This is a genomic window from Caballeronia arvi (assembly GCF_001544695.2).
In the GTDB taxonomy this organism is placed as follows: Bacteria; Pseudomonadota; Gammaproteobacteria; order Burkholderiales; family Burkholderiaceae; genus Caballeronia; species Caballeronia arvi.
In genome coordinates, this window is record NZ_FCOM02000008.1 from 171,695 (window position 1) to 227,250 (window position 55,556).

Sequence of the window (55,556 nt, forward strand, 5' to 3'; positions counted from 1 at the left end):
GGTTATGCCGTCGATTTCAACTGGCTGCAAGTCGATGCCTTCGACGAAAAGGGCAAGCCGAAACATCAACGCGGCGTGGCGAAAGAGCCGGGCATTTATTTCCTCGGCCTGCCCTGGCTTTCGCGCCGTGGCTCCGCGTTCATCTGGGGCGTGTGGCACGACGCGAAACATATCGCCGATCACATCGTCACGCAGCGCAAATACCTCGCGTATTACGACGCGCCGCAACAGCGCGCGGATGCCGGGCGCGTCGAGAGCGTCGAAGGCGCGGTGAGTTGAAACGCAATCCATCCATAAGCAAGGTGCATCGATGAGCCAACCTACGCATACGCGTATCCGCATGTTCAATACCAAGGATACGTACCCGAATCAAACGCTCGACAACGATCTCTGTCAGGCCGTGCGCGCAGGCAATACCGTGTACGTGCGCGGTCAGATCGGCACGGATTTCGCGGGCAATCTCGTCGGGCTCGGCGATCCGCGCGCGCAGGCCGAGCAGGCGATGAAGAACGTGAAGCAATTGCTCGAAGAAGCGGGCAGCGATCTCTCGCACATCGTCAAGACGACGACCTATCTCACCGACGTGCGTTTTCGCGAGCCGGTGTATCGCGAAGTCGGCAAGTGGCTGAAGGGCGTGTTTCCGATTTCGACGGGCCTGACCGTCGTCGCGCTCGGCCAGCCGGAATGGCTGATGGAAATCGACGTGATCGCCGTCATCCCCGATGGCTGGACGCCGCGCGAGGCATAACGACATGACTTTTTCTATCGTCGGACGATGTGAACAGACGGGGCAGCTCGGCATCGCGATCAGTTCATCGAGCATCGCGGTGGGCGCGCGCTGTCCGTGGGTGCGCGCGGGCATCGGCGCGGTCGCGACGCAGAACGTCACGCTGCCCGCGCTCGGCTCGCAGATTCTCGATCATCTGGAGCACGCGAAACTCGATCCTTCGGCGGCGCTGGATCGCGCATTGGGCGCGGGCGAATGGAGCGAGTGGCGCGAATATAGGCAAGTGACGGTGATCGATGCGCAAGGCCGCACCGCATTTTTCAGCGGCAAGCAGGCGCTCGGCACGTATCACGCGGTCGCGGGCAAGCAGTGCGTCGCGGCGGGCAACATGCTCGCGGGCATCCATGTGATCGACGCGATGATTCCCGCATTCGAGAACGCGTCCGGCCATCTCGCGGACCGTCTGCTCGCGGCGATGCAGGCGGCGATGGCGGCGGGCGGCGAAGCGGGGCCGGTGCATTCGGCGGCGCTGAAGATCGCGGGCGAGATGAGTTGGCCGCTCGTCGATCTGCGTGTCGACTGGGCCGACGATGATCCCATCGGCAAGCTGAAGACGCTCTGGCAAGCGTATGAGCCGCAGATGCAGGACTACGTGACCCGTGCGTTGAATCCGACCGCCGCGCCGAGCTACGGAGTGCCCGGCGATGAGTGAGATGACGAGCCGCGATCTGCTCGAACGATTGGTCGGCTTCGCGACGGTCAGCCGCGATTCGAATCTCGAGCTGATCGAATTCATTCGCGATTACCTCGCGAAATGCGGCGTCGAATGCGAGCTGTTCCATAACGCGGAGCGCACGAAGGCGAATCTGTTCGCGACCATCGGGCCGCGCGATCGTGGCGGCATCGTGTTGTCGGGTCATACGGATGTCGTGCCGGTCGATGGTCAGGCGTGGACCGTCGATGCATTCCGTCTCACCGAAAAAGACGGACGCTTGTATGGCCGCGGCGCCGCGGATATGAAGGGCTTTCTCGCTTCGGTATTGGCGGCCGTGCCGGTGTTTCTGCAACGCGATCTGAAACTGCCCGTACATCTGGCTTTTTCATACGACGAGGAAGTCGGATGCCTTGGCGTTAGACCGATGCTCGCGGAACTGGAAAAGCGCGCGCACAAGCCGGTGCTGTGTCTCATCGGCGAGCCGACTGCATTGAAACCGGTGCTCGGTCACAAAGGCAAGCTCGCGATGCGCTGTCACGTGAAAGGCGCGCCGTGTCATTCGGCTTACGCGCCGTATGGCGTCAACGCGATTCAGTATGCGGCGCGTCTCGTCAATCGTCTGGAAGAGATCGGCGAGCGCCTCGCGGAACCGGAGCATCGCGACGAGCGTTTCGATCCGCCGTATTCGACGGTGCAGACGGGCATGATCAGGGGCGGGCGCGCGCTCAATATCGTGCCTGCCGAGTGCGAGTTCGATTTCGAAGTGCGCGCGCTGCCGGGCTTCGACGCGAACAAGGTCGCCGACGATTTACAGACCTACGCGCACGCCGAACTGCTGCCGAAGATGCGCGCGGTGAAGTCCGGCACCGATATTCGCGTCGAAACGCTGTCGGCGTATCCGGGGCTGGCGACATCGCCCGACAGCGAAGCCGCGCGGCTCGTCGCGCTGTTGAGCGGATCGACGGAATTCGGCACGGTGGCGTTCGGCACCGAAGGCGGTCTCTTCGACCAGGCCGGCATTCCGACGATCGTATGCGGCCCCGGAAGCATGGATCAGGGCCATAAGCCCGACGAGTACGTGAGCGTCGAGCAACTTCGCGATTGCGACGCGATGCTGCTGAGACTCGCGGACCATCTCTCAACGAACGCCTGAATTCTTCAAGCGCCTGAGCAATCCCGACGACGCCTCGTGCGTCAGGGATTCGCTTTGCCGCGCACAAACAGGAGACGACTTTGACTACTGCGCAACGCAACGCTTCTCCATTGATCGAGAAGCACACGATCGGCTATGTGCCGCCTGAAGATCGTCACGGCAAAGTGCGCGATTTGTTCACGCTATGGTTTGGCGGCAATATCGCTCCGTTGCCCATCGTGACGGGTGCACTCGGCGTGCAGATCTTCCATCTGAATCTGTTCTGGGGCATCGTCGCGATCATCGTCGGGCAGGCGGTCGGCGGCGTGCTGATGGCGCTGCATTCCGCGCAAGGCCCGCAAATGGGCATCCCGCAGATGATCCAGAGCCGCGCGCAATTCGGCTCGTGGGGCGCGCTGCTCGTCACCGTTATAGCGGGCGTGATGTACGTCGGCTTCTTCGCATCGAATATCGTGCTGGCGGGCAAGTCGCTGCATGGCATCGAAAGCTCGGTATCGGTGCCGGTGGGCATCGTGATCGGCGCGGTCGGATCGGGATTGATCGGCATCATCGGATATCGCTGCATTCATATCCTGAACCGCATCGGGACATGGGTGCTCGGCATCGGCATCTTCGTCGGCTTCGGGTACATCTTCACGCATATCTCGACGAGCGATTTCCTGACGCGCGGCGGCTTCGACTTCGCCGGCTGGCTTGCGACGGTCTCGCTTTCCGCCCTGTGGCAGATCGCATTCGCGCCCTACGTCTCCGACTATTCGCGCTACCTGCCGTCGAACGTGCGCGTCGCATCGACGTTCTGGGCCACTTATCTCGGCTGCACGATCGGCTCGACGCTCGCGTTCGTCTTCGGCGCGGTCGCGGTGCTGGCGGTGCCGCCCGGCGTCGATGCGATGGACGCCGTGAAGCTCGCCACCGGTCCGCTCGGCTTGCCGATGCTCGTGCTGTTCCTGTTGAGCGTGATCAGCCATAACGCGTTGAACCTCTATGGCGCGGTGCTCGCGGTGATCACGTCGCTGCAGACCTTCGCGTATCGCTGGATTCCCACGGCGAAATCGCGCGCGGTGTTGTCGGTCGTCATTCTCATCGCGTGCTGCTATGGCGCGATCGGCGCATCGACCAACTTCGTCGCGAATCTCGTCGATCTCGTGCTCGCGCTGCTCGTCGTGCTGGTGCCGTGGACCGCGATCAATCTCATCGACTTCTATGTGATTCACAAAGGGAAATACGACATCCAGTCGATCTTTCAGGTGGACGGCGGCATCTATGGCCGATTCAATCCGCAGGCGTTGATTGCGTATGCGATCGGCATAGCGGTGCAGATTCCGTTCATGAATACGCCGATGTACGCCGGCCCCGTGCCGAAGTATCTCGACGGCGCGGATCTGTCGTGGGTCGTCGGATTGCTGCTGACATCGCCGGTGTATTACTGGCTCGCATCGCGGGATACGGTCTATCGACGCAGGCAAATGCGCGTGGCGACGGATGCCGCGCATTGATCCCGGACTCTTTCCCGCTCGACAAAAGTCTTGTACCCGCGGCTGCCTTTACCGGGATTGTGCGCATGCACATAATGCCGTCACCTGCTGCGATAAACCATCGCGGCGCACCGAGGCGGTAACGGTCTGACTACGAGCAAAACAACATAAAACGATCGCGGCACACATCGCTCCTCCTCGTTCATGAAAACAGGAGTCATGTATGTCCAACGATATTTCCATCACCACGCCCTCGCGTCGCCGCTTCATCGGCGTCGCGGCGGCGACGCTTGCCGCTGGCGCGTTCACGCGCCTCGCATTCGCCGACGAGCCGGTTCAGAGCACGGCCGGCATCGTGCAAGTCAAAGCCGGCGACAAAACCGCCATTCGCCCGCTGCGCGTGCATGCGTCGGATGCGCAGCTCGCCGATCTGAAGCGCCGCGTCAAAGCGACGAAATGGCCGGAACGCGAAACCGTCGCCGACGCTTCGCAAGGCGTTCAACTCGCGACGATGCAGCAGCTCGCGCGTTACTGGGGAACGAGCTACGACTGGCGCAAGGTCGAAGCGCGATTGAACGCGCTGCCGAACTTCGTCACCGAAATCGATGGCCTCGACATTCACTTCATCCACGTTCGCTCGAAGCATCCGAACGCAATGCCGATGATCGTCACGCACGGATGGCCGGGTTCGATCATCGAGCAACTGAAGATCATCGATCCGCTGGTCAATCCGACGGCGCACGGCGGCAGCGCATCCGACGCATTCGATGTCGTCATTCCCTCGCTGCCCGGCTACGGCTTCTCAGGCAAGCCGACGGCGACCGGCTGGGACCCGCAGCGCATCGCGCGTGCGTGGATCGCGTTGATGAAGCGTCTCGGCTATACGCGCTACGTCGCGCAGGGCGGCGACTGGGGCAATGCGGTGACCGAGCAGATGGCGCTCGTCGCGCCACCGGAACTCCTCGGCATACATACCAACATGCCTGCGACCGTGCCGGACGATATCGCGAATGCGCTCAAGCTCGGCGAACCCGCGCCGGCGGGACTTTCGGCGGACGAGAAGCACGCGTTCGACCAGCTCGACTTCTTCTACAAGCACGGTCTTGGCTATGCGCAGGAAATGGCGAACCGGCCGCAGACGCTGTATGGCATCGAGGATTCGCCGATCGGCCTCGCCGCGTGGATGATCGATCACGACGCAGCCAGCCAGGCGCTCATCGCGCGCGTGTTCGATGGCAAGAGCGAAGGACTCTCGCGCGACGACATCCTCGACAACATCACGCTGTACTGGCTCACGAACACGGGCGTTTCATCGGCGCGGCTGTATTGGGAGAACAAACTCAATTTCTTCGCGCCGAAGCATCTTGCGATTCCGGTTGCGGTCAGCGTGTTTCCCGATGAAATTTACGCCGCGCCGCAAAGCTGGACGGAGAAGGCGTATCCGAAGCTGATCCATTACAACCGTTTGCCGAAGGGTGGACACTTCGCGGCATGGGAGCAGCCGCAAGCCTTTACGATCGAGGTTCGCGAGAGCTTCCGATCATTGCGCTGATCTCGCGCCCGAACTGCGCAAGTGAATGCCGAGCGCGCGCCGTGCGCTCAGCGCAAGCAGGGCGCATGACAACCCGTTGAACAGGAACAATCCGCTCGGCCCGACGATCGTCATCAACGCCGACGCCAGCGCCGGGCCCGTCATTCCGCCGAACGAAAACAGTACGAGCAGCAGCGCCGAAATCGCGACGCGATGCTGCGCTTCCGTGCGATCCTGCACGTGCGACACGATCAGTCCGTATTGCGTGAACGTCACCGCGACGTAGACGAGCGTCGCGGCCCAGGTGATCACGCGCACGTCGAACAGGAACAGCACGACGCTCAACGCCGCCGAAATCGCTGCCGTGATATAGACGAGACGCCGCCGGTCGACCCTGTCGGAGAGGCGGCCCATCGGCCATTGCGGCACCAGCGCGCCGATCAGCGCGATGCCCATGAAGGTCGCCAGCTCGCTCGTCGAAAAGCCCGCGCGCTCCAGATAGACCGGCATCATCGAGTAGAAGCTGCTGTAGATGAAGCCCGCGAGGATGCAGCCCGGCACTGCGAGCGGCGCGGACGCCGTCATCTCGCGCACGCTTTCGCGCCAGGTTCGCGCGGGCACGCGATGCAGCGTTTCGTCGGCAACCTTCACGGGCCAGCCTTCCAGCAGGGTCACGGGCAGCACGGCGGCCGCGAAGAGCGCGGCGGCGATCGAGAACTGCTGCGCGCCCGTTCCCGCGCCCACGTTCAGCAGAAACTGCCCCGTTCCGACCGCCAGATAGTTGATGGCCGCGTACGAACCGTAGACCTGTCCGCGCTTGTCGTTCTCGACGGTGCCGTTGAGCCAGCTTTCGATCGACGTGTACAAGCCCATGAACGCGAAGCCGGTCAAAAGACGCACGGCGCCGAGCGTCCACGGCGACTGGGCCGCGCCGAACGCGAGCGCGAGGATCGACGCCGCCGCAGAAAACGCGACGAAGGTCCGATGCTGCCCGATGCGGTCGATGAGCCTGCGATTGATCACGGCCCCGAGAATGAACCCCGCGTAGTAGCACGACTGGATCAGACCGATGACGATCGTCGGATAGCCGGACTGCAGCACGCGCAGCGGAATCAGCGTCTGAAAGAGACCGTTGCCGACGATGAGCAGCGCGTAGCCGCACAGGAGACCCGCCAGCGCGCGATAGCCGCTGCCGGCGCGGGCCGGAACGTGCGGCGCATGTGGGATGTGCGTGGCCGTATCGGCGGCGGGCGGCGTCTGCCGGCCGAACAGCTTGGCTTCGGTCAGCGGCCCGGTGCGCGCCACGGCGGGCGCTTCGAGATCTGTCTCGTATGAATCGCTGGTGGATTCGCGCGTTTGAACGTCGGCGGAATCCTTCGCGATTTCGTCTTCTATGTTCGACATGACAACCTTGGAAGTCGCTCTCTTGATTTCGTGTGCGCGGTCTGCGTTCGCTTCGAATCGCGAGTCCGGCCGACGATGGTAACCGGCGCGGGCACGCTTCGATGTTCGAATTTGTTTCATCGTGCGTCTGACTGGCTGGCGGCTGCCCGGCGCATCGGTCGAAGTCCTGTCACAATCGCCATTTCCGACGTTTCTCGACGATGCGGTCGGGAGTGCGATTGAACTGGCCGTGTCATCAGTGTGCGGCGTGCCGGGCACACCGCGCGATTTCTCCCATCAAAGGAGCAAGCAATGCCAACGATGCAGGCAGTGCAGGTAGCGAAAGCGAATGGTCCGCTGGAAGTCGTCGAGCGCGAGGTGCCGCAACCGCAAGACGGACATGTGTTGATCAAGGTGCAGGCGTGCGGAATCTGCCACAGCGATTCGCTCACGGTCGAAGGCCAATGGCCGGGCCTGCAGTTTCCGCGTGTGCCGGGTCACGAGATCGCGGGCGTGATCGAGAAGATGGGCGCGGGCGTGGAAGGCTGGGAGAAGGGGCAGCGTATCGGCGTGGGCTGGCACGGCGGGCATTGCGGCCATTGCGATCATTGCCGTCATGGCGACTTCGTGCTTTGCCAGCGCGCGCAGATTCCGGGGATCAGCTACGACGGCGGTTACGCGGAATACATGGTCGCGCCGCAGGAAGCGCTCGCGCGCATGCCCGACGATCTCTCCGATGTCGACGCCGCGCCGCTCCTTTGCGCGGGCATCACGACGTTCAATGCGTTGCGCAACAGCGGCGCGCGCGCGGGCGACGTGGTCGCGATTCTCGGCATCGGCGGGCTCGGCCATCTGGGCGTGCAGTTCGCGCGAAAGATGGGCTTCGTCACGGCGGCCATCGCGCGCGGGAAAGACAAGGCGCCGCTCGCGAAGCAGCTCGGCGCGCATCACTACATCGACAGCGAAGCGCAGAACGTGGCCGAAGCGCTGCAGGCGCTCGGCGGCGCGCGCGTGATTCTCGCGACGGCGACGAGCGGCAAGGCGATGAGCGCGACCATCGGCGGGCTTGGGCTGAACGGCAAGCTGATCATGGTCGGCATATCGCAGGAGCCGGTCGAGGTGCCGATCGGGCAGTTCATCATGGGCCGCAATTCGGTGCAGGGCTGGCCGTCGGGCACGGCGGCGGATTCGCAGGAGACGCTGGCGTTCAGCGCGCTCGCGGGCGTGAAGCCGATGATCGAGGAATATCCGCTATCGCGCGCGCCGGAAGCGTATGAGCGGATGATGAGCGGCAAGGCACGGTTCAGAGTCGTGTTGACGCCGGGGAAGTAAAGCAAACCAACGACCGTATTGAATCGCAACGTTAAGAATCTTTCCAGTCGCGATTTTCCAAGCCAGAAGAAAACCCGCAAAGCCCCGCCAGCTGGGGCTTTCGTACATATGGCCCGGCCTTTGCATTGATCGCGCTCCAGACAACCCGGAGCCGCACATGATCGAGAAAGGCCGAGCCGCCACGCTCACCCACACCGTTACATCCGCCGATCTAGCGTCGACGCACGCGCAAGGCGCGGGCGAGCGCTATCCCGACGTCCTGTCCACGCCCGCGCTGCTCGCGCTGATCGAGCGCGCGTGCGCCGAAGTGCTGCGCGATGCCGTCGGCGACGGGCAACTGTCCGTCGGCGTGACGACGCACCTCAGTCATCTCGCGCCGACGCCGCCGGGCGTCGACGTATCCGCGACCGCGACGTTTCGCGATATCGAAGGCTCGCTGTACTGGTTCGATGTCGTCGCCTCCGATGCGCTCGGGCCGGTCGGCACGGCGAGCCACGCGCGCGCGATCGTCGATAGATCCGCCATCGAAGCGCGCGCCGCGAAACGCCGTCACGGCTGAACACGCCAAAAGGAAAGCACATGGCCGAACAATCCCCGACGCACGGCGTCCACTTCGACGAAGCGTTCGAAACGCTTCCGCCCGCCGACGTGCGCCGTCATCAGGACGCGCTGTGGGCGGCGCACTGGCCGTATCTGCGCGCGATGTCCGCGTTCTACCGGACGAAGCTCGCGCACTGGACCGGCCGCGACGACATCACGCTCGATACGCTGCAAGACATGCCCTTCACCGAAAAGGACGAACTGCGCGTGAGCCAGGAAAGCGCGTCGCCCTACGGCGATTACGTTGCGTGCGCGGAAGGCGGCATCGCGCGGCTGCATCGCACGTCGGGCACGACCGGACGGCCGCTGATTCTCGCGAACAGCGCGCGCGATGCTCAGGATATCGCCCGCGTGGGCGCGCGCTCGATGTGGGCTGCGGGCCTGCGCCCGGACGATCGCGTCGTCCATTGCCTCAACTACTGCATGTGGACGGGCGGCTTCACCGATCACACGATCCTCGAAGCGACCGGCGCGACGGTCGTGCCGTTCGGCGTCGGCAACACGCGATTGCTGATCGATTCGATCCTGAATCTCGGCATCAACGCGATCTCGTGCACGCCGTCTTATCCGGCGCTGATCGAGCAGGTGTTGCGCGAGACCGACGGCCCCGCGCCGCGCGAACTCGGGCTGAAGCTCGGCCTGTTCGGTGGCGAGGCCGGCCTCGACAACCCCGAACTGCGTGCCGCGATGGAAGAGAAATGGGGCTTCAAGGTGCGCAACGCGAACTTCGGCCTGTCGGAAGTGCTGAGCATTCTCGGCGGGCAAACCGGCTGGACGAACGATCTGCTCTATCACGCGGCCGACGTGGTGTTCGCCGAAATCGTCGATCCCGAAACGCTCGCGCGTCTGCCGATCGCCGAAGGCACGACCGGCGAGCTCGTCTGCACGCATCTGCGCAAGCAATGCCAGCCGCTCGTGCGCTATCGCACGCGCGACGTCGTCACGGTGACGTCGACCGATCCCGGCCCCGATGGCCGCAGCGCGTGGCGCTTTCGCGTGACGGGCCGTACCGACGACATGTTCAACGTGCGCGGCGTCAACGTGTTTCCGGGCGCGGTGCGGCTCGCGGTCGAGGCGCTGCCTCAATGGGCGTCCGGCATGTTCCGCATCGTGCTGAAAGGGCCGGGCCCTTACGACCGCGTCGCGATGACCGTCGAGGCCGCGAACGGTCTGCCCGTCGAACGCTGGCCGGATGCGGCGATGCGCGTCGAAGCGGCGGTGCGCGAACGCATCGGCGCGAGCGCTGCCGTGACGATGGTCCCGTTCGAGCACTTTCCCCGCACCGAAGGCAAGACACGCTGGATCGACAAGGAGCCCGCATGAGCTACGTGAAGACACGCATGGAAGGACCGGTTGGCGTCGTGACGCTCGATCGCCCCGAGCGCATGAACGCGATCAGCGGCGCGCTGCTCGACGACCTGCACGACGCGCTGCAACGCGCAAGCGACGATGCCGCATGCCGCGTCATCGTGCTCAACGGCGCGGGCCGCGCGTTCTGCGCCGGCGACGACCTGAAGGAATTCGGCGAGCAGAGTGCGAGCGATGCAAGCATTCGCCTTCACATCGAGCGGATTCAGCGCATCACGCGCGATCTGATGTTCGGCGCGAAGCCGGTCGTCGGCGCGGTGCATGGCTTTGCGGTCGGCGGCGGCTTCGAGTGGATGCTCAATTGCGACATGGTGGTGGCGTCCGACGATCTCGTCGCGTTCTTTCCGGAGATGGCGTGGGGTCAGTTCGTGACGGGCGGCGTCACGCATTTGCTGCCGCAGGCGATCGGCCATCAGCGCGCGATGGAACTGTGGCTGCTCGGCGAACGGCAAAGCGCGCAATCTTTGATGTCGATGGGACTCGTCAACCGCGTCGTGCCGCGCGATGCGATGCTCGACACGGCGCTGACGCTCGCGGCGCGCATCGCGGAGCAATCGGAGAAATCGATCGCGCGTCTGAAGCGGCTCGTGACGGCGGACCTCACCGGCACGCTGTCGCGCAGTCTCGACCTCGAATTCGCCGCGACGATCGACGCTTTCGCCGACCCCGACGCCGCCGAGCGCGTCAGGAAGTTCGCCACGAGAAAGGAGCACGCGCGATGAACCCGAAAGCCTTGACCTTCGACTACTTCGGCACGCTCGTCGATGTGGATCGCGGCGGCACGCTCGGCATGGCGGAAGTGCTGCGGCGGCTGTCGATCGAAACCGATGACGCGATGTTCGATATCTACCTCGACTGGGACATACGCAACGTGCGGCTGTATCGCGGGCAGGCGTACGCGCGTTATCGCGATGTCGCGCAGCAGGCGCTCGCCGCCGTGCTCGATGCGCGCTGGCCCGGCGCGCGCAAAGGCCACACACTCGATGCGCTCACCGATGTGTTCCTCGCGCATCTCGTCGAAGCGTCGCCCGCGCACGCGGACGCCGAGCCGTTTCTCGACTGGGCGGCGTCGCGCTATCCGCTGATGCCCGTCACGAACATGGACAGCGACCTGTGGCGCCGCACGCAGCTCACACGCTATTTCGAGCACGTGACGACGGCAGAGATGGCGCAGGCGTACAAGCCGTCCCAGGCGATTTTCGCGCTCGCGCTCGACCGCCTCGCGCTGCCCGCGCGCGACGTGCTGCATTGCTCGCTCGCGAGCTGGGCCGATATCGACGGCGCGAAGCCGCTCGGCATGGCGGTGGCGTGGATCAATCGCGGCGCGGAGTCGCTCGGCACGTGGCAGCCGCGCCCGGATTTCGAGTTCGACACGCTGTCGCCGGTACGGGACGTTCTGGAGAATCTGTCAATCACTGCGACGGGAGAAACACGATGAAACCGATGAAGACGGCGATGACGTTCATCGCATGCGTGGCGATGTTTGGTGGCGTTGCAAAGGCTCAGGAAGTCGTGAAGATCGGCGTGGCGGGTCCGCTCACGGGCAGCGCGGCGCAAAGCGGCAAGGACGACGAGCGCGGCGTGCGTCTCGCCATCGACGAACTGAACGCGAAGGGCTTCACGATCGCCGGCAAGCCGGTGAAGTTCGAACTGATCTCGATGGACGATCAGGGTGATCCGAAAGTCGGCGTGAACGTCGCGCAGAAGCTCGTCGACGATGGCGTGTCTGCCGTGATCGGCCATTACAACTCGGGCGTGAGCATTCCGGCGGCGCGCATTTACAACGATGCGAAAGTCGTGATGATGACGGGCGCGTCGTCGAATCCGGATCTCACGCATCTCGGCTATCCGTACGTGTTTCGCCTCGCCACGAACGACAACGTCATGGGCGGACGCATGGCCGTGTATGCGAAGAAAGTGCTCGGCGCGCAGCGCGCCGCCGTGATCGACGACCGCACCGCATACGGCACGGGCGTCGCGGACGTGTTCATCAAGACGGCGCAGAAGGAAGGCTTGCAGATCGTCGCGCGCGAATACAGCACGGACAAGGCCACGGACTTCAAGGCGATTCTCACGCAGATCAAGTCGCGCAATCCGCAGGTCGTGTTCTACGGCGGCTACTACGCGCAGGCCGCGACGCTCGCGCGGCAGATGGGCGAGCTCGGCCTGAACGCGACGCTCGTCGGCGGCGACGGCATCTGTTCGCCCGAGTTCGACAAGCTCTCGGCGGGCGTCGCGGACAAGCGCATGTTCTGCGCGCAGGGCGGCGCGCCGCTCGACACGCTGCCCGACGGCAAGACCTTCCGCGCGAAGTTCAAGAGCGCGTTCAGCGCCGATGTCGATACCTACGCGCCCGCGTTCTACGCTGCGACGCTGGTCGTCGCCGATGCGATGCAGAAAGCCGGCTCCGCGAAGCCCGAAGTGTTCGTGAAGGTGCTGCGCGATCAGTCGTTCACGAGCATCCTCGGTCCCGTCAAGTTCGATGGAAACGGCGACTGGGTCGATGCGCCGGTCACGGTGTATCGGCTGAACGGCGGCGCGCTGACGGCCATCGCGCAGAAGGATTAGGCCGCGGCATTCCACGTCGGGCGATGAGATTTTGTCCTGCTATATTCGAAGCCATTGCCCGACCGCTTGCAGGTAGACATGGCCACCGTCGCGCTCGATCCCGATATCGCCACGCTGGAGAGCGCGCTCGCGTCATCCCGCTGGCGCGATGCGCGCCGTCTTGCGGCGCGCGAAGCGAACGCATGCATCTTCACGCTGGATCGCAGCGGCCATGTGCTGGAAGGCGATCACGCCGTCGATGAAGCGTTCTTCGCGCAGTGTCCTTCCGATCGATTGGCCGCGCTTGCCGAAGCGGCGACGTCATCGGACGGACGATGCGTGACGATTCCGCTGCAAGACGTGCAGGCGTTCGCGCTGCGCGTCGATGCACACGGGCGGCGCGTTTTTCTCGTCGCATTGCGCGCGCCTTCATCCAGCGACCCGACGCCCGCGCCGTGGATCGCATTGCTCGGCGCGACGCTCGACGTCCTGCTGCAAAGCGCCTTCGATCTCGCCGCTTACGACACGCTCGTGGAAGAGCAGCGCGCGATCATCGATCATATCGGCGACGGGCTGATGGTCGTCGGACAAGGCCACGTGCTGCGGCACGTCAATTCGGTCGCGGGGCGCATTCTCGGTATCGACCCGAAGACGAGTATCGGCAAGACGCTCAACGACGTGATCGATTTCGAGCCGATAATCGGATCGATTTATCGCACGGGTGTGGGTTATGTGGATCGCGAGTTGATCATCGATTCGCCCGCGCGGCATCTGCATCTGCTCGATACCGCAATTCCCATCAAGAACCGATGCGGCGAAGTGGTGTCGGTCGTCAACACGTTTCGCGAGATGCGGCGCGTGCGCAAGATGGCCGGGCGCTACGCCGGCAATCATGCCCGCTTCACGTTCGACAGCGTGATCGGCCCGAGCGCGGGCCTCAAACGCGCTGTCGACGCCGCGAAGAAGGCGGCGCGCGGCGCATCGAACGTGCTGTTGTCGGGCGAGAGCGGCGTCGGCAAGGAAGTTTTCGCGCAGGCGATTCACAACGCGAGCGCGCGCGCGGCGCAATCGTTCATCGCGATCAATTGCGCGGCGCTGCCGCATGCGCTGATCGAAAGCGAGCTTTTCGGCCATGCGCCCGGCAGCTTCACGGGCGCGGCGCGCGAAGGCCGGCCCGGCAAGTTCGAATCCGCCGACGGCGGCACAGTGTTTCTCGACGAAATCTCGGAGCTGCCCATCGATGTGCAGGCGAAACTGCTGCGCGTGCTGCAGGAGCGCGAAGTGACGCGCATCGGCGATACGCGCGGCATTCCCGTCGATGTGCGCATCATCTGCGCGAGCAATCGCGATCTCGCGTCGATGGTGATTGCAAAGACGTTTCGCGAGGATTTGTACTATCGCTGCAATGTGATCGAAATCATGATTCCGCCGCTGCGCGAGCGCCGCGAGGATATCCGTGCGATGGCGGCGTTCTTTCTGGAGCGGTATTGCACGCGCATGCACAAGCCGATGCCGGATATCGCTGAAGCTGCGTTGCTGCAACTCGAAGCGCATGAGTGGCCGGGGAATGTGCGGGAGATCGAGAATCTCGTCGAGAAGATCGTCAACTTCAACGAAGGCGAGCGGATCGCGGATGTGGCTTCACTTTTAGGCGGCGCTTCGGTGGCAAAGACGGGCGAGGGCGCGTCTGCTCAGCGTGGCGAGCCAGTGTCGCTGAAGGAAGCGGAGCGCGTCGCGATCGAGAGCGCTCTGCACGCGTGTCACTTCAACGTGACGAACTGCGCGAAGCTGCTGCAAGTGTCGAAGCCCGCGCTGTACGCGAAGATGAAGCGGCATGGGATTCGGATCGATAGGTCGATTCGTCAGCCCGCCTAAGGGGCTAATCCCCCTCCCTCGTCAACAAACACCAAGTCGCCAAAAACGGCACATCCCCCGACCGCATCGCATGCGGATTATTCCGCACGTTATGAATCCCGCCGCCGATACCCGGATCGATCCACTCCCCGCCGTTCTGCCGAAACTCCCCAGGCGTGAACAGCACATACGCCTCTTCCGGCGGATGACTGTGATCGGGATAGCGCGTGTGCGGCAGCATCAGCGAGAAGCCGAGTTGCACGTCATAGCGGCTTTCCGCGCCGCCTGGCCCGCAGATCATGCCGTGCACGTGCGCGTCGACATAACCCTCGCTGCCATTCGCGCCCGATGACCGCTGCGACCATCCGAGATCGGCTTCGAGCGCCTTGAGCGCCCGCGCGGCGGCGCCGAAATCCGTGTCGTCGTTGATGAAAGGAGCCACCGCCGCATCGAGCCATTCGCACGCGGGATAGCGCGTGTGACGCCGCGCGCCGTCATCCGATGGCGTGCGCAGCCGCTCGAACACCCGCGCCGCGACATCGCGACCGCCGTCCGGCAGCTTCTCCGACAGAAACAACCTTTCTGCGATGGCGATGTACGCCGACACGTTATCGGGACGTCTCAAGGCAACTCCTCAAAGTTCCAGCACGAGATCCGAAGTCGGACGGCTGCAGCACAGCAGGCGGAAGCCCTTCTGCACTTCGCGATCGCGAATGCCGCCGTTGTGTTTCATGTCGACGGAGCCTTCGAGCAGCTTCGTCTTGCACGTACCGCACACGCCCTGACTGCACGACGATGCCACCGCGACGCCCGCCTTCTTCGCCGCCGACAGCACGGTATCGGTGGCGCTCATCGTGAACGACTTCGCCGATCGCGAAAGCTTGACGGTGAACGTGCCACAAGCGCCATCGGCTTCCTTGACAGCGGGCGCAGGTTCAGGCGCCACGCCCGCGCCGATATCGAAGCTCTCCTGGTGATAGCGCGCCGGGTCGTGACCGCCTTCGAGAAGCAGGCCGCGCACCGCGTTCATATAACCGGCCGGGCCGCACGTGAAGACTTCGCGCTCCAGATAATCCGGCGCCCATTGCGACAGCAGTTGAAGACTCAGACGGCCGATCGGACCATCCCAATCCGCTTCATCGCCGACGCCCTCGCACACGAAGAACACGCGCAAACGCGGCGAGAGCTTCGCGAGCCGCGACAGCTCCTCGCGGAACACGATATCGGCGGGCGTCCGGGCGCTATGGATGAAGATGACGTCGCGGTTCAGACCGAGATCGATGCTCGCACGCGTCATCGACATGAGCGGCGTGACGCCGGAGCCTGCCGACAGATACAGCGATTTCGTCGCGGGCGCGGCGGTCGGCGTGAAGGTGCCGGACGGTCCATACGCGCGCAGCTCGCGGCCGGGCTTCATGTTGTCGTGAAGCCAGTTCGACATCGTTCCGCCCGGTACGCGCTTGACGGTGATCGACACGAGAAACGGGCGCGTCGGCGGTGACGAGATCGTGTAGCAGCGCTCGACCGACTGGCCGTTCACGCTCGCCGATACGGTCATGAACTGGCCCGGCTCGAAACGCACGGGCAGGCCATCGGCGGTGCGGAACTCGAAGCTCTTGATGTCGTGCGTTTCATCGACGACGCGGCAGCACGTCAGCGTCTGCTGCTCGCTGCTCGGCCAAAGCCGGCCGCCATGTTCCCAGGTGAGCGCATCGGCGAGGCGGTTGTCGAGGTCGAGTGCGGGGGCGAAAATCTTGTCTACCGAGTTCATGGCGTTCACGTGTGCGTTTGCGAGTACGTTTGCGAATGAACGCAGTATCGAAGCACGCAAAAACAGCGTCAACGCGCTTTATTTTCCTGCTTGGATTACTTCAGGTAATGCGTGGCGCGGACGCCGTGCGGCCTCCGTGATTTCCCTTATTTCAACCATCGACGGGATCGGCGGGCGTCTCGAGATTGAGCTGGTAGAAAGCCGCGTCGAGCCAGCGGCCGAACTTGAATCCGGCTTCCCGGATCGTGCCCGAGTGCGTGAATCCGAGCCGCGTATGCAGGACGATGCTGCCCGCATTCGTCGCATCGACGCAGCCGACGATCACATGCACCTGCGCCTCGCGCGCGCGCCGGATCAGTTCGCGCAACAGGCGTTCGCCGAGCCCGCGGCCGCGGCAATCGCGATGCACGTAGACGCTGTGCTCCACCGTGTACTTGTAGGCGGGAAACGCGCGGAACGTGCCCCAGCTCGCGAAGCCCAGCAGCGTGCCCGCGGCATCGACGGCGCCGACGACCGGAAAGCCGCCCGCGCGCTTCGCCGCGAACCATGCCGACATCGCCGTTGCGGGGCGCGGCACGTAGTCGTATAGCGCGGTCGAATTGACGATCGCGTCGTTGAGAATGTCGAGGATCGCCGGCGCGTGCTCGGCTTCGTTGCAGTCGATCAGGCGCACGTCGTCGTGCGGGGCAGAGGTGGTCATTCTTTGTCCGTCAGGTGGCAGGCGCGTCGCAGATGGCGAGCACATAGCGCGCCGCCTTCGATGTGGGATTGCTGAAGATCAATGGCCGATCCAGCCGCATCGCGAGGCAGTCGCCTTGCTGGAGCGCATGAAGCGTGTCGCCGATCACGATGTCGACGCGACCGCTCATCACCCAGACTTGCTGATGCATCGCCGATTCGCGGCTGCCGGTCTCGTACGCGACGCGCGCGCCGGCCGGGAACTCCACTTCGACGAGTTGAAACGGCGATGGCCAGCCGGGAGGCGAAAGGTTTCGGCGAGTGTAACCGGACTCCGGGTCGCGCCATTTCAATTGCTGAGCGCGCCGCACGAGGGGTTCGGACGGCGCGCCTTCCTGCTCGCCGCCGAACAGACTCGCGAGCGACACGCCGAGCCCGGCGGCAAGCTTGTCCAGCACGACGGCGGTCGGACTGGCGGCGCCGCGCTCGATCATCGAGATCATCGAGCGGCTCACGCCGCAGCGCGCCGCCAGCGCGTCGAGCGTGTAGCCGCGCGCGGCGCGCAACTCGCGCACGCGCTCGGCAATGCGCTCGTTGATGCCGGTTTCGGCAGGTGTTTCGGCGGTATCTAGCATAATGGACGTAGTTTCCACTAAGCTAGATGTTGATGTCAAGCGCCGGCTTCCGCTCGCGACGCCACGCTTAAGTCCCGATTCACGACGTAATAGAGGATGCCGGGCACGAGCAGACTCGGAATCCAGCTTATGTCCGCGCCGATCATCTTCGCGAAGTAGCTGTGATAGAACGACAGATCCATGAACGGCAGCGTGCTCGCGATGCCGAGACAGTAGATCGCGATCGTCGACATGTTGAATTTACCGTAGCGGCCGCGCGAATCGTACATCTCCGTCACCGAGTATTCGCCTTTGCGAACGAGGTAATAGTCGACGAGATTGATCGAGCTCCAGGGCACGAGCACGTAAATCTGCGCGTTGAGGATATCGGCGAAATAGTCGTTGAAGTGATATTGCGTGCCGATGGCGATGACCGTCGCGATCGCCGCCGTCACGAAGAGCACCAGGAACTTCATGAGCTTGCCGACGCGCGTCATCCTGCGAAAGCCGCTGAAGATCGTCACGCTCGACATATACGCGCTGTAGAGGCTCAGCACGTTGAACTCCAGCACGCCGAGCACGATGATGACGAGCGCCGGACGCGACCAGCTGCCGAACATCGACGCGATGCCGGTGCCCGGATCGGTCGTGATGGCAGGCGCCGCCGCGGCGAGCAGCGCGCCCAGCATCATGACGAGCAGCGAGCCGAGCAGGCCGCCGAGATAGGTGTACCAGAACGTGTGCTTCGTCTTCACGTTGGCGGGCAGGTAGCGCGAGTAGTCCGCGACATACGGGCCGAAGCCGAGCGTCCACGATGCGGCCTGAGCAACCACGAGATTGAACGCGCCCGCCGAGAAGCCGTGCTTCGAGTGCGCGACCGTCGCGAGCATGTCGGGGCGTGAGAACACGATCGCCGCCGACGCGAAGAAGATCACGCACGAGAGCAGCGTCATGAACGCGCCCATCTTGTGAATCAGCTCATAGCCGATATAGCTGATGACGAACGTCAGCACGCCGAATAGAATGATGGCTTCGTTATCGCCCATCGGGTAGATGGCTTTGATCGAATCGCGCATCACGACGCCGCCCGCGGCCACGAACAATATGTACGCGAGCACGACGATCGCGAGCGGCAGACCCGCGCCGTACACGCCGAACTGCGCGCGGCTCTGGATCATCTGCGGAATGCCGAGATGCGGCCCTTGCGCCGAATGCGCCGCCATGAAGATGGTGCCGATCACGTTGCCGAGCACGAGCGCGACGATGGTCCAGAAGAGACTCAGCCCCGCGACGATGCCGAGCGTGCCGATGACGAGCGCCGTCACCTGCATGTTCGCGCTGAACCAGATGGTGAACAGCCGCTTCGCGCTTCCGTAGCGCTCGTTGAGCGGAATGAATTCGATACTTCGCTTTTCCACATCCATCTTCAGTCTCCAAAAGAGTCGAGCTGCTGGCATCGATCGATTTCGTTGCAGGTCGATGCCACTTTAGGAGGCCGCTTTTTTGAGCACTATCGCATTTCGGCAAGTACGGGTCATCCCTACTCAGCGCGTTTGGCCTTGCAAACGAAAACGTCGGGCGTGCTGCGTTGTGCAGCAGGCCCGACGTCAGTCAGTCGAAACTACGCTGAAAGTCAGCCGTAGACGGGGAAGCGCTTCGTCAGTTCAGCGACCTGTTGACGAACGCGTTCGAGATTGCCCGCGTCTTCCGGCGCTTCGAGCACATCGGCGAGCAGATTGCCGACGATCTCCGCTTCCTTCACGCCGAAGCCGCGCGTCGTCATCGCGGGCGAGCCGAGGCGAATGCCACTCGTGACGAAGGGCTTTTCCGGATCGTTCGGAATCGCGTTCTTGTTGACCGTGATATGCGCGGCGCCGAGCGCGGCTTCCGCGGCCTTGCCGGTGATCTTCTTCGCGCGCAGATCGACGAGCATCACGTGGCTTTCGGTGCGTCCCGACACGATGCGCAGGCCGCGCTTCACGAGCGTTTCGGCGAGCACGCGCGCATTGTCGACGACTTGCTGCTGATACGTCTTGAACTCCGGCGATAGCGCTTCCTTGAACGCGACGGCCTTTGCCGCGATAACGTGCATCAGCGGGCCGCCCTGAATGCCGGGGAAGATCGCGGAGTTGATCTGTTTCGCGAATTCTTCCTTCATCAGGATCACGCCGCCGCGCGGGCCGCGCAGGCTCTTGTGCGTCGTCGTCGTGACGAAGTCCGCGTGCGGAACCGGGTTCGGATAGACGCCCGCGGCGATCAGGCCGGCGTAGTGCGCCATGTCGACCATCAGATACGCGCCGACGCTCTTCGCGATCTTCGCGAGGCGTTCGAAATCGATCTTCAACGCAAACGCCGACGCGCCCGCGACGATCAGCTTCGGCTTGTGCTCGTTGGCGAGTTGCTCGGCGGCTTCGTAATCGATGTCCTCGGCTTCGTTCAGGCCGTAGCTCACGACCTTGAACCACTTGCCCGACATGTTGACGGGCGAGCCGTGCGTCAGGTGGCCGCCGTGCGCGAGGCTCAGGCCCATGATGGTGTCGCCGGGCTGGAGCATCGCGAAGAACACGCCCTGATTCGCCTGCGAGCCGGAATTCGGTTGCACGTTGGCGGCTTCCGCGCCGAAGATCTGCTTCACGCGATCGATCGCAAGCTGCTCGACGACGTCGACATATTCGCAGCCGCCGTAGTACCGCTTGCCGGGATAGCCTTCCGCGTACTTGTTCGTGAGCTGCGAACCTTGCGCGGCCATCACGGCCGGCGAGGTGTAGTTTTCCGACGCGATCAGCTCGATGTGATCTTCCTGTCGTTTGTTTTCATCCGTGATGGCCGCCCAGAGTTCCGGATCGACGTTTTCAACGGTGCTGGCTGCGCGATTGAACATGGTGATTACCCGTGTGAAGGTGATGTGCTTCGAAGAACGCGTGACTGTTGCGTATTCCATCGAAAGCCGGCGCGCGCGGATAGAAGAATTGCGACATGCCGATGGAATGCAGCGCGCAGCCGTGACGAAAAAAAATCGAAGGATCGCATCGCTGCGAAGCCTTCGATTCAAGTCACGCCCTCGGAATGTTTTTTGTAAGTCTTTAAACGGCGGAAAAACAGTTATCGACGAAAAGATGCGTGCCGTTCACGAAGCTCGATTCGTCGGAAGCCAGAAAGAGCGCGGCCGCCGCGACTTCCGACGGCTCGCACAGGCGGCCTTGCTGCTGCATGATCGCGGCTTCGGTGGCGTCGACGCCCATCGCCTGCAAATCCTTCAGCTCGCGCATGCCATGCGGCGTGCGGATGAAGCCCGGCGCGAGCGCGTTGCAGCGTATGCCGCGATCGCGGAACTCGACGGCAATTGCACGGGCGAACATATGGCACGCGCCTTTGGTGGCGTCATAGAGCACTTCACCCGGCGTCGCGCAGACGGCCGAAATGGACGACGTGCACACGATGCTGCCGCCGCCCGCTTCGAGCATGTGCGGCAGCACGGCTTTCGTCATCAGGAACATGCTTTTGACGTTCACGCCCATGAGCCAGTCCCACTCCGATTCCTCGATGTCGAGGAACGGTTTCACGATGAGCGTGCCCGCGTGATTGAAGAGGATATTCGCGTTGCCGAAGCGGTCGCGCACGGCGCCGACGGCGCGTTCCACGTCGGCCTGGCTGGAGACATCGGCGCCGAGGCCGATCGCCTGCAAGCCGCGGTCGCGCAGGATCGACGCGAGCGTTTCGGCTGCGTCGCCGTTACGGTCGATGATGGCGACCTTCGCGCCCTGCGCGGCGAACAACTCCGACGCGGCCGCGCCGCAGCCGCCCGCGCCACCGCTCACGATTGCGACTTTGCCCGCGAGGCGGCCGTCGATTTTTATGCTCATGTCCTTGTTCTCCGTATCCTGAGGCTCGACGTTATTGCGTCGAAAGGCGCGTCGCTATCGGATTTCGGCAACTAAGGGTTTGCACGGACATTTGGCCGGAATGCTTTTTGGCAAGTTATCCTTTTCGGCCGTTATCCCGATTCAAAGCGGCTATTCCCGACTTCCGATGAGCGCGGCTCCCTCTCACTCGACCGCTTCCGACGCACGGCTTTTCGCGCGCGCGGTCGCTTTCTGCTCGTTCACGGACGTGGACGAACAGGCGCGCGCATTCGACGGGTGGAGCCTGAATTACACGCAGATTTCGGGCGGGCTGTTTCGCGGCTCGTCGTCGATCGTGTCGCTCGGCGGCATTCGTCTCTTGGTCGAACATCTGGACAAGGTGATTCTTCAGCAAGGCTCGGTGCCGTCCGACAGATTCGCCGTGGCGGTTCCGCTCGAACTGGAAGGGCACGCGCGAATGTGCGGCGAGAAGAGCAGCCGCGACAGCCTGCATGTCTTTTCGAGCGGCCCGGAGTTCGAGTTCTTTTCGCCGGACCGACATGTGCTCGTGAATGTCGAGATCGAGCCGGACGGGTTGTCTTCGGAGCCGATGCGCGTGCTCGCTGCATCGCTGCTCGGCCGCCCGATGTCGCCACTCATTCCGATGGCCGCCGACGCCGCCGACAATCTCCGCCAGCTTCTCAAGCAGACGCTTGCAGCGGCAGCGCAGGCCGCGCCCGGCGAGCAGGCCGATACCGACGACCGCATTGAATTGCTCGAACGCACGATTCTCTATGCGATATCGGAGGTGATATCGGCGTCGTCGCCGGAAGCCGCGAACTCGCACACGCGGCCGACGAGGTATTGGCCGCTCGTCAATTCCGTGCAGGAGCGGCTTCAGGACGCGTCGACGTGTCCGCTGTCCATCGCCGAATTGTGCGTCCAGCTCGGCATCAGCAGAAGAACCTTGCAGTACGCGTTTCAGGACGCGCTGAACCTGAATCCGATCGCGTATCTTCGCGCGGTGCGGCTCAATCACGTGCGCCGTGAATTGCGGCTGGGCGACTCGGTGACGTCCGCCGCGACCACATGGGGCTTCTGGCATCTCAGCAGCTTCGCGCACGACTATCGCGTCATGTTCGGCGAGCTGCCGTCCGTCGCGTCGAAGCGTTATGCGCGTCAGGTTGCGTGACTGACCTGCGTGAGCACGAACGCGTGGCGCAGTTCGAAGCCGAGCCGTTCGTATAGTGCGATCGCGCTCTCGTTGTGGCTGAAGACGTGCAGGAACGGCGTCTCGCCACGTCGCCCGATTTCACCGCGCAAAATATTCATGAGCCGGCCGGCGAGGCCTCGTCCGCGGCAGCGCTCGTCCACACAGACCGCGCTGATTTCCACATAGCCGTCGATGGACATCCGCTCGCCCGCCATCGCGATGAGTTCGCCCTTTTCGCGAATGCCGATGTACGCGCCCATTTCGTGCGTGCGCTTTCCGAACGGGCCTGGCTTCGTTCGCTGGACCAGCGCGAGCATGTCGTCCGCGTCGGCTTCGCTCAGGCGGATCACGTCGTTATCGTCCGAGCCTTGCGTGAAGGGCCGTGGTGCGATCATCTGATGGATCGTGCCGACGCGCTTCGTCTGCAACGCATCGATGCCCTTCACGTCATCGGCCGACAGGAGGGCGACCTGCTCATGCGGCGCCATGAGCGCCTGAAGCGCGCGCCATGCGTCCGGCGTGTCCGATGCGATCGCGGCGAAGGGCGCGACGTCGGGATGGAAGCGCCGCGCGAGGGCGTCGCCGAAGCCGAGATGCGCCTGCCTCGTCGTCAGCGCGGTCCAGATCGGGCGGTCGAGGCCTGTCGGTGTCGATGTCACTGTGGCTCCTGTGAGTGGGACGGATCGAAGCCACTTTAGATAAAACGGCGCGCGTCAGCTATGGGCGGAAATGACAGTTTCGGAGGCATTTACGCCACGACGCGAAGAACGTCAGAACTTCTCGACCCACGGCCGCAGTTCGATTTCCCACGTCCACGCGCTGCGGTGCTGGCGCAGTACGTCGATATACGTCTGCGCGATCGCATCGGGGTCGAGCGTGCTGTCGGGCGCGTCCGGCGGATCGGTGCGCTGAGCGGAGCGCACGCCGCCATCGATGACGAAGTGCGCGACATGAATGCCCTTCGGCATCAGCTCGCGCGCGGCGCTCTGCGCGAGGCCGCGCAACGCGAACTTGCCCATCGCGAACGGCGCGGACAGCGCGAAGCCCTTGACGCCCGCGGTCGCGCCCGTCAGCAGGATCGCGCCGTGGGACTTGGGAATCATGCGTCGCGCGGCCTGCTGCACCGCATGGAACGCGCCGAGCGCCGTCACGGCGACGGCCTGTTCGACCTCCGCCGCATCGAGTTCGGCGATGGGCCCGCGCACGCGTCCGCCCGCGTTGTAGATGACGACTTCCGGCGTGCCGATGCGCGCTTCGGTTTCGGCGAAGAGCGTTTCCATTGCGCGGGCATCGGTGGCATCGACGGGCAGCGCGATGGCGCCGGTTTCATCGACGAGCGCCGAGAGCTTGTCGACGTTGCGTGCCGCGATGACGACCGGGATGTTTTCTGCGCGCAGACACCGGGTGAGTGAGCCGCTGATGCCGGGACCGGCGCCGATGATGAGGGCGTTGCGATAAGGGAGAGTGCTCATGGCTTCACGCTCGGACGGGAGGGAAACCGATGATAACCGTGGTGGGAATTTGATGCGCGGGCGGTCATGCCAGCGCCGAGATGAATCGCGAGAGGAGAAGGAAGCGCAGTCGTTCCTTCTCCTGTCGCCAATGTTGCCTTACGCCTTCACGCCGTGCAGCAGGCTGCCGATGGCGTCGATCGACTTCGTGACGTTCGTCAGGTCGACCTTCGTGTACTGCGATGCGTCGACCTGAGTCACCGGCGCGACGTTGATCTGCGGGCTGGCGAACGAGAAGCCGGTAATCGAGTTGGCGTTGATCCCGTTGTTCTGGAAGATGCTCGCGCCGCCGACGATGGCGCCCATTTCAGCGCGGCCGAGTTCTTTGCTGACTGCCAGGTTTTCGATCTTCAACATGATGTTTCTCCTGATGACTTGAATGGATGGTCGAGGGCTCAGAGCTTCACGCCTTCGAGCAGGCTGCCGACCGTCGCGAGCGACTTGGTGATGTTCTTCACATCGACGTCGGTGTGCTGCGAGGCATCCACTTGCGTCACCGGAGCCACATTGGTCTGCGGGCTGGCGAACGAGAAGCCGCCGTTGACGTTGGCGTTGATGCCGTTGTTCTGGAAGATGCTCGTGCCGCCGGCGATAGTGCTCATTTCCGCACGGTCGAGTTCTTTGCTGACTGCGAGGGTTTTGATCTTCAACATGATGTTTCTCCTGAATGGTGTGACTGGATGGATGAATCGGTGATCAGAGGGCCACGCCGCCGAGCAGGCTGCCGACCGCAGCCAGCGACTTGGTGATGTTCTTCACGTCGACATCGGTGTGCTGCGAAGCATCGACTTGCGTCACCGGAGCGATGTTGGTCTGCGGGCTGGCGAACGCGAAGCCGCCGTTGACATTGGCGTTGATGCCGTTGTTCTGAAAGATGCTCGTGCCGCCGACGATGGCGCCCATTTCAGCGCGGCCGAGTTCTTTGCTGACTGCGAGGTTTTCGATCTTCAACATGATGAGTCTCCTGAGTGTGGTTTGACTGGATGAATGAATCGGTGATCAGAGGGCCACGCCGCCGAGCAGGCTGCCGACCGAAGCGAGCGACTTCGTGATGTTCTTCACGTCGACATCGGTGTGCTGCGAGGCATCGACTTGCGTCACGGGAGCGATGTTGGTCTGCGGGCTGGCGAACGCGAAGCCGCCGTTGACGTTGGCGTTGATGCCGTTGTTTTGGAAGATGCTCGTGCCGCCGACGATGGCGCCCATTTCAGCGCGGCCGAGTTCTTTGCTAACTGCGAGGTTTTCGATCTTCAACATGATGTAGCTCCTTGGATACTTGGGTAGTGGGTTGGTCGAGGGCAGCAATCGTTGCGCTCGCAGCTACATATGCGAGGGGCGTGCCAAGTGGTGCTGGAAGGACCGTTCGGTACATCTAGTGCATTGATTGAAAATAGATATTTGTATGGAACGCGAAGTTTTCAGTGCAATTCACGATCACCATGCGCTGTCGAGATGTTGGTCGATAAAAAACAGAATGCCGGCCGTTGTCGGTACAGCGCGAACAGTCGAGCTGCGTGCGCGCTTATGAGCCGTGATGGGGAAGTTCGAAGACGACGCGCGCGCTTTGCATCCAGCGCGGCCGATTGGAAGGAGCAAAGACAAAAAGCCGAGACGCGGCGCGTCTCAGCCAAAAAAATCGCAGCAGTGAAAAAAGGCAGAAGGAACCGTCGCGGTTCCTTCTGCCTTCGGTGATGCAGCTTTACACCTTCGCGCCTTCGATCAGGCTGCCGACCGAAGCGAGCGTCTTCGTGACGTTCGTGAGATCGACGTTCGTGTGCGTCGAGGCATCGACTTGTGTCACCGGCGCGACGTTGATCTGCGGGCTGGCGAACGAGAAGCCGCTGTTGAGGTTGGCGTTGACGCCGTTGTTCTGGAAGATGCTCGTGCCGCCGACGATGGCGCCCATTTCAGCGCGGCCGAGTTCTTTGCTGACTGCGAGGTTTTCGATCTTCAACATGATGAGTCTCCTGAATGGTTTGACTGGATGAATGAATCGGTGATCAGAGGGCCACGCCGCCGAGCAGGCTGCCGACCGACGCGAGCGACTTGGTGATGTTCTTCACGTCGACGTCGGTGTGTTGCGAGGCATCGACTTGCGTCACGGGCGCGATGTTGGTTTGCGGGCTGGCGAACGAGAAGCCGCCGTTGACGTTGGCGTTGATGCCGTTGTTCTGGAAGATGCTCGTGCCGCCGACGATGGCGCCCATTTCAGCGCGGCCGAGTTCTTTGCTAACTGCGAGGTTTTCGATCTTCAGCATGATGTAGCTCCTTGGATACCTGGGTAGTGGGTTGGTCGAGGGCAGTAATCGTTGCGCTCGCAGCTACATATGCGAGGGGCGTGCCAGGCGATGCTGGAAGGACTGTTCGGTACATCTAGTGCATTGATTGCAAGCGGATATTTGTATGGAATGCCAAGTTGTCATTGCATTCGATCACGACCATACGCTGTCGAGATGTTGGTCGAAGAAAAACAGAGTGATGGCCGCTGTCGGTACCGCGCGAACAGTCGATCCGCGTGCGCAGTTATGAGCCGTGATGGGAAATTCGAAGACGACGCGCGTGCTTTGCATCCGGCGCGGCCGATTGGAAAGAAGCAAAGACAAAAAGCCGAGGCGCGGCGCGTCTCAGCCAAAAAAATGGATCGCAGCAGTGAAAAAAGGCAGAAGGAACCGTCGCGGTTCCTTCTGCCTTCGGTGATGCAGCTTTACACCTTCGCGCCTTCGATCAGGCTGCCGACCGAAGCGAGCGTCTTCGTGACGTTCGTGAGATCGACGTTCGTGTGCGTCGAGGCATCGACTTGCGTCACCGGCGCGATGTTGGTTTGCGGGCTCGCGAACGAGAAGCCGCCGTTGACATTGGCGTTGACGCCATTGTTCTGGAAGATGCTCGTGCCACCGACGATGGCGCCCATTTCCGCACGGTCGAGTTCTTTGCTAACGGCGAGGGTTTTGATCTTCAACATGATGTTTCTCCTGAATGGTCTGACTGGATGGATGAATCGGTGATCAGAGGGCCACGCCGCCGAGCAGGCTGCCGACCGCAGCCAGCGACTTGGTGATGTTCTTCACGTCGACGTCGGTGTGCTGCGAGGCATCGACTTGCGTCACCGGAGCGATGTTGGTCTGCGGGCTCGCGAACGAGAAGCCGCCGTTGACGTTGGCGTTGACGCCGTTGTTCTGGAAGATGCTCGTGCCGCCGACGATGGCGCCCATTTCAGCACGGCCAAGTTCTTTGCTGACTGCGAGGTTTTCGATCTTCAACATGATGAGTCTCCTGAGTGTGGTTTGACTGGATGAATGATTTGGTGATCAGACGGCCACGCCGCCGAGCAGGCTGCCGACCGAAGCCAGCGACTTGGTGATGTTCTTCACGTCGACGTCGAGGTGTTGCGAGGCATCGACTTGCGTCACGGGAGCGACGTTGGTCTGCGGGCTGGCGAACGAGAAGCCGCCGTTGACGTTGGCGTTGACGCCGTTGTTCTGGAAGATGCTCGCGCCGCCGACGATGGCGCCCATTTCGGCGCGGTCGAGTTCTTTGCTAACGGCGAGGTTTTCGATCTTCAGCATGATGTAGCTCCTGGCGTGTCTGGTCGGTTGGATGAGCACCAATCGTTGCGCTCGCAGCTACATATGCGAGGGCTGTGCCAGGAGAGGCTGGAAGATCTATTCGGTTAATCCAACTCGTTGAATTTGAAGGTGATTTTAGGATGCATGCGCAATGCCCGGGCGATTTCGCGGATCGCCGGGGGCATTGCTTCGTTGGCTGGCGAAAGACGGATTGCGGGAACGTGTCGGTGCGGGACAGACAGACGGCTACAGTACCGCCATCGACTCGGTCATGTTCTGGCGCATGTAGTCCAGGAAGCGCTTCTGGAACAGCATCGTGTGTTCATGGGCGAGCTGCTCGGCGGCGTCGGCATCCTTGCGCGCGATGGCGTCGATGATGTCGGCGTGGTCGCGTCCGAGCTTCGTCGCCGAGGGCGATGTCACCGTGTAGTCGAAATGCAGATGCAGCAGGCGCTGCCCTTCGCCGAGCAGCCGCTCGTAATAGCCGATGAAATACGGGTTGTTCGCCGCATGTGCGATCGCCATGTGCAAGCCCTTGTTGGTCTCGGACATCGCGTTGAAGTCGCCGCTGTCGATCGCCCTCATGTAGGTGTCGTCGGCCTTGCGGATGCGCGCGAGATCGCTTTCCGTCCGATACAGCGCCGCGAGGCGCGTGACGGCGCGCTGAATGAGGTCCAGCGCCGAAATGTACTTCGGGAATTCTTCGATCTCGAACGGCGTGACGAGCGTCGTGCGATTCGGGAGAATCGTCACGAGGCCTTCGCTGATGAGCCGCGCGAGCGCATCGCGCACGGGCGAGCGTGAGAGCCCGAACTGCGCCGCGAGCGAGACTTCGTCGAGCGGCGCGCCCGGCTTCAGCTGCAAGGTGAGAATCTGCTTGCGCAATTCCTCGTAGATGTATCGTCCGCCATGCCGGCGGCCACTGCCCTCGGTCTCCGTGGTCGCTTTGCTCATCGTTTCACCGCCGTCGTCGTGGGCCCGGAAGGATGGGCGCGAATTCGAGTTTATCATCGTGCGCACTCCGTCTCAGGCGGTGGGAAAGCCCGAACCCCACGTATCGCTCAGCATGAAACCCGCGGCCAGCGGATCGTCGGGATCGACGCCGATCTGCTGAAATCCATACACCCACGCGCGTCCGCTGATGCGCGGCAGCACCGCGGGCCGGCCGCCGATTTCCGTCTTGCCCAGCATCTCGACTGCGAACTCGCCGCCGATGACCGAACGCGATGTCAGCCGGCTGCCGGTATCGGCGAGTCCGCGCGCCGATAACGTCGCGAGATTCGCCGAGCTGCCCGTGCCGCACGGCGAGCGGTCGACGCGCCCTGGCGGCAGCGTCGTGCAGGTCTGATACAGCGCATCGCCGAGCCGGTTGCGGAACATCACGTAGGCGACTTCATCGATCTCCGGATAGAGCGGATGCCGCACGCGAATCTGCTCGTTGATGACGTTCTTCAGCGTGACGCCCGCTTCGGCAAGCTCCCGCGCATTCTCCGGTGCGATCGTGAGCCCGATCTGATCGACATCGACGAGCGCGTAATAGACGCCGCCGAACGCTATATCCGCCTTGATCGTGCCGAAGTGCGCGGTCTCGATCGCGGCGTCGAGATGCTCGACGAACGCCGGCACCATGTCGAGCGAGACGCCCGTACAGCGTCCGTCGCGGCAGGCGGCGCGCGCGGTGACAAGACCCGCGGGCGTGTCGAGCACGACGGTCGTTTCCGGCTCCCGCATCTCCACCATGCCGAGCTCGAGCAGGGCGGTGACGACGCAGATGGCGTTGCTGCCGGACATCGGATGCGCCTTGTCGGCCTGCAGAACGATGAAGCCGGCATGCGCTTCCGGTCGCGTCGGCGGCAGCAGCAGATTCACCGACATCTGCAGACAGCCGCGCGGTTCGAGTACCACGAGGCGGCGCAGGCTGTCATCGACTTCGTTGATGTGGTTCATCTTGTCGAGCATGGTCGCGCCCGGAATGCCGACGACGCCCGCCGTGATGACCTTGCCGATCTCGCCTTCGCAATGCACGTCGACGAGTTGAAGCGTTTTCTTCCAGCGCATGTCGTCCGGCCTTATTTGATGTACCAGCCCCACGGCTCGCCGCTTTCGTAGCGCGTGATCTGCTTGGTCTCGAGATAGTTGTTCAAGCCCCACTCGCCGAGTTCGCGGCCGATGCCGCTTTGCTTGTAGCCGCCCCACGGCGCTTCGGTGAAGGTCGGCTGACTGCAGTTGATCCAGACTATGCCCGCGCGCAACGCACGCGCAACACGCTCGCAACGTGCCGTATCGCGCGACATCACCGCGGCGGCGAGGCCGAAGCGCGAATCGTTCGCCGAACGCACGGCTTCGGCTTCGTCGTCGAACGGGCGAATGCACACGACCGGCCCGAAAATTTCCTCGTTCCAGATCCAGCTGTCGACCGGTACATCGGCGAAGATCGCGGGTTCCAGAAAGTAGCCCTTGTCCAGATGCGCGGGCCGCGTGCCGCCCGCAACGAGCCGCGCACCTTCGCTCACGCCGCGTTCGACGGCTTCGCGCACCTTGTCGAATTGTCCCTTGCTGGCGAGCGGCCCGAGCAGCACGCCGTCCTTCAATCCATTGCCAATGCTGATTTTGCGCGTTTCCTCTTCCAGCCGTTCGAGCAGGCGATCGTAAATGCCGCGCTGCACGAGCACGCGCGACGTGGCCGAACACACTTCGCCCTGATTCCAGAAGATGCCGAACATGATCCATTCGACGGCGGCGTCGATCTCGCTGTCGTCGAATACGATGAACGGCGACTTGCCGCCCAGTTCGAGGCTCACGTTCTTGATGTCGCGCGCGGCGGCCTGCATGATGCGGCTGCCGGTGGGCACGCTGCCCGTGAACGCGAGTTTGTCGATGCCCGGATGCTCGCTCAAGGGCGCGCCCGCGTCCTTGCCGAGACCCGTCACGACATTGAGCACGCCCGGCGGAAGGTCCGCGTTCGCGGCGATATCGGCGAGTTCGAGCGCCGTCAGCGGCGTGAGCTCCGAGGGCTTGAGGACCATCGTGCAGCCGGCCGCCAGTGCGGGCGCGACCTTCCAGGCGGCCATCAGCATCGGGAAATTCCACGGGATGACTGCGCCCGCGACGCCGACCGGTTCCTTGCGCGCCACCGAACTGAAGCGCGCGTCCGGCAGCGCGACGGGCGTCTCGGCGCTGTCGTCGAACTTCTCCGCGAGGCCCGCATAGAACTCGAAGCATCCGGCGGCGTCGCCGAGATCCCAGAGCGCTTCGGGAAGCGGCTTGCCGTTGTCGCGCACTTCGATTTCGGCGAGCGCCTGAAGCCGGTCGCGAATGCCCTTGCCGATGCGGCGCAGCACAGCCGCGCGCTCAGCCCCGCGCATGCGCGGCCACGGGCCTTCGTCGAAGGCTTTGCGTGCGGCCTTCACCGCGATGTCGATATCTTCGGCGGTCGCTGCGGCCACGCTCGCAATGACTTCCTCGCTCGCCGGATCGATGGTGTCGAAGCGGCCGTTGTGGATGGGCGCGACCCATCGGCCGCCGATGAAAAGTTGTCCGTATGATTTCATAAATTCGTCTCGTCAGGAGAAGCGATACGCGCTGAACGGTTCGAGGTTTTGCCGGGTGGCGCGGCCCGCGGCCATGTCCGCGATGAGCCTTCCGGTGGTCGCGCCGAGCGTGAGGCCGAGCTGGCCGTGACCGAACGCCATGTAGACATTGCTCAGTCTGCGCGAGCGGTCGATAACAGGCTTCGTATCCGGCAGAAAGGGCCGATAGCCGACGCCATACTCGACCTGCGATGTACGCATGTCGGGCAATACGCGCTTAGCCTTTTCCAGAATGATGTCCGCGCGCCTGAAGTCCGGCTTCGCGTTGCGACCTGCGAATTCGATCGTGCCGCCGATCTGCAGGCCGCGGGTCATCGGCGTGAAGCAGAAGCCGCCGTCGGCATAGATGATCGAATGGCGGATCTCGACGCCGGGGTCCGCAACCACGGCCTGATAGCCCGCGATGCCTTCGAGCGGCACGCGCACGCCGAGCGCATCGAAGAAGCGCCGAGCGCCGGTGCCCGCGGCCACGACGACATGCCGCGCTGCGATGCGCTCGCCGCTCGCGAGCGTGACGCCGGTGGCCTGTCCCGCCGATTCGTCGATACGGCGCGCTTCCGTCTGCACACGGCGCCCGCCTTGCGCGATGAAGCTGTCGGTGAGCGCGGCGAGAAAGCCCATCGTGTCCTTGACGGCCCGCCAGTCGTCGAACATCAGGCCGTGCGCGAACTTGCCCGCGAGCGCCGGTTCGAGATCGCCGATGTCCTTCGCGTTCAGCCGCTGCGCCCTGAAGCCGAGCGATTCGCGCAGCGCCAGATGCGGCGCTTCGTGAACCAGCGCGCTGGCATTATCGAATACTTCGAGGATGGGACTGTCGCCGAGCAGCGTCTTGTCGTCGCAAGCGTCGAGCAGCGGCGCGTAGTCGGCGTAGACATCGTGCGTGAGCGTGGCCAGCGACTGGGCGATCTCGACGATCTTCGCGTGCCGCGCGCTCATGAGAAAGCGCACGAACCACGGAACGATGCCCGGCAACGCGCCCGGACGCAGCGCGAGCGGGCCTTTCCGGTCCATCAGCCAGCCGGGGATTTTCAGCAGGATGCCGGGCTTCGACAGCGGAATGACCTCGCCCACCGCCATCTGTCCGCAGCTCCATTTGGCCGTGCTGTCGCCGGGCGCGGCGGGGTCGATCAGCGTGACGGCAAACCCGCCGCGTTGCAGATAGAGCGCGCAGCAAATGCCGACGATGCCGCCGCCGATCACCACGGCGGATTCCCGGCTGGCAGGGCGTGGCGCGTGCGCGGAGAGTTCGCGAGGGACGGCGTTCAATTCACACTCCCGTAAGCTGAACGATCGACAAGGCTGATACCCATTGCATCAAGCCTGCGCCGCTTCGAACACCGCGCGGAACGCGGCTTTTTCTTCATCGGTCAGCGGTTGCAGCGGCATGCGTGCGTTGCCCACCTTGAAGCCCGCGAGCTCGCAGCCGTACTTCACTTTCTGCACGAACTTGCCGGCTTCCATCGTCGCCATGACGGGGAACAGCGAGCGCATCACGTTCTGCGCGCCGCGAATGTCGCCGGCGGTGAACTTGTCGTAGAAATCGACGACCTGCTTCACGAAGCAGTTCGCCGGCCCGCAGATCCAGCTCGACGCGCCCCACAGGAAGAAGTCGAGCGCCTGGTCGTCGGAGCCGCACGAGAGCTGATAGTGGTCCTTGTACTTCTCGCCGATTTCGATCGCACGCAGCAGATTGCCGCTGCTTTCCTTGATGCCGACGACGCGCGGATTGTCCTTGAACGCTTCGAGCACTTCGAAGCCGACTTCGACGTTCGTACGCACGGGATAGTTGTACAGCACGATATCGACATCCGGCACGGCCGCGAGAATCGCTTCGTAATGGCCGATCAGTTCCTGTTGCGACGGCAGCGCGTAATACGGCGGCGCGATGAGAACCGTCTCGTATCCGGCGTCGCGCACCAGTTGCGTCTGTTCGATGACTTCGCGCGTGCACGATCCGTTCGCGCCGCCGATCAGCACGCCGCGCTTGCCGACGACTTCGCGCACCGTCTTCAGAATGGCGCGGCGCTCGTCGTGCGTGAGCGCGTAATACTCGCCCGTCGAGCCGAGCGGCACGAAGCCTTTGACGCCCGCTTTGAGCTGGAATTCGAGGATGTTCGCGAGCGTGTCGTGATCGACCGCGCCGGCTGCGTTGAACGGCGTGACGAGTGCGGGAAGAATGCCTTTCATCTGCATGAGTTGCTCCAATAGATGACGAATAATTAATAAGGATGACTAGGCGAAGCGCCTGAGGAATCGAGACTCGACCACGCCGACGAGACGTGTGAGCGGAAACGCGACGACGAAGTAAATGATGGCGACCGTCGTCAGGAACTCGACCGGCTTCGCCGTGCTGGTCGAGATGTTCTGGCCGACGAACATCAGATCCGCGACACCCACCGACGAGATCAGCGCGCTTTCCTTGAACAGGCTGACGAAGTTGGAGAGCAGCGGCGGAACCGAGCGCAAGAGCGCTTGCGGAAAGATCACGTAGAGAATCTTCGCGTACGGCGAAAGGCTCAGCGCGATGCACGCGTCGTGCTGCTCGGCAGAGATCGATTTGAGCGCGCCGCGAAACGTTTCGCTCGTGATGGCGGCCATATAGAGCGTCAGCGAAATCACGACGGATACATACGGCGGAACCGGAATGCGAAAGACCACGGGAAAACAGAAGAAGACCCAGAAAAGCTGGATGAGCAGCGGCGTGCCGCGAAAGAACTCCACGTAGAGCGTGGTTGCGGCTTTCATCCAGCGCGATGGCGACATGCGCAACAGGCTCAGCACGAAGCCGGCGAGACTGCCGATCACGGCGCAACTGCTCGTGAACGCGATGGTCAGCGCGAGTCCCTTGAGCAACACGAGCCAGTAGGGAAATACGGCGGAAAAGTCGAGATGCATGTCCGTCTCCTCAACGCTTGATCGCAAGGTCTTGCCGGCGCTCGATCGCGTGGACGAGCTTCGCGACCGGCAGCGACAGCGCGAAATAGATCAGCGCGACGACCGTATAGGTTTCGAGCGGCCGGTACGCTTCGGTCGCGAGACTCTTGCCGACGTACATCAGGTCAGCAACCGCGACGATGGCGACGAGCGCGCTCTGCTGCAGGCTGCCAATGCCGTTGGTCATGAGCACGGGCATCGCGCTGCGCAGCGCTTGCGGAAGCACCACGTAGACGGTGCGCTGCCAGGGCTTGAGGCCGAGCGCGACACACGCATCGAGATGTTCCTTCGGCACCGCCTGAACGCCCGCGCGATACGCTTCCGCATTGAAGGCGGTCAGATTGAGCCCGAGCGCGAGCACGCCCATCGTGATCGGATCGATGAAGACATCGACCATGATCGGGATGCAGTAGAAGAACCAGACGATCTGCAAGAGCGCCGGCGTGCAGCGGAAGAATTCGATGAAGAGCTGCGCCGGCCAGCGCACGAACGTCAGGCGGCTCATCGCGAGAAGACAGAGCAGAAAGCCGAGCACGAGACCCATGACGTTCGACAGCACGGCCAGTTCGATCGTGACCTTGAGGCCGTCGAGCAGGGCGCCGAAGCTGCCTTCGAGAAAGCGGAAATCGAAGTGATAGTTCATGTTCGGCCTTAGTCCAGATGCAGCACTTTCTCGAGGAAGTCGCGCGTGCGGGCCTGTTTCGGGCACTTGAACATGTCGGCGGGCGCGCCTTGCTCGACGATCTTGCCGCCCGCGCAAAACACCACACGCGTCGCGATATCGCGGGCGAAATGCATGTCGTGCGTGACGATGATCATCGCCATCTGCTGTTCGGCGAGCTGGAGCATCACGTTCTGCACTTCGATCACCATCTCGGGATCCAGCGCCGATGTGACTTCGTCGAAGAGCATCAGCTTCGGTTCGAGCATCAGCGCCCGCGCGATCGCGACGCGTTGTTTCTGGCCGCCGGAAAGCTGGCTCGGATAAGCGTGCAGCTTGCTTTCGAGCCCGAGGCGCGCGAGATACTTGCGCGCGCGCTCCGTCGCTTCGGCCTTCGAAAGTCCGCCCACTTTCATCGGCGCGAGGATCAGGTTGCCGAGCACGGACAGATGCGGGAACAGCGTGTAGTGCTGAAACACCATGCCGATCTGCTTTTGCAGCTTGACGTCGATGGGTTTCGCGCGTCCCGCGTCGGCGCCGAAGATATACGGCTTGCCCTGAAAGCCGATCTGCCCGGCCTGAATGCCCTCCAGACCCATCATCACGCGCAGGAGCGAGCTCTTTCCGCTGCCGCTCGGCCCGATGATGACGAGACGGTCGTCCTCGCGCATGTCGAGGTTCATATGATCCATGACGACCAGGTTCTCGCCATACGACTTGCACACGTCCCTGAGCTGCACGAACTCGCCGGATGTGGCGGGCGAGACATCGAAAATATCCGGCGCGGCGGCGTGTGCGTGTTCCTGTGACGCGATCATGGCTTGAGATGACAGCATGGTCTCTCCATCGGGTAATGTGATTAGGTATCCTGCATGACGATGGCGCTTCGCAGCGCCCGTCGGCGGGTCACATTACTTGTTCGCGACCAGCATGGCCTGCACGGATGTCTTGATGAGCTTGTCGACCGCGCCCGATTTGACCTGCGCACCGACGTAATCGTTGAGCAGCGCGATGTCGGCGGCGGGCGTTTCCTTGCGCACGGCGAACGCGACCTGCTGTTGCGCGAGCGGCGGCGTCGGCTGAACGGTCGCGGCCCAGTCGGGATGCGCTTCCGTCAGCAGCATGTTGGTGATGTTGGCATCGGCGAGCAGATCGGCGCGTTTTGACATGAGCGCGAGACGCGTTTCGTCGTTGCCCGGCAGGCGCATGATGCGCGCTTGCTTGAATGTCGCCGAAATCACCTTGTCCTGGGCCGTACCCGACATGACCGCGACGGTCACACCCGGCTTGTCGATGTCGGCGATGGCGTGCGCGCCTTGCGGGACCTTCGGGTTGTGCTTGTTATAGACGAAGGACACGTTGTAGTCCGTCGCGGGCGCCGAGAACGAGACCGCTTTCTCGCGCTCGGGCGTCTGGTTCAGCGCCATCGACACGTCCCACTTGTCCGACTGCAATCCGGCGACGATGTTGTCCCAGGTCGTATCGACGAATTCGACTTTCACCTTCAGCACGTTTTGGCCGAAGTTGCGACATAGATCCGAGAAGAAGCCGCTGTACTCGCCGGTTTTAGGATCGCGCATCACATACGGCGGCGCGACCGCGGCGCCGCAACGGAGCACGCCTGCCTTTTTCACGCTTTGCCACGCGCCGGTGTCTTCGGCGCGAGCCGGAGTCTGGGCGACGGCGAGTCCGGCAAAGGCGAGACAAGCAAGAGCACGACGAATCGAACGGGACGACTGAGCCATGTGAACTCCCAAAAAGGATAAATCTGTACCACACAAATCTGCGTACTTTGTTGTGTGCAGCGATGTATGCAGTGTAGAGGTTCAAAAAAGCGGCTGTCAACTAAGCGATTGCCCTTAGATGCGTTGCGTGGGAATTGAACTGGCCGAACTTCGATCCGCGCGTTGCACGCGATGGCCGACGGAGCGATAAGCCGTCAGAAGAGAAGGGGAGAAGGCAGCACCGTTGTGCCCTCTCCCTTCGCGGGCGCTGCTTACAGCTTCACACCACCGAGCAGGCTGCCGACGGCGTCGAGCGACTTCGTGATGTTCTTCACGTCGACGTCCGTGTGCGTCGAAGCGTCGACTTGCGTCACCGGAGCGATGTTGGTCTGCGGGCTGGCGAACGAGAAGCCGCCGTTGTAGTTGGCGTTGACGCCGTTGTTCTGGAAGATGCTCGAGCCGCCGACGATGGCGCCCATTTCTTCACGGTCGAGTTCTTTGGCAACGGCCAGGTTGTCGATTTTCAACATGATGAATCTCCTAAGTGGTTGGGTTGGGGTGAGCACCAATCGTTGCGCTCGCAGCTACATATGCGAGGGCCGTGCCAAGCACCTATAGAAGATCCGTTCGGTTAATCCAGTGTGTTGATCGAAAAGCGATATTCGCGGGATGCGCGCATATCGCGGTCGATTTGAATGACGCTGCGCCGAGTTAGTGTGTCGGCTCTCGAATGACAGCAGGCGGAAGATAGTCGGGTGATGAAAGACAGGCCGGCCCAAAGTAATCGCGGACTGCATCGCGCTGTTACGCACGAGCAGTCCGCGATCGCTTCTTCTTATCGGACTTCGCCGGTCTCCTCACATCTGCTGCGACATTCCCAGAGGCGAAACCGTCTCCATGACGGGCACGCTTCCCGGATGCAGATCCCTGATGAACGTCTCGGACAGCGCCATGACGCTCGTGAATGCTCGCGTGTCGTAGACCGCGTGATCGACATCCGTGCAAACGGCGGCCTTCACTCTCGTCAGACGCGACAGCTTTTTGCCGTGCCTGCCGAAATGCGCGTTGAGCAGTTCGAGACCTTCGTCGCCCGCGCCGTACACGAGCAGCGTGCGCACGCCTTTGCGTTCGAGCGCGTGAACGACTTCGTGCGGATGCGTGGGCGATTTCTCGTCGGTGTTGCCGGGCTTGCCGCGCGACACGCCCGCCACTTGCGAATGCAGACGCGCTGCGGCATGAGACACGAAGGCCTTGATGATGGGCTTCAGACCGCGTTTGCCGCTCAGCACCAGCCACCACTTCCCCGGCTTGAGGATGGCCGGACCGAGACGCGCCATAGTATTGCGTCTGCGGGCCCTGAGCTCCTGCAAGGTCAGTCTTTCCGGAATGTGGAAGCCTTGAAGGTTCACCGCGATGACGGCCCCGATCGCCGGCTCGACGAGCGATGCACGCACCGCGCTATACGCGCCCGAGCAAATGCCGAACATGACGACCGTGTCGTAGCCCTTGCGCTTGAGCCATGCGGCCGCGGTCGCGACATCCTCGACCGTAGTCTGCGCATGGATCGACGCCGTCGCTTCGAACGTGCCGTCCGGTGCGCGTGCGGGGCTGTCGCCGATGCCGCGTGCATCGAGGCGCAACGACGCAATGCCGCGCCGCGCCATGTCGCGCGCGATCCGCACGGAAAGACGGCTGTCGCCGTGATGCACGCTGCCCGCGGTATTCGTGATCACGATGACCGGACCGCCCGCGAGCCGGCCGCGCGGCTCGCACAAGATGCCGAAGAGACCCGCCGCGCCGAAGATCACCGGCCGCTCGATGGCCTCCGGTGTTTCGATGATCGCGTCGTCGCTCATGTTCGGCCGCGTGGCCTTTCTGGTCCGAACGTGCGTGAGGTCGCCGCAGTGGCTTTCGCTCGCGCTTTCCGCGATCCATTCCGCGGTTCGCTCGAGCGTCTTCCGCGGCAATGTCGACGACGCCGTCTCCTGCATGAAGTCGAAATAGTCGTCGAAGCTATCCGCATGGACTTCGACATTGCGATCGTGCAGCGCAGTGAATAGCGCCTGGCTCGCGCCCGGCAACGGATCGGCGACGAACACGCGTCGCGGCATCGCGGACTGACGGCTCATGGCCTTGCTGAGATCGAGGCTGTTCAGGCGATTACGGAACGCATCGCTATAAACCTGCCCGAGCACGTGATAAGGCGAATCGATCTGCGCGGCGCGCACGACGACGGGCACATTCTCCACCCACGTCTTGCGCAATGCCGTGAGTTCTCGCAGATAGCGGCGTCCATTCATCACCGGCGCCAGCAAGGCGAGCGAATCCACCAGCGGATGATTCGATGCGAGCGTTGCGAGCGTCGCGCCGAGACGCACGCCGCATAGCGTCACCGTGAATACATCCGTTCGTTTGCGCAGGCATTCGATGGCCGCGCCGATATCCGCGACGAAGCCGTCGAGCCGCTCGCCTTCGTGATCGACGCCGACAGAATCGCCGGTCGCGAGATAGTCGAAACGCAAGGCTGGGATATTGCGCCGGGACAATTCTTCGGCCAGATAACGCATGGCCTTGTGGCCCCACGCCTCTTCATGTCCGAAAGGATTGCACAGTACGACGCCGTGTTTTCCTTCGCCGGCATGAAGCCATCCGAAGCGCCCACCGAAGACGATCGGCGTCATGAGTTGCCTCCGCGCTCCCAGTCACCGAGAGGCGCAGCGACGCTTGCGCAATAAGCGTTCCTGGCAACCTCGTCTTTCCCTGAGCGGCTGATCTTGATTTTTGTGTCGCGCATTTTCTTGAGCTTCTGGTTGCACGTTTCGCCAGATTAGACCTTTATCCATTTTCCTTATCGGTGCGCTGGCGAACAAAATACGGAGCGGCTGTTGTTTCGGGGGAACAGCCATCGATTCTTTATGGTTCGCCTGAATGCGATTTAATCGCATGTTCGTTTTATTTCGACATCCGAAATAAATTGCAATTGTGGCGTGCTTTTCATTATGCGTTGCATCCATCCGCGATCTTTATCGTGTGGACATCGCGACGCAAACGTTTGCGCGCCGGTGCCAAATTGGACGTTGAACCAATTCATTGGTGTAATGTCTTTGAAAGGCATAACATGGAGCGGCCTTGATCGCTCCGACAACGATCGATCAACAAGAAAGGAAAAAGGAGCCTCCATGACAGCACCCGTTTTCGAGTCAGTCCGTCTGGACGATGTCTTGCTCGAGCCAGATCCGATCGATCCGGCATGGATTCTCGAAGGCAATCCTGTCGCACGCAGCGGCCGTTGGTCACAAAGCCTCGACACCACGACGACGTCATGGGTCTGGGATTGCACGGCCGGCCGCTTCAACTGGTATTTCCACGAAGACGAAACGATCTACGTGATCGAAGGCGAAGTGATCATCACGGCCGAAGGCCAGGAACCGCGCACGCTGCGCGCAGGGCACGCCGCGCTCTTCTACGCCGGCACGCGCTCGGAATGGTGCGTCCCGCGCTATGTGCGCAAGCACGCCATCCTGCGTCCGCACATGTCGAAGCCGGTGCTGTTTGCGTTGAAAGTGAGCCGCAAATTCAGCAGCAAGCCGGCGGGCCATCTTTCGCGCTCGTCGCTCTGACTCGCCGAAGCGATATCGGCATGCGCTCATGATCGCGGCGGAATGCGCCGCCACGTGATGGCCACCGCGATAAAGAAGGCCACGTAGGCGAGCGTGAACACCCAGACCGGAAAGTCGAAATAAAGGAACGCGCTGACCCAGCGCTGTACGAAGCCTTGCGCGCCGGACGCTCCGGCGCGCAGCCGATCTTCCATGACGGTGAGCGGGCAGGGAATGTCGACGACCGCGAGCATCGCGACGATACCGATCGCCGCGATATGCATTGTCCGAAACGCGCGGTTTCGAACCCACGTTCGCCGCAATGCCGCGCCGATCCATATGGCGATCAAACCGCCGACGATGAAAAGCACGATCAGCGCGTGCAATACGAGAATCGTATTCGCGAGCCAGATCATGTGCCGTTCACTTCGTTTCGGCGCGCCTTCGCATGCATTTCCCGATCATGAAGCCGACAGTGCCTGTCCATCGCATGGCCTCCTTCGAACTTCGCGACTCCTGACGCTATGATCGGTCGAAGCTCACAACCGTTCCGATCGACCTTCAATGCCAAAAAGAAAGCATGCCAATCCCGCCCTGCATGATCTGCGCGTGATGCGAATCGGCTTTCTGCTTCTGGAGAACTTCTCGCTGATCGCACTCGGCGCTGCGGTCGATCCGCTTCGCACCGCGAATATGCTCGTCGAGCGCACGGTCTACGAATACACGCTGATCGGCGCCAATGGCGATGTCGTGCGCTCCAGCGACGGTATCCGCGTGCTGCCCGATATCGCGATGCCCGAGGCCAGCGGCTTCGACGCGGTTTTCGTCGTCGGACCGAACCCGATTCCGCGCAAGGGCATCGGCGCGATTATGGACTGGCTGCGCTTGCAGGCGCGTCGCGGCAGCGCGCTCGGCGGCCTCGATACGGGCAGCTATTTCCTCGCGCGCGCGGGTCTGCTCAATGGCTATCGCTGCACGATTCACTGGGAAGATCAGGACACGCTACTCGAACAGTTTCCGAAGCTCACCGTGTCTAACCGGCTCTACGAAGTGGATCGCGACCGCTACACATGCAGTGGCGGCGTGGCGCCGCTCGATCTGATGGTGCATCTGCTCGCGCTGCCGCCCGGCAGCGCCGCGCTCGCCGCGCGCGTGCTCGAATTGCTCGTCGCGGAGCGGCGTGGTCATGAAGAGCGGCAAGTGACGTCGCTCAGGCAATACATCGGCGATGCCCACGCCCAGCTCGATGAAGCGTTGCAAGTCATGGAAAGCAATATCGAGGAGACGCTCAGCATCGCGGAGATCGCGGCATTCGTGAAGGTGTCGCAACGCCAGCTCGAACGATGGTTCCACGAGCGCCTCGGCAAGACGCCCGCGCAGGCCTACCTCGAAATACGGCTGCTGCGTGCGCGGCAGTTGCTGTACCGCACCGCGCGCTCGCTCGAAGACGTCTGCACACGGACCGGCTTCACGTCGCTCACTCACTTTTCGACGCGCTACAAGGCGCAATTCCATATCTCGCCGATAGCCGATCGCCGACGCTATCAAAAGGCGCTTTAAAGAACACGAAGAAGCGCCTGTTCGTGGTTAACCCTCGATGTCGAAAACGGGAATTTTGGCGTCGATTCGGGAAATGTTCGAACACGCGAGGCTCCTACCATTCACTTCATCGCGGCTTGAACGCGCGATGCCCGAACCGGCGGCGCGGCCGTTGGACGGTACGAAATCGCATCATCATGTCGGGAGACAGTGGATGAACACGGAAAGAGCGGTAGGTGCACAGGTTGCGATGCCTCGCGCATCGCATGAGGAGAGCACGCAAGTCGACCCGAAGCTATTGAAGCGTGCCGCTTGCGCGAGCTTCATCGGCAATTTCGTCGAGTGGTTCGACTATGCGTCGTATGGCTATCTGGCGACGATCATCGCCGTCGTGTTCTTTCCGAAGACCGATGGCGCAACGAGCCTGCTCGCCACTTACGGCGTGTTCGCGATCTCGTTCATCGTGCGGCCGATAGGCGGCATCGTGTGGGGTCACGTGGGCGACAGGATCGGCAGGCGCACGTCGCTGTCGCTTTCGATTCTCATCATGTCGTGCTCGACGTTTCTGATTGCCTTGCTGCCGACGTATGCGCAAGTAGGCGTACTCGCGCCGGCGCTTCTGCTGCTCGTGCGCGTGGTGCAGGGCTTCTCCGCTTCGGGCGAATATGCGGGCGCGGCTGCATTTCTCGCCGAATACGCGCCGGACAAGCGGCGCGGCATCTATACGAGCATCGTGCCTGCGAGCACGGCGGCGGGGCTGCTGTTCGGCTCCATCCTGGTCGCGCTGATGCATGCCGCGCTCACGAGCGAGCAGTTGCAGTCGTTCGGCTGGCGTCTGCCGTTCCTGCTTGCCGCGCCGTTCGGGCTCATCGGACGATATATCCGCGTGAAGCTGGAGGACACGCCGCGCTTCAAGGCGATGGAGCGCAGCCATCATGCCGCGCAAGCACCGATCGCCGAATTGCTGTCGAAGCATCGCGGGCGCATGTTGATCGCCTTCGGTGCGACGTGCCTGAATGCGGTGGCGTTCTATCTCGTGCTGAGCTATATGCCGACCTATCTCTCCACGGAAATGGGCATGAGCGAGACGGCCTCGTTCATTGCGGCGACCATATCGCTTGCGGCGTACATCGGCCTGATCTTCGTGATGGGCGCGTTGTCGGACCGCGTGGGACGCAAGTCGATGCTGATCGGCGCATCGATTCTCTTCGCGGTGCTGACGGTGCCGCTTTTCAAGGGACTCGTGGGCGCGAGCTTCGCGATGATCGTCGCGATCCAGGTCGCCTTCGGCGTGCTGCTCACGATGAACGACGGCACGCTGCCATGCTTTCTTTCGGAGATATTTCCGACGCGCGTGCGCTATAGCGGCTTCGCGTTCTGCTTCAACGCGGCGAACGCGCTGTTCGGCGGGACCGCGCCGCTCGTCGCGACATGGCTCATCGGTGCGACGGGCAGCAAGCTCGCGCCGGCATGGTATCTGGTCGGGGCGTCGGGCGTTGCGCTCGTCGCGATGCTTGCAAGCCGCGAGACCTCACACGCGCCGTTAGCCGATGAGTGATTCTGGCATCGAATAAGACAGGAGAATAGAGAGAAGGCGCGTGCATGAGCATGCGCCTTCTTTTTTTTCCGTCGCGCAAACGATGACGATGTATGGCTTCATGCAATCAAGAGAACCATACGTCCCGAATGCCATCTATAGTGGATGTTCGCGCCTGTGCTGCGGGTCGAGATGTCAATCGACTGAACTATGCGCCGGGCATCGTCTGCTTCACGTCACCGTCATTCCTTTCGCCGATGATGAGCCGCGCAAGCGGCGTCACGTGAAGCACGCGTTTCAGAAAGCACTTGATCGGCCTGATCGGGCGCGACTCGCCATTGCAGGCAACCATCACACGAATAGCAGGTTTGACCGCACTTACGGCGCTCTCGAATCGAGGTGGACATGCGCGATATTCACGGATTGCTGGCACGGCTTTTCGATGTCGTCATGGTGGTGTGGGGTGCGGCCATCGCGTCGGGGATCCGATTCGAGCACATTGCCGAGCCAGGCTATTACATGCCGTTCGCCGCTTTTGCTGCGGCGTTTTCGCTGCTGCTGTTTCCGGAGTTCGGTGTCTACGAGTCATGGCGCGGACGCAGCAAGCTCGTGCTGGCGAGCCGCGTGTCGTTCGTCTGGCTGATCGTGCAGGCCTGCGTGCTCGTGCTGATGTTTTCGCTGCATCGGCTCGATCATGTTTCGCGCTTGTGGTTCGCGTACTGGACCGCGATCTCGGTAGTGCTCATGATCGGCGGGCGCCTTGCCACGCATGCGGTGCTCGGGCGCATGCGCCACGCCGGCATGAACTTTCATCAGGTGGCGATCGTCGGCAGCGGCAGGCATTGCGAATCGATCATGAGACGAATCGAGCGCGCGAGTCATTCGGGCTTTCGCACGATCGCCGTATTCAACGCCTCGCCCGATGTACCGATGACCGCGCGCGTGCCCGTCTTCGATGATTTCGACGCCTTCGTCAGTCATGTCCGCGAGCAGCGTGTGCCCGAAGTGTGGCTCGGGTTGCCCTTGTCGCAGGACCGGACCATCCTGCGCTTCGTGAACGAGTTCCGTGAAGACCTCATCAACGTGCGCTTCATCCCCGACGTGCGCAGTCTCGCGCTTTTCGAAAGCAACGTAAGCGAGCTGCTGGGCGTCGCCGCGATCAATCTCGTGGCTTCTCCGCTTTCGCAACGTGCGCTGCTGCAAAAGGAAGTCTTCGACCGGCTCTTCGCACTCGCCGCGATTTGCGCCGTCGCGCCGCTTTTGATCGTTATCGCCATCGCGGTGAAACTCAGTTCGCCCGGCCCCGTCCTGTTCAGGCAGCGGCGCAAAGGCGCGGATGGGCGCGTCTTCACCATCTACAAGTTTCGCTCGATGCGCATGCATACCGAAGAGGCCGGCGTGCTCAGTCAGGCCACGCGCAACGATGCGCGCGTGACGCGTGTCGGTGCGTTCCTGCGCCGCACGAGTCTCGACGAACTGCCGCAATTCTTCAACGTGCTGCGCGGCGACATGTCCGTGGTAGGGCCGCGTCCTCACGCGCTGGAACATGACGATCTCTATCGAAAGGTCGTATCGGGCTATATCCATCGATATCGCATCAAGCCGGGCATCACCGGCTGGGCGCAGGTCAACGGCTTTCGCGGCGAGACGGACAGAATAGAAAAGATGGAAGCGCGCGTGGCTCACGATTTGTACTATCTGGGGAACTGGTCGTTCGCGCTGGATATGCGGATCATCGCCGCGACGATCTTCAAGGGACTGCGCAGCATCAACGCGTATTGATTCGCTCATCGAAAATCTGCATCGCTAAGTAAATCGACCGTTCGTTCCATTCGACCACGAACGCGGCGCTCGAAATCCTCCTTTTCAAAATCGAAGAAGCGTCTAATCTTTGGTGGCAAACATTTGCCATCGATCCGGCGCGCGCGCGAGCGAATCGTCCGGAGTGCAAAGGAGAGAGCATGAAACGGACGAGTGAGCTTGTTGCCGCGCCGTGGGTTCTGCAGGCATCGCGCGGCGTGTTGATCGCCTGTCTCGCCGCGATGTCGGGCGCATGCGGCACATCGCAGCAAGCCGTAGAGCCGGCTCCCGCACCGCCGCCTGTCGCTGCTTCCGCGCCCGCCGCGCTGCCGCCCGCCGTGCCGCCCGCGCCCGAAGTGTCGTCCGGCTACCGGCGCGGCTTGTCGACGAACTATGCGCGGCGTCACATGGCGGCCGCGGCAAATCCGCTCGCGACCGAAGCCGGCCGCCGGATGCTGCGCAAGGGCGGCTCGGCTATCGATGCCGCTATCGCCATGCAGGCCGTGCTGACGCTCGTCGAGCCGCAAGCGACGGGCATCGGCGGCGGGGCGTTCATCATGTACTGGGACGGCAAGCGCGTGCAGGCCTACGATGGCCGCGAGACCGCGCCCGAAGGCGCAAACGGGCGTCTCTTCCTCAGGCCCGATGGCACGCCGATGGACTTCAGCGAAGCGCAGATCGGCGGCCGTTCGGTGGGCACGCCGGGCGCGCTGCGCGTGCTCGAACTCGCGTGGCGTAAGCACGGCCGCTTGCCGTGGGCGACGCTCTTCGAGCCGGCGATTCAACTGTCGGAGAAGGGCTTCCCCGTCTCCGAGCGTCTCTACACCCAGGTTGCGGCGGACAAGTTCCTGCCGAAATCGCCGGAGATGGCACGCTATTTTCTCGATGAGCAAGGCAGCGCGAAGCCGGTCGGCACCGTGATCCGCAACCCCGAACTCGCGAAGACGTTGCGGCGCATCGCGCACGAGGGCCCGGGCGCGTTGTACACGGGGACCATCGCCCGCGATGTCGTGGCCGCCGTGAACGGAAGCGCCAATCCCGGCAGCCTGTCCGAAGCCGATCTCACGCGATACAAGGCGAAGGAACGTCCGCCCGTCTGCACCGATTATCAGCGCTGGAAAATCTGCGGCATGCCGCCGCCATCGTCGGGCGGCATCGCGATCGCGCAGATTCTCGGCATTGCGCAGGCGCTCGGCACGAAAGACCCGCGCTACGCGCTGGCGACGCTCGGGCCGAATCCGGTCACCACGCCCGCGCTTTTCGAAGCGAGTCCCGACGCGGTGCACGTGATCGCAGAGGCCGACCGGCTCGCGTATGCCGACCGCGGTCTCTATGTCGCCGATTCCGACTTCGTGGAGGTCGATGTCGCGGGGCTGATCAGTCCGCGCTATCTGAGCGAGCGGGCCGCGTTGATCGGCGGGAACAGCATGGGCAAGGCACAGCCCGGCGTGCCCGAGGGCACGAAGGTGATGTTCGCGCCGGACACATCGCCGATGCGCGTCTCGACATCGCAGATCGTGGCGGTCGACGATCGCGGCGGCGCGATCTCGATGACGACGACCATCGAGTCGTATTTCGGCTCGCATCTGATGGTGCACGGCTTCATGCTCAACAATCAGCTCACCGACTTCTCCTTCACGCCGGAGGAGAACGGCAAGCCGATAGCGAATCGTGTCGAGCCTGGCAAACGTCCGCGCTCCTCAATGGCGCCGACGCTCGTGTTCGACCGCGAGAGCGGCGCGCTCGTCGCCGCGCTCGGCTCGCCGGGCGGATCGCAGATCATCGAATACGTGTCGAAAGCGCTCGTCGCGCTGCTCGACTGGAACATGGACGTGCAGACGGCCATCGGCATGGCCAACTTCGGCAGCCGCAACGGACCGACGGAACTGGAGCGCGGACTCGTCACGCCGGCGCTCGCCGAGGCGCTGAAAGCGCGCGGGCATCAGATCGCCGAAGTCGAGATGACGAGCGGCGTGCAGGCGATCGTGCGCAGGCCGCGCGAGAATGGACGGAAGGTGTGGGCAGGCGGCGCGGACCCGCGGCGCGAAGGCGTGGCGTTGGGTGATTGAGCGGCGCGCGAACTGCGCTCAATCGAGCCGCGTGCGCGTCGTCAGGCCGCTCGCCGCGTCCCATTGCTCGGGCGTCATCTTCTGCACGGTGACGCCGAAGGTCCAGATATGCCCTTCGGGATCTTTCGCGCGATACGTCCGGTCGCCGTAGAACTGCGTCTGCGGCTCCGCGAGAATCGATGCGCCCGCCGCGCGTGCATGCTCGCAATGCGCGTCGATGTCGTCGCCCTCGGCGAGCTGCACGTGAACCGACTGCGTGTTCCTGCCGTCCACCGAGCGAGGGCTCTTGTGATCCGCGCTCCATTCGCTGCCGATCATGACGACGGAATCGCCGTACGACATCTCGGAGTGCGCGAGATTGCCGTCGGCATCGAGGATGACGAACATCGGCTCGAAACCGAAAGCGGCTTCGAGCCAGCGGAACGCGGCCTTCGGATCCTGATACGAAAGCGCGCTGGAAAGTCCTTTGCTGCGATACGCATCAGGCATGTCGATGTCTCCGGTTTCAGGCAGCCAGCACTTCGGTCACGGCTTCCACTTTCGCGACAGCCGCGGCATGTTCCTCGATCAGACGATAGACCGTCTCGCCCGGCACCGTTTCCGATTCGAGCAACTCGTTGGCGATCGCGCGCAGCACCGGCTTATTCGCCTGCAACAGCGCGTAGCATGCGCCGCTCAGATCGTGCAGCAGCGTGTTCGCGTGCTCGATCGAGTTCTTCAACTGCAAGCCCGCGTACTGCTGCGGCAGCGACGCGAGGCTGAAAAGATTGCCGTCGGCGTTGAAGCCGAACTTCGACACCATGTCGAGACTGATCCGCGACGCTTCCTGTAGATCGCTTGCCGCGCCGCTCGACGCTTCGTCGAACATCAGGAGTTCCGCGTTGCGGCCGCCGAGCAACACCTGAATCTCGTTGCGCAATTCCGTTTCGCGATAGAGATGCTTGTCCTGCATCTTCGTGATGAGCGCGACACCCAGCGCGCCGCCGCGCGGGAGAATGGTCACTTCTTCGAGCACGCCCGTACCGAGCAGCGCCGCAACGAGACCATGACCCGCTTCATGCACGGCGATGCGCGTGCGTTCGTCGTCGGACAAGGCGCGCTCCGCGCCGTTGATATCGCCGATGCGCGCAATCTTGATCGCTTCCATGAAATGTTTCGCCGCGACCTGGCGCTCGCCCGCCTTGCGCGCGACGAGACCCGCCTGATTGCAGATCATCGATAGCGTGGCCGGCGAGAGGCCCGTCGTCAGGCGCGCGAGTTGATCGAAATCGATGTCGTCGCTTTTCGTCTTCAGATTGGCCGCATAGAAGCGCAGGATTTCCGCGCGGTCGTCGAGGCTCGGCAGACGCACCTGCACCGTGCGGTCGAAACGGCCCGGACGACGCAGCGCTTCGTCGAGATTGTCCGGATGATTCGTCGCCGCGACGATGATCACGCCTTCGTTCGACGCGAAGCCGTCCATCTCCGCGAGCAGTTGATTGATGATGCGGTTGCTTTCCGCTTCGACCGGGCCGCCGCCGGTATCGGTGCGCTTGCCGAGGCCGTCGGCTTCGTCGATGAAGATGACCGTCGGCGCGTTCTTGCGCGCGAGCTCGAACAGATGCTTCACCTTCTGAATGCCGACGCCGTAATACTTCGCGCTGAAATAACTGCCCGTAATCGCGATGAAGTTCGCGCCGCATTCGCCCGCGAGCGCCTGCGCGAGCCGCGTCTTGCCGACGCCCGGCCCGCCCGTCATCAGAATGCCGCACGGCGCGCGCACGCCCATGCCGGTAAATTGTGCAGGCTCGGTGAGCCAGGCGCGGACGTCGTTGAGCGCGGCCTTCGCTTCGCCGGCGCCGATGACGTCATCGAAACGCAGCGTCGGCGACGTGCCGAGCAGTTGCGCGCCGCCACGCATTTCACGGCGCATGAACCAAAGCAGGCCGCCGACCATCAGCAAGGGCAGCAAGAGGCTCAGCGCATCGCGCGAACGGTCGAACATTTCGCTCCAGCGCGCGTAGCCCGTGCGCACGTTGGCGTCGGGCAGCCAGACCAGTTGATACGGCGTCGCCGCGTCGGGCTTCAGTTCGCCGAGCAATAGCGCATTCGAGAACGCGCCGTTGTGGTCGGCGACGTAATACTTCTCGCCTTTGATCGTGGAGACGAGGATCGCGTCGGGGCTGACGCCGATCGTCGCGACATTGCGCTCGCGAATATCGGTCAACATTTCCGATGCATCTTTTTCCCGATGCGCCCACGCCGACGCGTCGTGACGCATCTGACTCGCGACGCCCGACAGCGCCGCGGATTGCGACGCCGCCTGATGCGACGTCTGACGCCAGTGAAGGAAGCTCGCACCCGCCACGAGTGCAGCCAACAACACAACCAACGCGATATGACGGCCAAAGCGTGACCGCAGCGAATTCCTTGCCGGTTTCATCAATTTTTTCCCGATGGGGCCGCGCGCGCGGCACCGTTCAATCTTTCGTCGGAAGAAAAGCATCCGAACGTGTCTCTTGGTGCTTCGGTGTGCTTCGGTGGTGGGATGCCCGCGCATGTGGCTTGAATGCTCAAGACGGCGAAGCGATCGACCTTGAACCGCAGATCGTCAACCATGCGAGCATGGCCCTTTTATGGGAAGTGCTCCGCTGGAATGGTGCCCTTGATGCATGACCATTCGATAACGCGGAACAGCGCGCGAACGAGCGTCACCGCGCCCTTTCAGACTTGCGTCCCTCTTTTAATTAACGGCAGACGACGGGTCTTCTTGACGGCAGTGAAAGGCGGGTGATCCGCGCTCGCGCTTGAATAGCAGAGCGATGGCGTATGCAGGACGAGGCCAAGAATATCACGGCAGAAAACATTGCTCCATCCGGTAAGGAATACTGCTTGCTTCCGGCAGGTTACGGTCCGCGCACATGGGGCGCGCGGGCCCAATCCACAGGGAGGGAAATCATCATGTTGTATTACGCATTGGTCTTTTTCATCATCGCGATCATTGCAGCCGCGCTCGGATTCGGCGGCATTGCGGCAGGGGCCGCGGGCATCGCGAAAATCCTGTTCTTCATCTTCCTCGTGATCTTCCTCGTGACGCTGGTGATGGGCCTCATGCGACGCTGACGCCGACGTTGTCAGCGGTCATATCGGGCGCCGTGCGATTCGGGTCGCGCGGCGCTTTGTCGTGCGATGACGTTATCGCGCGACGGCCGAGTGCGGCGCGGACTGGCGGCGCACGATCCAGTTGAAGAGCGGCGTGGCCATCAGCGTGCTGAGCACGGCCATCAGCACGAGGATCGAGAAGAGTCCCGGCAGGATCACGCCTGCCGCGAGACCGATATTGATGATGATGAGCTCCATCAGGCCGCGCGCGTTCATCAGCGCGCCGATCGCCATTGCGTCGCCGGAATTCTCGCCGTTCATGCGCGCGGCTGCCCAGCACGCGATGCCCTTGCCGCCGAACGACGCGATCAGGATCGCGGCGGCGGCGACGAGGATGGCCGGGTCCATCAGCATGTCGAGCCGCGTGTTGAGACCGGAGTAGGCGAAGAACATCGGCAGCAGAAACACGACGACGAAGGGTTGCAGCATGTCGCGCAGCTTCGTCGTCAGCGGGCCGCGCGGAAGCGCGACGCCGAGCAGAAAGCCGCCGAAGACCGCGTGAATGCCGATTGCGTCCATCGCGAACGCGCAGAGCGAGAACAGCGCCAGTACCGTGGCGAGCACGCTGGTCGGCAGCGGCGCGTTCGGATTCAGTCCGACGGCGAGCCGGCGCAATAGCTTGCCGCCCGCGAAGATCATGAAGAGCGCGAACGCCGCGCCGCCGCCGATCGCGGCATACGCGCCCGTCCACGATCCGCCGAAGCTCGCGAGCACGATGGCGAGGATGCACCAGGCGGCGGCGTCGTCGCATGCGCCCGCGGTCAGTGCGAGCGTGCCGAGCGGCGTGCCGGTGAGCCCGCGCTCGTGGATGATGCGCGCGAGCATCGGAAACGCGGTGATGGCGATGGCGGCGCCGAGGAACAGCGACGCCTCGTAGAGCCGCACCTTCTCACCGAACAGGCCGGGGATAGAGAGCAGCCAGGGCGTGAGCGCGAACGCCAGAGCGAACGGCGCGACGATGCCGGCGAGCGACACGCTCATCGCACTTTTCGCGCGTGCGCGAAAGTGATCCGCGCGGAATTCCGTGCCGACGAGAAACATGTACAGCCCGATGCCGAGCTGCGCGGCGACGTAGAGCATGCCCATCGTCGGTTTGGGGAAAAGCGCCTGCTGCCACTGCGGCAGCAGGAGTCCGAAGAGCGACGGGCCGAGCAGCACGCCCGCGATCATTTCGCCGACCACTTGCGGCTGACCGACGCGTTGCGCGAGCCGGCCGACGAGCTGGCTCGCGAGCACGATCACGGCGGCCTGGGCGAAGAAGTAGACGGAGAGCTGGGAGGTTGGCATCGGTCGGGCGTCGAAAAATTAACGACGGGAGTCTGATGCCGGGGAAGAGGGATGTCAATGCGCAACAGAAATCCATTTACGCGCCGAGATTAAATCGGAAACGGAAGACTTTCGTGCGCGCCCCTCGATCCGACCAATCTGTAGAACCCCTCAAAACAAAAAAAGCCCACTGGAAAAGCGGGCTTCGAAGTAATTTGCCTTGCATTAATTTTGCAAATGCTTCGGATCACTGTATTGACGAAACTACACTCACCCCAACGCCACCACCGCAATCTCCACCAGCAACGCCGGCGACGCGAGTTTCGCCTGCACCGTCGCCCGCGTGGGCGCGCACCCTTGCGGCACCCACGCATCCCACACTTCATTCATCCCCGCAAAATCCCGATCGATATCCGCAAGCCACACTTGCGCCGACACCAGCTGCGTTTTATCGATGCCCGCCTTGTCGAGAAAGCCGTCGATTTTCTCGAGCACTTTCGCTGTTTGCAGTTTCACATCGGGCGTCTGATCGGCCGATGTTTGCCCGCCGATGAACACGAGCCCTGCCGCCTTCACGACGCGGCTCATACGTTGATTAGTGTCGATGCGAACGATATCGCTCATAAAATTCCCTCCGGAAAAAGTGTGTTCAATGCGTAATCAACTGCGATGCGTCCGCAACAGAAACCGCATCGCGCGAAAAGCGATCGACGGCGAACGCATCGAGTGAAATCGACGGCGCGCCATCGAGCATCAGTTCCGACACGAGCTTGCCGCAACCCGGCCCGAGCTGAAAGCCGCTGCCGCAATAGCCGAACGAGTAATACAGATCCGATGCCTTGCGGCTCGCCGATATCACCGGCAATTCATCTTCGGTAAAAGCTTCGACGCCCGCCCATGCGCGATTCACGCCGAGGTGGCGCAAATGCGGAAACAGATCGGTGACGGTGCGCGCGCTCTTCACGAGACGCACGAAATCCACTTCGCCGTGACGATTCGCGAGATCCGCAATGCCGATCAGCTTTCCGCCGATCACCACCGTGCCGTTATCGAACTGCTTGAACGAGAGCGGGCGGCCCGTCGCGCCGAGCGTCGCACGGCAGAACGGCGCGACGCGATGCGTGACCATCAGCATCAGGCCTTCGGGATGAACCGGCACCGGCTCGCCCACCTGTTTCGCCAACTCGCCCGACCACGCGCCCGCCGTGACGAGCAACTGCTTCGCGCTGAACGTGCCGCGCGGCGTCGTCGCGAACCAGCGCGTGCCGCGCTGTTCGATGCGTTGCACCGGCGTGCCTTCCTGAAAGCGCGCGCCGAGTCTTTGCGCGGCGAGCCGAAAGGCGGTCGTCGTGCGATACGGCAGCGCGTAGCCATCGCGCTCGACCCAGATGCCGCCCGTCACATGCCGCGCGAGCGCCGGCTCCAGTTCGAGCACGGTCTCGCGGTCGATCACTTTCTCGTGCGTGAAGCCGTGCGCTTCGAGCAGCGCGACGCGCTTGCGGCAGGCGTCGAGTTCGTCGTCGGTTTCGGCGATCTTCAACTGACCTGAAGGCACGAAGCCGCCATCTTCGCCGATGAGATCGCTCATGCCGTGCCATATTTCGCGCGACATCAGCGCGAGCGGAATCTCCGGCAGAGGACGACCGAGCGTGCGCACGCCGCCCGCGTTCACGCCCGATGAATGACGCGCGACGTAATCGGCTTCGAGCACGATGACTTTCGCGCCGCGCCGCGCGAGATGGAACGCGCTGCTCGTGCCGTGCAGCCCGCCGCCGACCACGAGCACATCCGCTTCCCGCACGTCAGTCGCGTCATTCACCGGCGAGTTCTCCGAGCGTGAGCGGCTTGATCGGCGGACGGATGCGGTAATAGCCGACTTCGGCGGGCGAGACCCGCCGCGCATCCGCGATGACTTCCGTCACCGTGAGACCGCACATGCGTCCCTGGCACGGACCCATGCCGCAGCGTCCGAACGATTTCGCCTGATTCGGCCCGACGCAGCCCAGTTCGACGAACTTGCGCAGCTCGCCCGCCGTGACTTCCTCGCAGCGGCACACGATGGTCTCGTCGCCCGGAATGCGATTGGTCGCGCGCGGACGATAGAGGCTGTCGAGAAACGGCCGGATGCGCATGACGTTCGCGAGCGCGCGTCGCAGCGGCGTGGCTTCGGCATCGCGAGCCGACTGATCGATGGCGCCGAGCTGCGCCGCCGCAGCCAGTCCCGCGAGCGTGCCTTGCAACGCCGCGGCCTGCGCGCCGCCGATGCCCGCGCCATCGCCCGCGACGAAAATACCGGGCACGTCGAGCTCGCCCCACGCATCGACTTTGGGGGTGAAGCACAGTTGCGCATCGTCCCAGCGATGCGACGCCCGCAGCGCATGCGTGAACTGCGTGTTCGGCACGACGCCCTGATGCAGCAGAATCACGTCGGCTTCGATGCGATGCGCGACGCCTTGCGTCGTGAACCTGAGCGCCGCCGCGCGCTCGACCTGATCCGAGCCGACGCGCGATTCCACGCGCAGATCGTCGGCAGCTTCGAAGATCGGTACGCCCGCCTCGCGCAGCGTGCGGATCAGTTGCAAACCCTTCGACAAAAACGGCCACGCGCGCAGCGCCGACAGCAGATGACGCTTCGCGCGCCAGCGGTCTTCGTGACGCGTCGTATCGACGAGCGCGCGGATCGGCACGCCAGCGCGCACGTATTGCCAGCCGAGCAGATAGAGCAGCGGCCCGCAGCCCGCGAGAATCGGCGGCGCGGCGGGCACTTCGCCCGCGCTCTTCAAAAGGATCTGCGCCGCGCCCGCCGTCAGTACGCCGGGCAGCGTCCAGCCGGGAATCGGAAACGGCCGCTCCAGCGCGCCACTCGCGAGAATCACGCGCTTGGCATCGAACGCGCCGATCTTGCCGTCCTTCAGATAGTTGACGCCGCGCTCGCGCGTGACCTGCCATACGCTCGCATTCGTGATGTGACGCGCGCCCGATGCGGCGAACGCCTTCGCGACATCTGCGCCCGCCGCGTAGTCCGGACCGAGAATCTCACGGCGACGCGCGTCTGCCTTGCCGATCGCGCGATAAATCTGCCCGCCCACGGCGTCCTGTTCGTCGATGAGCACGGTCGAAAGGCCCGCGCGCGCCGCGCGTGTGGCCGCACTCATGCCGGCGGGACCGGCGCCAACCACGACCACATCGACTGCGACGGAATCGAAATCAGCGGCCATGTGCGTTCTCCAGCGATGCATCGACGGCATTCGACGGCGGCAGATCGCGCGCGCCTTCCTGCGAGCGCACGCGCATGCCGGCTTTCACTTCGACCATGCAGCTCTGGCGGCTCGGCACGCCGTCGATCTCGACGAGGCATTCGAAGCACGCGCCCATCATGCAGTAGGGCGCACGCGGCGCGCCGGAGACGGGCGTCGCACGAAAGCGCGATACGCCCGCCGCGAAGAGCGCCGCAGCCACCGAACGGCCGGCGGGCACGCTGAGCGCTTCGTCGTTGAAAAAGATGTCGACATGGCCGGCTTCGGCACCATTCAACGGCCTGAAAAGCGTGTGGTTCGATTGGACTGTCATGGCAAGCTCAATGTGCGGGAGTCAGTTCTCGTGCGTTCTCGAAGCGGCGCGCGGAGAAGTTCGGCAGTTCGCCGGGCATCGGCGCGCCCATGATCCACGGCGCGACGCGCAGCGCATGCGCGGCGGCGAGCGTCACGCCGCTGTGGCAGGTGACGACGAACGCGCCCGGATGCTTGTCCGACTGGTCGTAGATCGGAAAGCCGTCGGGGCTGTAGACGCGCAACGCGGCCCACATGCGCACGAGCC

61 protein-coding genes (2 of these 61 running past the window's edge) are annotated in these 55,556 nt (G+C 63.1%); 21 read left to right on the top strand and 40 right to left on the bottom strand.

Annotated features, from left to right (window positions below):
* The 6 genes from AWB74_RS12350 to AWB74_RS12375 all read left to right on the top strand — a co-directional run.
* Positions 1–279 carry the final stretch of a flavin-containing monooxygenase gene (locus AWB74_RS12350; RefSeq protein ID WP_061147049.1) on the top strand. Its footprint begins 1,032 nt before the window's first position, so only the last 279 of its 1,311 coding nucleotides appear in the window; its start codon lies beyond the left edge, outside the window; the stop codon is at positions 277–279.
* Positions 280–310: 31 nt separating this feature from the next.
* Entirely contained in the window at positions 311–748 is a 438-nt protein-coding gene (locus AWB74_RS12355) for a RidA family protein (protein ID WP_061125082.1), read from the top strand.
* 4 nt (positions 749–752) lie between these two features.
* Positions 753–1,439, top strand: a complete 687-nt coding sequence (locus tag AWB74_RS12360) for a DUF1028 domain-containing protein (protein WP_061147129.1) — start codon at positions 753–755, stop codon at positions 1,437–1,439.
* On the top strand, positions 1,432–2,595 hold the full coding sequence (argE, locus tag AWB74_RS12365) for an acetylornithine deacetylase (protein WP_061147050.1): 1,164 nt from the start codon (positions 1,432–1,434) through the stop codon (positions 2,593–2,595). Before AWB74_RS12360 ends, argE begins: the two co-directional genes overlap by 8 nt.
* Positions 2,596–2,675: 80 nt before the next feature.
* Positions 2,676–4,091 carry a purine-cytosine permease family protein gene (locus tag AWB74_RS12370; protein WP_096032018.1) on the top strand — a complete coding sequence of 472 codons (1,416 nt, stop codon included), beginning with the start codon at positions 2,676–2,678 and terminating at the stop codon, positions 4,089–4,091.
* 202 nt (positions 4,092–4,293) lie between these two features.
* The gene (locus tag AWB74_RS12375) at positions 4,294–5,622 is read left to right on the top strand and encodes an epoxide hydrolase family protein (protein WP_061147052.1); all 1,329 of its coding nucleotides are present in this window, start codon (positions 4,294–4,296) and stop codon (positions 5,620–5,622) included.
* Here the strand turns inward: AWB74_RS12375 and AWB74_RS12380 are convergent.
* Complete coding sequence (locus tag AWB74_RS12380; RefSeq protein ID WP_061147053.1) at positions 5,611–7,005, bottom strand: MFS transporter; 1,395 nt, start codon at positions 7,003–7,005, stop codon at positions 5,611–5,613. The two genes, AWB74_RS12375 and AWB74_RS12380, sit on opposite strands and share 12 nt — an antisense overlap.
* A 291-nt stretch (positions 7,006–7,296) precedes the next feature.
* On the opposite strand from AWB74_RS12380, the gene AWB74_RS12385 reads away from it, so the two are divergent.
* The 7 genes from AWB74_RS12385 to AWB74_RS12415 all read left to right on the top strand — a co-directional run bounded on the left by AWB74_RS12385 (position 7,297) and on the right by AWB74_RS12415 (position 14,706).
* Positions 7,297–8,316, top strand: coding sequence for an alcohol dehydrogenase (locus tag AWB74_RS12385; RefSeq protein WP_061147054.1), 1,020 nt, complete (start codon positions 7,297–7,299; stop codon positions 8,314–8,316).
* Positions 8,317–8,473: 157 nt separating this feature from the next.
* Entirely contained in the window at positions 8,474–8,875 is a 402-nt protein-coding gene (locus AWB74_RS12390; protein ID WP_061147055.1) for a thioesterase family protein, read from the top strand.
* A 20-nt stretch (positions 8,876–8,895) separates the two neighbouring features.
* Positions 8,896–10,239 (top strand): phenylacetate--CoA ligase family protein, encoded by a 1,344-nt coding sequence (locus AWB74_RS12395; protein ID WP_061147056.1) that lies wholly within the window; start codon positions 8,896–8,898, stop codon positions 10,237–10,239.
* A complete protein-coding gene (locus AWB74_RS12400; RefSeq protein WP_061147057.1) occupies positions 10,236–11,006 on the top strand; it encodes an enoyl-CoA hydratase/isomerase family protein in 771 nt (256 codons plus the stop codon). The genes AWB74_RS12395 and AWB74_RS12400 overlap by 4 nt, the downstream gene beginning before the upstream one ends.
* The gene (locus AWB74_RS12405; RefSeq protein ID WP_061147058.1) at positions 11,003–11,722 is read left to right on the top strand and encodes an HAD family hydrolase; all 720 of its coding nucleotides are present in this window, start codon (positions 11,003–11,005) and stop codon (positions 11,720–11,722) included. The genes AWB74_RS12400 and AWB74_RS12405 overlap by 4 nt, the downstream gene beginning before the upstream one ends.
* Complete coding sequence (locus AWB74_RS12410; RefSeq protein ID WP_061147059.1) at positions 11,719–12,852, top strand: branched-chain amino acid ABC transporter substrate-binding protein; 1,134 nt, start codon at positions 11,719–11,721, stop codon at positions 12,850–12,852. Before AWB74_RS12405 ends, AWB74_RS12410 begins: the two co-directional genes overlap by 4 nt.
* A 78-nt stretch (positions 12,853–12,930) precedes the next feature.
* The gene (locus AWB74_RS12415) at positions 12,931–14,706 is read left to right on the top strand and encodes a sigma-54 interaction domain-containing protein (RefSeq protein ID WP_061147060.1); all 1,776 of its coding nucleotides are present in this window, start codon (positions 12,931–12,933) and stop codon (positions 14,704–14,706) included.
* A gap of 4 nt (positions 14,707–14,710) precedes the next feature.
* On the opposite strand, the gene AWB74_RS12420 is transcribed toward AWB74_RS12415, so the two are convergent.
* From AWB74_RS12420 to AWB74_RS12450, 7 genes are all read right to left on the bottom strand, one after another.
* Entirely contained in the window at positions 14,711–15,310 is a 600-nt protein-coding gene (locus AWB74_RS12420) for a dimethylsulfoniopropionate lyase (protein ID WP_061147061.1), read from the bottom strand.
* 9 nt (positions 15,311–15,319) lie between these two features.
* Positions 15,320–16,456 carry a hybrid-cluster NAD(P)-dependent oxidoreductase gene (locus tag AWB74_RS12425; RefSeq protein WP_061147062.1) on the bottom strand — a complete coding sequence of 379 codons (1,137 nt, stop codon included), beginning with the start codon at positions 16,454–16,456 and terminating at the stop codon, positions 15,320–15,322.
* 151 nt (positions 16,457–16,607) lie between these two features.
* Complete coding sequence (locus AWB74_RS12430) at positions 16,608–17,156, bottom strand: GNAT family N-acetyltransferase (RefSeq protein ID WP_061147063.1); 549 nt, start codon at positions 17,154–17,156, stop codon at positions 16,608–16,610.
* Positions 17,157–17,166: 10 nt separating this feature from the next.
* On the bottom strand, positions 17,167–17,769 hold the full coding sequence (locus AWB74_RS12435; RefSeq protein WP_061147064.1) for a helix-turn-helix domain-containing protein: 603 nt from the start codon (positions 17,767–17,769) through the stop codon (positions 17,167–17,169).
* 35 nt (positions 17,770–17,804) lie between these two features.
* Positions 17,805–19,172 carry a purine-cytosine permease family protein gene (locus AWB74_RS12440; RefSeq protein ID WP_061147065.1) on the bottom strand — a complete coding sequence of 456 codons (1,368 nt, stop codon included), beginning with the start codon at positions 19,170–19,172 and terminating at the stop codon, positions 17,805–17,807.
* A gap of 209 nt (positions 19,173–19,381) precedes the next feature.
* Positions 19,382–20,629: a serine hydroxymethyltransferase gene (glyA, locus tag AWB74_RS12445; RefSeq protein ID WP_061125069.1), complete on the bottom strand. Its 1,248-nt coding sequence runs from the start codon at positions 20,627–20,629 to the stop codon at positions 19,382–19,384.
* Positions 20,630–20,831: 202 nt separating this feature from the next.
* Positions 20,832–21,611, bottom strand: a complete 780-nt coding sequence (locus AWB74_RS12450; RefSeq protein WP_061147066.1) for an SDR family NAD(P)-dependent oxidoreductase — start codon at positions 21,609–21,611, stop codon at positions 20,832–20,834.
* Positions 21,612–21,777: 166 nt separating this feature from the next.
* On the opposite strand from AWB74_RS12450, the gene AWB74_RS12455 reads away from it, so the two are divergent.
* Complete coding sequence (locus tag AWB74_RS12455; protein WP_061147067.1) at positions 21,778–22,782, top strand: helix-turn-helix domain-containing protein; 1,005 nt, start codon at positions 21,778–21,780, stop codon at positions 22,780–22,782.
* Here AWB74_RS12455 and AWB74_RS12460 read toward each other — a convergent pair.
* The 23 genes from AWB74_RS12460 to AWB74_RS45615 form a co-directional block, all read right to left on the bottom strand.
* A complete protein-coding gene (locus AWB74_RS12460; RefSeq protein WP_061147068.1) occupies positions 22,770–23,462 on the bottom strand; it encodes a GNAT family N-acetyltransferase in 693 nt (230 codons plus the stop codon). The two genes, AWB74_RS12455 and AWB74_RS12460, sit on opposite strands and share 13 nt — an antisense overlap.
* 111 nt (positions 23,463–23,573) lie before the next feature.
* A complete protein-coding gene (locus AWB74_RS12465) occupies positions 23,574–24,275 on the bottom strand; it encodes an SDR family NAD(P)-dependent oxidoreductase (protein ID WP_061147069.1) in 702 nt (233 codons plus the stop codon).
* A 138-nt stretch (positions 24,276–24,413) separates the two neighbouring features.
* Positions 24,414–24,671, bottom strand: a complete 258-nt coding sequence (locus AWB74_RS12470; protein ID WP_061128167.1) for a hypothetical protein — start codon at positions 24,669–24,671, stop codon at positions 24,414–24,416.
* A 38-nt stretch (positions 24,672–24,709) separates the two neighbouring features.
* Complete coding sequence (locus tag AWB74_RS12475) at positions 24,710–24,967, bottom strand: hypothetical protein (protein ID WP_061147070.1); 258 nt, start codon at positions 24,965–24,967, stop codon at positions 24,710–24,712.
* Between the two features lie 43 nt (positions 24,968–25,010).
* Positions 25,011–25,268 (bottom strand): hypothetical protein, encoded by a 258-nt coding sequence (locus tag AWB74_RS12480; protein ID WP_061147071.1) that lies wholly within the window; start codon positions 25,266–25,268, stop codon positions 25,011–25,013.
* 45 nt (positions 25,269–25,313) lie between these two features.
* Positions 25,314–25,571 carry a hypothetical protein gene (locus tag AWB74_RS12485; RefSeq protein WP_061147072.1) on the bottom strand — a complete coding sequence of 86 codons (258 nt, stop codon included), beginning with the start codon at positions 25,569–25,571 and terminating at the stop codon, positions 25,314–25,316.
* Positions 25,572–26,013: 442 nt separating this feature from the next.
* On the bottom strand, positions 26,014–26,271 hold the full coding sequence (locus tag AWB74_RS12490) for a hypothetical protein (protein WP_061147073.1): 258 nt from the start codon (positions 26,269–26,271) through the stop codon (positions 26,014–26,016).
* Positions 26,272–26,314: 43 nt separating this feature from the next.
* Entirely contained in the window at positions 26,315–26,572 is a 258-nt protein-coding gene (locus AWB74_RS12495; RefSeq protein ID WP_061147074.1) for a hypothetical protein, read from the bottom strand.
* A 446-nt stretch (positions 26,573–27,018) separates the two neighbouring features.
* Positions 27,019–27,276, bottom strand: a complete 258-nt coding sequence (locus AWB74_RS12500; RefSeq protein ID WP_061147075.1) for a hypothetical protein — start codon at positions 27,274–27,276, stop codon at positions 27,019–27,021.
* 43 nt (positions 27,277–27,319) lie between these two features.
* Positions 27,320–27,577 carry a hypothetical protein gene (locus AWB74_RS12505; RefSeq protein ID WP_061147076.1) on the bottom strand — a complete coding sequence of 86 codons (258 nt, stop codon included), beginning with the start codon at positions 27,575–27,577 and terminating at the stop codon, positions 27,320–27,322.
* Positions 27,578–27,622: 45 nt separating this feature from the next.
* Positions 27,623–27,880, bottom strand: coding sequence for a hypothetical protein (locus AWB74_RS12510; protein WP_061147077.1), 258 nt, complete (start codon positions 27,878–27,880; stop codon positions 27,623–27,625).
* Positions 27,881–28,126: 246 nt separating this feature from the next.
* The gene (locus tag AWB74_RS12515; protein ID WP_061147078.1) at positions 28,127–28,834 is read right to left on the bottom strand and encodes a GntR family transcriptional regulator; all 708 of its coding nucleotides are present in this window, start codon (positions 28,832–28,834) and stop codon (positions 28,127–28,129) included.
* A gap of 72 nt (positions 28,835–28,906) precedes the next feature.
* Entirely contained in the window at positions 28,907–29,938 is a 1,032-nt protein-coding gene (locus AWB74_RS12520) for a proline racemase family protein (RefSeq protein ID WP_061147079.1), read from the bottom strand.
* 11 nt (positions 29,939–29,949) lie between these two features.
* Positions 29,950–31,431, bottom strand: a complete 1,482-nt coding sequence (locus AWB74_RS12525; protein WP_061147080.1) for an aldehyde dehydrogenase family protein — start codon at positions 31,429–31,431, stop codon at positions 29,950–29,952.
* 12 nt (positions 31,432–31,443) lie between these two features.
* A complete protein-coding gene (locus tag AWB74_RS12530) occupies positions 31,444–32,736 on the bottom strand; it encodes an NAD(P)/FAD-dependent oxidoreductase (RefSeq protein ID WP_061147081.1) in 1,293 nt (430 codons plus the stop codon).
* Between the two features lie 48 nt (positions 32,737–32,784).
* Positions 32,785–33,663: a 4-hydroxy-tetrahydrodipicolinate synthase gene (gene dapA / locus AWB74_RS12535; protein ID WP_061147082.1), complete on the bottom strand. Its 879-nt coding sequence runs from the start codon at positions 33,661–33,663 to the stop codon at positions 32,785–32,787.
* Positions 33,664–33,702: 39 nt separating this feature from the next.
* Positions 33,703–34,365 carry an amino acid ABC transporter permease gene (locus tag AWB74_RS12540; protein ID WP_061147083.1) on the bottom strand — a complete coding sequence of 221 codons (663 nt, stop codon included), beginning with the start codon at positions 34,363–34,365 and terminating at the stop codon, positions 33,703–33,705.
* A gap of 10 nt (positions 34,366–34,375) precedes the next feature.
* The gene (locus AWB74_RS12545; RefSeq protein WP_061147084.1) at positions 34,376–35,047 is read right to left on the bottom strand and encodes an amino acid ABC transporter permease; all 672 of its coding nucleotides are present in this window, start codon (positions 35,045–35,047) and stop codon (positions 34,376–34,378) included.
* A gap of 8 nt (positions 35,048–35,055) precedes the next feature.
* The gene (locus AWB74_RS12550; protein WP_087038964.1) at positions 35,056–35,883 is read right to left on the bottom strand and encodes an amino acid ABC transporter ATP-binding protein; all 828 of its coding nucleotides are present in this window, start codon (positions 35,881–35,883) and stop codon (positions 35,056–35,058) included.
* Between the two features lie 93 nt (positions 35,884–35,976).
* Entirely contained in the window at positions 35,977–36,810 is an 834-nt protein-coding gene (locus AWB74_RS12555; protein ID WP_061147086.1) for a transporter substrate-binding domain-containing protein, read from the bottom strand.
* 251 nt (positions 36,811–37,061) lie between these two features.
* Positions 37,062–37,319 (bottom strand): hypothetical protein, encoded by a 258-nt coding sequence (locus AWB74_RS12560; protein ID WP_061147087.1) that lies wholly within the window; start codon positions 37,317–37,319, stop codon positions 37,062–37,064.
* A gap of 327 nt (positions 37,320–37,646) precedes the next feature.
* A complete protein-coding gene (locus AWB74_RS12565) occupies positions 37,647–39,470 on the bottom strand; it encodes an alpha/beta hydrolase family protein (protein WP_061147088.1) in 1,824 nt (607 codons plus the stop codon).
* Between the two features lie 21 nt (positions 39,471–39,491).
* A complete protein-coding gene (locus AWB74_RS45615) occupies positions 39,492–39,803 on the bottom strand; it encodes a hypothetical protein (RefSeq protein ID WP_143749211.1) in 312 nt (103 codons plus the stop codon).
* Between the two features lie 165 nt (positions 39,804–39,968).
* On the opposite strand from AWB74_RS45615, the gene AWB74_RS12570 reads away from it, so the two are divergent.
* Entirely contained in the window at positions 39,969–40,409 is a 441-nt protein-coding gene (locus AWB74_RS12570) for a cupin domain-containing protein (protein ID WP_061147089.1), read from the top strand.
* Between the two features lie 26 nt (positions 40,410–40,435).
* On the opposite strand, the gene AWB74_RS12575 is transcribed toward AWB74_RS12570, so the two are convergent.
* Positions 40,436–40,804, bottom strand: coding sequence for a DUF2784 domain-containing protein (locus AWB74_RS12575; protein WP_061147090.1), 369 nt, complete (start codon positions 40,802–40,804; stop codon positions 40,436–40,438).
* A 148-nt stretch (positions 40,805–40,952) separates the two neighbouring features.
* On the opposite strand from AWB74_RS12575, the gene AWB74_RS12580 reads away from it, so the two are divergent.
* The 4 genes from AWB74_RS12580 (at position 40,953) to ggt (ending at position 47,333) form a co-directional block, all read left to right on the top strand.
* On the top strand, positions 40,953–41,948 hold the full coding sequence (locus tag AWB74_RS12580; protein WP_061147091.1) for a GlxA family transcriptional regulator: 996 nt from the start codon (positions 40,953–40,955) through the stop codon (positions 41,946–41,948).
* 193 nt (positions 41,949–42,141) lie between these two features.
* Entirely contained in the window at positions 42,142–43,485 is a 1,344-nt protein-coding gene (locus AWB74_RS12585; RefSeq protein WP_096032019.1) for an MFS transporter, read from the top strand.
* A gap of 384 nt (positions 43,486–43,869) precedes the next feature.
* Positions 43,870–45,246: an undecaprenyl-phosphate glucose phosphotransferase gene (locus AWB74_RS12590; protein ID WP_061147092.1), complete on the top strand. Its 1,377-nt coding sequence runs from the start codon at positions 43,870–43,872 to the stop codon at positions 45,244–45,246.
* Positions 45,247–45,425: 179 nt separating this feature from the next.
* Positions 45,426–47,333: a gamma-glutamyltransferase gene (gene ggt, locus AWB74_RS12595; RefSeq protein ID WP_061147093.1), complete on the top strand. Its 1,908-nt coding sequence runs from the start codon at positions 45,426–45,428 to the stop codon at positions 47,331–47,333.
* An 18-nt stretch (positions 47,334–47,351) separates the two neighbouring features.
* Here ggt and AWB74_RS12600 read toward each other — a convergent pair whose 3' ends face one another.
* Positions 47,352–47,822, bottom strand: coding sequence for a VOC family protein (locus tag AWB74_RS12600; protein ID WP_061147094.1), 471 nt, complete (start codon positions 47,820–47,822; stop codon positions 47,352–47,354).
* Between the two features lie 16 nt (positions 47,823–47,838).
* Complete coding sequence (locus tag AWB74_RS12605) at positions 47,839–49,755, bottom strand: AAA family ATPase (RefSeq protein WP_061147095.1); 1,917 nt, start codon at positions 49,753–49,755, stop codon at positions 47,839–47,841.
* On the opposite strand from AWB74_RS12605, the gene AWB74_RS46920 reads away from it, so the two are divergent.
* A complete protein-coding gene (locus AWB74_RS46920) occupies positions 49,725–49,988 on the top strand; it encodes a hypothetical protein (protein WP_200821965.1) in 264 nt (87 codons plus the stop codon). The two genes, AWB74_RS12605 and AWB74_RS46920, sit on opposite strands and share 31 nt — an antisense overlap.
* A gap of 285 nt (positions 49,989–50,273) precedes the next feature.
* On the top strand, positions 50,274–50,435 hold the full coding sequence (locus AWB74_RS12610) for a DUF1328 family protein (RefSeq protein ID WP_008346326.1): 162 nt from the start codon (positions 50,274–50,276) through the stop codon (positions 50,433–50,435).
* 72 nt (positions 50,436–50,507) lie between these two features.
* On the opposite strand, the gene AWB74_RS12615 is transcribed toward AWB74_RS12610, so the two are convergent.
* The 6 genes from AWB74_RS12615 to AWB74_RS12640 form a co-directional block, all read right to left on the bottom strand.
* On the bottom strand, positions 50,508–51,761 hold the full coding sequence (locus AWB74_RS12615; protein WP_061147096.1) for a cation:proton antiporter: 1,254 nt from the start codon (positions 51,759–51,761) through the stop codon (positions 50,508–50,510).
* A 249-nt stretch (positions 51,762–52,010) separates the two neighbouring features.
* A complete protein-coding gene (locus tag AWB74_RS12620; RefSeq protein WP_061147097.1) occupies positions 52,011–52,364 on the bottom strand; it encodes a RidA family protein in 354 nt (117 codons plus the stop codon).
* Positions 52,365–52,389: 25 nt separating this feature from the next.
* On the bottom strand, positions 52,390–53,559 hold the full coding sequence (locus AWB74_RS12625; RefSeq protein WP_061147098.1) for an NAD(P)/FAD-dependent oxidoreductase: 1,170 nt from the start codon (positions 53,557–53,559) through the stop codon (positions 52,390–52,392).
* Positions 53,552–54,958, bottom strand: coding sequence for an FAD/NAD(P)-dependent oxidoreductase (locus tag AWB74_RS12630; RefSeq protein ID WP_061147099.1), 1,407 nt, complete (start codon positions 54,956–54,958; stop codon positions 53,552–53,554). The genes AWB74_RS12625 and AWB74_RS12630 overlap by 8 nt, the downstream gene beginning before the upstream one ends.
* Positions 54,948–55,310, bottom strand: a complete 363-nt coding sequence (locus AWB74_RS12635; protein ID WP_061147100.1) for a (2Fe-2S)-binding protein — start codon at positions 55,308–55,310, stop codon at positions 54,948–54,950. The genes AWB74_RS12630 and AWB74_RS12635 overlap by 11 nt, the downstream gene beginning before the upstream one ends.
* 7 nt (positions 55,311–55,317) lie before the next feature.
* A protein-coding gene (locus AWB74_RS12640) for an NAD(P)/FAD-dependent oxidoreductase (protein WP_061147101.1) crosses the window boundary here: on the bottom strand, positions 55,318–55,556 show its 3' end. Its footprint extends 889 nt past the window's final position; only the last 239 of its 1,128 coding nucleotides appear in the window; its start codon lies off the right edge, out of view; the stop codon is at positions 55,318–55,320.

Coding starts and splice junctions, on each gene's coding strand:
- AWB74_RS12395 (WP_061147056.1), top strand. CDS start 8,896: ATGGCCGAACAATCCCCGACGCACGGCGTCCACTTCGACGAAGCGTTC.
- AWB74_RS12540 (WP_061147083.1), bottom strand. CDS start 34,365: ATGCATCTCGACTTTTCCGCCGTATTTCCCTACTGGCTCGTGTTGCTC.
- AWB74_RS12390 (WP_061147055.1), top strand. CDS start 8,474: ATGATCGAGAAAGGCCGAGCCGCCACGCTCACCCACACCGTTACATCC.
- AWB74_RS12425 (WP_061147062.1), bottom strand. CDS start 16,456: ATGAACTCGGTAGACAAGATTTTCGCCCCCGCACTCGACCTCGACAAC.
- AWB74_RS12610 (WP_008346326.1), top strand. CDS start 50,274: ATGTTGTATTACGCATTGGTCTTTTTCATCATCGCGATCATTGCAGCC.
- AWB74_RS12435 (WP_061147064.1), bottom strand. CDS start 17,769: ATGCTAGATACCGCCGAAACACCTGCCGAAACCGGCATCAACGAGCGC.
- AWB74_RS12495 (WP_061147074.1), bottom strand. CDS start 26,572: ATGCTGAAGATCGAAAACCTCGCAGTTAGCAAAGAACTCGGCCGCGCT.
- AWB74_RS12585 (WP_096032019.1), top strand. CDS start 42,142: ATGAACACGGAAAGAGCGGTAGGTGCACAGGTTGCGATGCCTCGCGCA.
- AWB74_RS12380 (WP_061147053.1), bottom strand. CDS start 7,005: ATGTCGAACATAGAAGACGAAATCGCGAAGGATTCCGCCGACGTTCAA.
- AWB74_RS12485 (WP_061147072.1), bottom strand. CDS start 25,571: ATGTTGAAGATCGAAAACCTCGCAGTTAGCAAAGAACTCGGCCGCGCT.
- AWB74_RS12475 (WP_061147070.1), bottom strand. CDS start 24,967: ATGTTGAAGATCAAAACCCTCGCAGTCAGCAAAGAACTCGACCGTGCG.
- AWB74_RS12580 (WP_061147091.1), top strand. CDS start 40,953: ATGCCAAAAAGAAAGCATGCCAATCCCGCCCTGCATGATCTGCGCGTG.
- dapA (WP_061147082.1), bottom strand. CDS start 33,663: ATGCAGATGAAAGGCATTCTTCCCGCACTCGTCACGCCGTTCAACGCA.
- AWB74_RS12525 (WP_061147080.1), bottom strand. CDS start 31,431: ATGAAATCATACGGACAACTTTTCATCGGCGGCCGATGGGTCGCGCCC.
- AWB74_RS12410 (WP_061147059.1), top strand. CDS start 11,719: ATGAAACCGATGAAGACGGCGATGACGTTCATCGCATGCGTGGCGATG.
- glyA (WP_061125069.1), bottom strand. CDS start 20,629: ATGTTCAATCGCGCAGCCAGCACCGTTGAAAACGTCGATCCGGAACTC.
- AWB74_RS12355 (WP_061125082.1), top strand. CDS start 311: ATGAGCCAACCTACGCATACGCGTATCCGCATGTTCAATACCAAGGAT.
- AWB74_RS12555 (WP_061147086.1), bottom strand. CDS start 36,810: ATGGCTCAGTCGTCCCGTTCGATTCGTCGTGCTCTTGCTTGTCTCGCC.
- AWB74_RS12430 (WP_061147063.1), bottom strand. CDS start 17,156: ATGACCACCTCTGCCCCGCACGACGACGTGCGCCTGATCGACTGCAAC.
- AWB74_RS12385 (WP_061147054.1), top strand. CDS start 7,297: ATGCCAACGATGCAGGCAGTGCAGGTAGCGAAAGCGAATGGTCCGCTG.
- AWB74_RS12545 (WP_061147084.1), bottom strand. CDS start 35,047: ATGAACTATCACTTCGATTTCCGCTTTCTCGAAGGCAGCTTCGGCGCC.
- ggt (WP_061147093.1), top strand. CDS start 45,426: ATGAAACGGACGAGTGAGCTTGTTGCCGCGCCGTGGGTTCTGCAGGCA.
- AWB74_RS12565 (WP_061147088.1), bottom strand. CDS start 39,470: ATGACGCCGATCGTCTTCGGTGGGCGCTTCGGATGGCTTCATGCCGGC.
- AWB74_RS12440 (WP_061147065.1), bottom strand. CDS start 19,172: ATGGATGTGGAAAAGCGAAGTATCGAATTCATTCCGCTCAACGAGCGC.
- AWB74_RS12560 (WP_061147087.1), bottom strand. CDS start 37,319: ATGTTGAAAATCGACAACCTGGCCGTTGCCAAAGAACTCGACCGTGAA.
- AWB74_RS12590 (WP_061147092.1), top strand. CDS start 43,870: ATGCGCGATATTCACGGATTGCTGGCACGGCTTTTCGATGTCGTCATG.
- AWB74_RS12450 (WP_061147066.1), bottom strand. CDS start 21,611: ATGAGCATAAAAATCGACGGCCGCCTCGCGGGCAAAGTCGCAATCGTG.
- AWB74_RS12405 (WP_061147058.1), top strand. CDS start 11,003: ATGAACCCGAAAGCCTTGACCTTCGACTACTTCGGCACGCTCGTCGAT.
- AWB74_RS12500 (WP_061147075.1), bottom strand. CDS start 27,276: ATGTTGAAGATCAAAACCCTCGCCGTTAGCAAAGAACTCGACCGTGCG.
- AWB74_RS12505 (WP_061147076.1), bottom strand. CDS start 27,577: ATGTTGAAGATCGAAAACCTCGCAGTCAGCAAAGAACTTGGCCGTGCT.
- AWB74_RS12490 (WP_061147073.1), bottom strand. CDS start 26,271: ATGTTGAAGATCGAAAACCTCGCAGTCAGCAAAGAACTCGGCCGCGCT.
- AWB74_RS12470 (WP_061128167.1), bottom strand. CDS start 24,671: ATGTTGAAGATCGAAAACCTGGCAGTCAGCAAAGAACTCGGCCGCGCT.
- AWB74_RS12600 (WP_061147094.1), bottom strand. CDS start 47,822: ATGCCTGATGCGTATCGCAGCAAAGGACTTTCCAGCGCGCTTTCGTAT.
- AWB74_RS12520 (WP_061147079.1), bottom strand. CDS start 29,938: ATGCGCTGGAAGAAAACGCTTCAACTCGTCGACGTGCATTGCGAAGGC.
- argE (WP_061147050.1), top strand. CDS start 1,432: ATGAGTGAGATGACGAGCCGCGATCTGCTCGAACGATTGGTCGGCTTC.
- AWB74_RS12415 (WP_061147060.1), top strand. CDS start 12,931: ATGGCCACCGTCGCGCTCGATCCCGATATCGCCACGCTGGAGAGCGCG.
- AWB74_RS12575 (WP_061147090.1), bottom strand. CDS start 40,804: ATGATCTGGCTCGCGAATACGATTCTCGTATTGCACGCGCTGATCGTG.
- AWB74_RS12570 (WP_061147089.1), top strand. CDS start 39,969: ATGACAGCACCCGTTTTCGAGTCAGTCCGTCTGGACGATGTCTTGCTC.
- AWB74_RS45615 (WP_143749211.1), bottom strand. CDS start 39,803: ATGGATGCAACGCATAATGAAAAGCACGCCACAATTGCAATTTATTTC.
- AWB74_RS12615 (WP_061147096.1), bottom strand. CDS start 51,761: ATGCCAACCTCCCAGCTCTCCGTCTACTTCTTCGCCCAGGCCGCCGTG.
- AWB74_RS12480 (WP_061147071.1), bottom strand. CDS start 25,268: ATGTTGAAGATCGAAAACCTCGCAGTCAGCAAAGAACTCGGCCGCGCT.
- AWB74_RS12510 (WP_061147077.1), bottom strand. CDS start 27,880: ATGCTGAAGATCGAAAACCTCGCCGTTAGCAAAGAACTCGACCGCGCC.
- AWB74_RS12465 (WP_061147069.1), bottom strand. CDS start 24,275: ATGAGCACTCTCCCTTATCGCAACGCCCTCATCATCGGCGCCGGTCCC.
- AWB74_RS12455 (WP_061147067.1), top strand. CDS start 21,778: ATGAGCGCGGCTCCCTCTCACTCGACCGCTTCCGACGCACGGCTTTTC.
- AWB74_RS12620 (WP_061147097.1), bottom strand. CDS start 52,364: ATGAGCGATATCGTTCGCATCGACACTAATCAACGTATGAGCCGCGTC.
- AWB74_RS12605 (WP_061147095.1), bottom strand. CDS start 49,755: ATGAAACCGGCAAGGAATTCGCTGCGGTCACGCTTTGGCCGTCATATC.
- AWB74_RS12550 (WP_087038964.1), bottom strand. CDS start 35,883: ATGATCGCGTCACAGGAACACGCACACGCCGCCGCGCCGGATATTTTC.
- AWB74_RS12375 (WP_061147052.1), top strand. CDS start 4,294: ATGTCCAACGATATTTCCATCACCACGCCCTCGCGTCGCCGCTTCATC.
- AWB74_RS12360 (WP_061147129.1), top strand. CDS start 753: ATGACTTTTTCTATCGTCGGACGATGTGAACAGACGGGGCAGCTCGGC.
- AWB74_RS12400 (WP_061147057.1), top strand. CDS start 10,236: ATGAGCTACGTGAAGACACGCATGGAAGGACCGGTTGGCGTCGTGACG.
- AWB74_RS12635 (WP_061147100.1), bottom strand. CDS start 55,310: ATGACAGTCCAATCGAACCACACGCTTTTCAGGCCGTTGAATGGTGCC.
- AWB74_RS12630 (WP_061147099.1), bottom strand. CDS start 54,958: ATGGCCGCTGATTTCGATTCCGTCGCAGTCGATGTGGTCGTGGTTGGC.
- AWB74_RS12515 (WP_061147078.1), bottom strand. CDS start 28,834: ATGAGCAAAGCGACCACGGAGACCGAGGGCAGTGGCCGCCGGCATGGC.